The 56,425-nt window shown below is 63.9% G+C and carries 57 protein-coding genes and 1 pseudogene (2 of these 58 only partly in view); 25 read left to right on the top strand and 33 right to left on the bottom strand.

The features are described from left to right. Both BM374_RS18270 and BM374_RS18265 read right to left on the bottom strand, forming a co-directional pair. Nucleotides 1-917 carry the 5' end (the start) of a putative bifunctional diguanylate cyclase/phosphodiesterase gene (locus BM374_RS18270; protein WP_244552622.1) on the bottom strand. The gene continues 1,117 nt to the left of window position 1, outside the view, so 917 of the gene's 2,034 nt are visible here — the first part of the coding sequence; the start codon lies at nucleotides 915-917; its stop codon lies beyond the left edge, outside the window. Between the two features lie 17 nt (nucleotides 918-934). Continuing rightward, nucleotides 935-2,092 (bottom strand): ABC transporter substrate-binding protein, encoded by a 1,158-nt coding sequence (locus BM374_RS18265; protein ID WP_177248379.1) that lies wholly within the window; start codon nucleotides 2,090-2,092, stop codon nucleotides 935-937. A 201-nt stretch (nucleotides 2,093-2,293) separates the two neighbouring features. Here BM374_RS18265 and radA point away from each other — a divergent pair, with 201 nt between their 5' ends. The 5 genes from radA (at nucleotide 2,294) to BM374_RS18240 (ending at nucleotide 8,413) form a co-directional block, all read left to right on the top strand. Beyond that, the gene (radA, locus tag BM374_RS18260; protein ID WP_092294523.1) at nucleotides 2,294-3,742 is read left to right on the top strand and encodes a DNA repair protein RadA; all 1,449 of its coding nucleotides are present in this window, start codon (nucleotides 2,294-2,296) and stop codon (nucleotides 3,740-3,742) included. Nucleotides 3,743-3,910: 168 nt separating this feature from the next. Further along, nucleotides 3,911-4,540, top strand: coding sequence for a CvpA family protein (locus BM374_RS18255; RefSeq protein WP_092294521.1), 630 nt, complete (start codon nucleotides 3,911-3,913; stop codon nucleotides 4,538-4,540). A gap of 28 nt (nucleotides 4,541-4,568) precedes the next feature. Further along, nucleotides 4,569-6,080 carry an amidophosphoribosyltransferase gene (gene purF / locus BM374_RS18250; RefSeq protein ID WP_092294519.1) on the top strand — a complete coding sequence of 504 codons (1,512 nt, stop codon included), beginning with the start codon at nucleotides 4,569-4,571 and terminating at the stop codon, nucleotides 6,078-6,080. 142 nt (nucleotides 6,081-6,222) lie between these two features. Next, complete coding sequence (locus BM374_RS18245) at nucleotides 6,223-6,963, top strand: SDR family NAD(P)-dependent oxidoreductase (RefSeq protein ID WP_092294517.1); 741 nt, start codon at nucleotides 6,223-6,225, stop codon at nucleotides 6,961-6,963. 223 nt (nucleotides 6,964-7,186) lie between these two features. Then, a complete protein-coding gene (locus tag BM374_RS18240) occupies nucleotides 7,187-8,413 on the top strand; it encodes an ABC transporter substrate-binding protein (RefSeq protein WP_092294515.1) in 1,227 nt (408 codons plus the stop codon). Between the two features lie 102 nt (nucleotides 8,414-8,515). On the opposite strand, the gene der is transcribed toward BM374_RS18240, so the two are convergent. From der to BM374_RS18200, 8 genes are all read right to left on the bottom strand, one after another. Further along, complete coding sequence (gene der / locus BM374_RS18235) at nucleotides 8,516-9,898, bottom strand: ribosome biogenesis GTPase Der (protein ID WP_092294513.1); 1,383 nt, start codon at nucleotides 9,896-9,898, stop codon at nucleotides 8,516-8,518. Between the two features lie 49 nt (nucleotides 9,899-9,947). Further along, nucleotides 9,948-10,481 carry a hypothetical protein gene (locus BM374_RS18230; protein WP_092294511.1) on the bottom strand — a complete coding sequence of 178 codons (534 nt, stop codon included), beginning with the start codon at nucleotides 10,479-10,481 and terminating at the stop codon, nucleotides 9,948-9,950. Nucleotides 10,482-10,513: 32 nt separating this feature from the next. Continuing rightward, complete coding sequence (locus BM374_RS18225) at nucleotides 10,514-11,167, bottom strand: tetratricopeptide repeat protein (RefSeq protein WP_092294509.1); 654 nt, start codon at nucleotides 11,165-11,167, stop codon at nucleotides 10,514-10,516. 170 nt (nucleotides 11,168-11,337) lie between these two features. Next, nucleotides 11,338-12,927, bottom strand: a complete 1,590-nt coding sequence (locus BM374_RS18220) for a class I adenylate-forming enzyme family protein (protein WP_092294507.1) — start codon at nucleotides 12,925-12,927, stop codon at nucleotides 11,338-11,340. 73 nt (nucleotides 12,928-13,000) lie between these two features. Further along, nucleotides 13,001-13,582 carry an NnrU family protein gene (locus BM374_RS18215; RefSeq protein WP_092294505.1) on the bottom strand — a complete coding sequence of 194 codons (582 nt, stop codon included), beginning with the start codon at nucleotides 13,580-13,582 and terminating at the stop codon, nucleotides 13,001-13,003. Between the two features lie 71 nt (nucleotides 13,583-13,653). Continuing rightward, nucleotides 13,654-14,232, bottom strand: a complete 579-nt coding sequence (locus tag BM374_RS18210; RefSeq protein WP_092294503.1) for a UCP034077 family protein — start codon at nucleotides 14,230-14,232, stop codon at nucleotides 13,654-13,656. A 464-nt stretch (nucleotides 14,233-14,696) separates the two neighbouring features. After that, a complete protein-coding gene (locus BM374_RS18205) occupies nucleotides 14,697-15,221 on the bottom strand; it encodes a GNAT family N-acetyltransferase (protein ID WP_092294501.1) in 525 nt (174 codons plus the stop codon). Between the two features lie 512 nt (nucleotides 15,222-15,733). Then, on the bottom strand, nucleotides 15,734-17,356 hold the full coding sequence (locus BM374_RS18200) for a peptide chain release factor 3 (RefSeq protein WP_092294499.1): 1,623 nt from the start codon (nucleotides 17,354-17,356) through the stop codon (nucleotides 15,734-15,736). A 160-nt stretch (nucleotides 17,357-17,516) separates the two neighbouring features. On the opposite strand from BM374_RS18200, the gene sugE reads away from it, so the two are divergent. Further along, on the top strand, nucleotides 17,517-17,831 hold the full coding sequence (sugE, locus tag BM374_RS18195) for a quaternary ammonium compound efflux SMR transporter SugE (RefSeq protein ID WP_092294497.1): 315 nt from the start codon (nucleotides 17,517-17,519) through the stop codon (nucleotides 17,829-17,831). Here the strand turns inward: sugE and BM374_RS18190 are convergent. From BM374_RS18190 to BM374_RS18160, 7 genes are all read right to left on the bottom strand, one after another. Then, a complete protein-coding gene (locus BM374_RS18190) occupies nucleotides 17,824-18,831 on the bottom strand; it encodes an inorganic phosphate transporter (RefSeq protein ID WP_092294495.1) in 1,008 nt (335 codons plus the stop codon). The genes sugE and BM374_RS18190 overlap by 8 nt on opposite strands. Nucleotides 18,832-18,902: 71 nt before the next feature. Beyond that, nucleotides 18,903-19,547 (bottom strand): DUF47 domain-containing protein, encoded by a 645-nt coding sequence (locus BM374_RS18185; protein WP_092294493.1) that lies wholly within the window; start codon nucleotides 19,545-19,547, stop codon nucleotides 18,903-18,905. A gap of 160 nt (nucleotides 19,548-19,707) precedes the next feature. Further along, on the bottom strand, nucleotides 19,708-20,676 hold the full coding sequence (locus BM374_RS18180) for a branched-chain amino acid ABC transporter permease (RefSeq protein WP_092294491.1): 969 nt from the start codon (nucleotides 20,674-20,676) through the stop codon (nucleotides 19,708-19,710). A gap of 1 nt (nucleotide 20,677) precedes the next feature. Continuing rightward, nucleotides 20,678-21,541, bottom strand: coding sequence for a branched-chain amino acid ABC transporter permease (locus BM374_RS18175; RefSeq protein ID WP_092294489.1), 864 nt, complete (start codon nucleotides 21,539-21,541; stop codon nucleotides 20,678-20,680). Between the two features lie 171 nt (nucleotides 21,542-21,712). Beyond that, a complete protein-coding gene (locus tag BM374_RS18170; RefSeq protein WP_092294487.1) occupies nucleotides 21,713-22,936 on the bottom strand; it encodes an ABC transporter substrate-binding protein in 1,224 nt (407 codons plus the stop codon). A 36-nt stretch (nucleotides 22,937-22,972) separates the two neighbouring features. Further along, nucleotides 22,973-23,719, bottom strand: a complete 747-nt coding sequence (locus tag BM374_RS18165; protein ID WP_092294485.1) for an ABC transporter ATP-binding protein — start codon at nucleotides 23,717-23,719, stop codon at nucleotides 22,973-22,975. Further along, complete coding sequence (locus BM374_RS18160; RefSeq protein ID WP_092294483.1) at nucleotides 23,712-24,467, bottom strand: ABC transporter ATP-binding protein; 756 nt, start codon at nucleotides 24,465-24,467, stop codon at nucleotides 23,712-23,714. Before BM374_RS18160 ends, BM374_RS18165 begins: the two co-directional genes overlap by 8 nt. A 342-nt stretch (nucleotides 24,468-24,809) precedes the next feature. Between BM374_RS18160 and BM374_RS18155 the strand changes: the two genes are divergently transcribed. Beyond that, entirely contained in the window at nucleotides 24,810-25,457 is a 648-nt protein-coding gene (locus tag BM374_RS18155) for a PAS domain-containing protein (RefSeq protein ID WP_092294481.1), read from the top strand. A 66-nt stretch (nucleotides 25,458-25,523) separates the two neighbouring features. On the opposite strand, the gene BM374_RS18150 is transcribed toward BM374_RS18155, so the two are convergent. Further along, complete coding sequence (locus BM374_RS18150) at nucleotides 25,524-25,889, bottom strand: ArsC family reductase (RefSeq protein ID WP_092295009.1); 366 nt, start codon at nucleotides 25,887-25,889, stop codon at nucleotides 25,524-25,526. A gap of 108 nt (nucleotides 25,890-25,997) precedes the next feature. On the opposite strand from BM374_RS18150, the gene BM374_RS18145 reads away from it, so the two are divergent. From BM374_RS18145 to BM374_RS18135, 3 genes are all read left to right on the top strand, one after another. Beyond that, on the top strand, nucleotides 25,998-26,369 hold the full coding sequence (locus BM374_RS18145) for a tRNA-binding protein (protein WP_092294479.1): 372 nt from the start codon (nucleotides 25,998-26,000) through the stop codon (nucleotides 26,367-26,369). Between the two features lie 192 nt (nucleotides 26,370-26,561). Continuing rightward, nucleotides 26,562-27,194, top strand: coding sequence for a TetR/AcrR family transcriptional regulator (locus BM374_RS18140; RefSeq protein ID WP_092294477.1), 633 nt, complete (start codon nucleotides 26,562-26,564; stop codon nucleotides 27,192-27,194). Between the two features lie 3 nt (nucleotides 27,195-27,197). After that, the gene (locus tag BM374_RS18135; protein ID WP_092294474.1) at nucleotides 27,198-27,977 is read left to right on the top strand and encodes a sulfite exporter TauE/SafE family protein; all 780 of its coding nucleotides are present in this window, start codon (nucleotides 27,198-27,200) and stop codon (nucleotides 27,975-27,977) included. A 1-nt stretch (nucleotide 27,978) separates the two neighbouring features. Here BM374_RS18135 and BM374_RS18130 read toward each other — a convergent pair whose 3' ends face one another. The 12 genes from BM374_RS18130 to mgtE form a co-directional block, all read right to left on the bottom strand. Beyond that, nucleotides 27,979-28,683, bottom strand: a complete 705-nt coding sequence (locus BM374_RS18130) for a glutathione S-transferase family protein (RefSeq protein WP_092294472.1) — start codon at nucleotides 28,681-28,683, stop codon at nucleotides 27,979-27,981. Nucleotides 28,684-28,785: 102 nt separating this feature from the next. Continuing rightward, a complete protein-coding gene (locus BM374_RS38635; RefSeq protein ID WP_177248330.1) occupies nucleotides 28,786-28,962 on the bottom strand; it encodes a hypothetical protein in 177 nt (58 codons plus the stop codon). Between the two features lie 83 nt (nucleotides 28,963-29,045). Beyond that, nucleotides 29,046-29,711: a DUF429 domain-containing protein gene (locus BM374_RS18125; RefSeq protein WP_092295007.1), complete on the bottom strand. Its 666-nt coding sequence runs from the start codon at nucleotides 29,709-29,711 to the stop codon at nucleotides 29,046-29,048. 135 nt (nucleotides 29,712-29,846) lie between these two features. Further along, nucleotides 29,847-31,031, bottom strand: a complete 1,185-nt coding sequence (locus BM374_RS18120) for a serine hydrolase domain-containing protein (protein ID WP_092294470.1) — start codon at nucleotides 31,029-31,031, stop codon at nucleotides 29,847-29,849. A 75-nt stretch (nucleotides 31,032-31,106) separates the two neighbouring features. Then, nucleotides 31,107-31,799, bottom strand: coding sequence for a GNAT family N-acetyltransferase (locus BM374_RS18115; protein WP_092294468.1), 693 nt, complete (start codon nucleotides 31,797-31,799; stop codon nucleotides 31,107-31,109). A gap of 4 nt (nucleotides 31,800-31,803) precedes the next feature. Further along, nucleotides 31,804-32,151 carry a Lin0512 family protein gene (locus BM374_RS18110; protein WP_092295005.1) on the bottom strand — a complete coding sequence of 116 codons (348 nt, stop codon included), beginning with the start codon at nucleotides 32,149-32,151 and terminating at the stop codon, nucleotides 31,804-31,806. Nucleotides 32,152-32,175: 24 nt separating this feature from the next. Beyond that, entirely contained in the window at nucleotides 32,176-34,002 is a 1,827-nt protein-coding gene (locus BM374_RS18105) for a chloride channel protein (protein WP_092294466.1), read from the bottom strand. A 106-nt stretch (nucleotides 34,003-34,108) separates the two neighbouring features. Next, nucleotides 34,109-35,764 (bottom strand): acetolactate synthase large subunit, encoded by a 1,656-nt coding sequence (locus BM374_RS18100; RefSeq protein WP_092295003.1) that lies wholly within the window; start codon nucleotides 35,762-35,764, stop codon nucleotides 34,109-34,111. A gap of 392 nt (nucleotides 35,765-36,156) precedes the next feature. Then, entirely contained in the window at nucleotides 36,157-37,047 is an 891-nt protein-coding gene (tolA, locus tag BM374_RS18095; protein ID WP_092294464.1) for a cell envelope integrity protein TolA, read from the bottom strand. Between the two features lie 49 nt (nucleotides 37,048-37,096). Further along, nucleotides 37,097-37,915 (bottom strand): aldo/keto reductase, encoded by an 819-nt coding sequence (locus tag BM374_RS18090; protein WP_092294462.1) that lies wholly within the window; start codon nucleotides 37,913-37,915, stop codon nucleotides 37,097-37,099. Nucleotides 37,916-38,047: 132 nt separating this feature from the next. Next, complete coding sequence (locus BM374_RS18085; protein WP_092294460.1) at nucleotides 38,048-38,359, bottom strand: helix-turn-helix domain-containing protein; 312 nt, start codon at nucleotides 38,357-38,359, stop codon at nucleotides 38,048-38,050. Between the two features lie 82 nt (nucleotides 38,360-38,441). After that, the gene (gene mgtE / locus BM374_RS18080) at nucleotides 38,442-39,863 is read right to left on the bottom strand and encodes a magnesium transporter (protein WP_092294458.1); all 1,422 of its coding nucleotides are present in this window, start codon (nucleotides 39,861-39,863) and stop codon (nucleotides 38,442-38,444) included. 82 nt (nucleotides 39,864-39,945) lie between these two features. On the opposite strand from mgtE, the gene BM374_RS18075 reads away from it, so the two are divergent. Beyond that, entirely contained in the window at nucleotides 39,946-40,752 is an 807-nt protein-coding gene (locus BM374_RS18075) for a polysaccharide deacetylase family protein (RefSeq protein WP_092294456.1), read from the top strand. Nucleotides 40,753-40,932: 180 nt separating this feature from the next. After that, nucleotides 40,933-42,183, top strand: a complete 1,251-nt coding sequence (locus BM374_RS18070; protein WP_092294454.1) for a polysaccharide deacetylase family protein — start codon at nucleotides 40,933-40,935, stop codon at nucleotides 42,181-42,183. A gap of 11 nt (nucleotides 42,184-42,194) precedes the next feature. Here the strand turns inward: BM374_RS18070 and BM374_RS18065 are convergent, their stop codons facing one another. Beyond that, entirely contained in the window at nucleotides 42,195-42,569 is a 375-nt protein-coding gene (locus BM374_RS18065; RefSeq protein WP_092294452.1) for a hypothetical protein, read from the bottom strand. Between the two features lie 239 nt (nucleotides 42,570-42,808). On the opposite strand from BM374_RS18065, the gene BM374_RS18060 reads away from it, so the two are divergent. The 11 genes from BM374_RS18060 (at nucleotide 42,809) to BM374_RS18010 (ending at nucleotide 53,146) form a co-directional block, all read left to right on the top strand. Continuing rightward, nucleotides 42,809-43,066: a hypothetical protein gene (locus BM374_RS18060; protein ID WP_092294450.1), complete on the top strand. Its 258-nt coding sequence runs from the start codon at nucleotides 42,809-42,811 to the stop codon at nucleotides 43,064-43,066. A gap of 629 nt (nucleotides 43,067-43,695) precedes the next feature. Beyond that, nucleotides 43,696-44,706 (top strand): cytochrome c oxidase subunit II, encoded by a 1,011-nt coding sequence (gene coxB / locus BM374_RS18055; protein WP_092295000.1) that lies wholly within the window; start codon nucleotides 43,696-43,698, stop codon nucleotides 44,704-44,706. A gap of 2 nt (nucleotides 44,707-44,708) precedes the next feature. Continuing rightward, nucleotides 44,709-46,616 (top strand): cytochrome c oxidase subunit I, encoded by a 1,908-nt coding sequence (ctaD, locus tag BM374_RS18050; protein ID WP_177248404.1) that lies wholly within the window; start codon nucleotides 44,709-44,711, stop codon nucleotides 46,614-46,616. Further along, the gene (locus tag BM374_RS18045; protein ID WP_092294446.1) at nucleotides 46,613-47,212 is read left to right on the top strand and encodes a cytochrome c oxidase subunit 3; all 600 of its coding nucleotides are present in this window, start codon (nucleotides 46,613-46,615) and stop codon (nucleotides 47,210-47,212) included. The genes ctaD and BM374_RS18045 overlap by 4 nt, the downstream gene beginning before the upstream one ends. Beyond that, the gene (locus BM374_RS18040; RefSeq protein ID WP_092294444.1) at nucleotides 47,209-47,562 is read left to right on the top strand and encodes a hypothetical protein; all 354 of its coding nucleotides are present in this window, start codon (nucleotides 47,209-47,211) and stop codon (nucleotides 47,560-47,562) included. Before BM374_RS18045 ends, BM374_RS18040 begins: the two co-directional genes overlap by 4 nt. After that, nucleotides 47,550-48,470 (top strand): cytochrome c oxidase assembly protein, encoded by a 921-nt coding sequence (locus BM374_RS18035; protein ID WP_092294442.1) that lies wholly within the window; start codon nucleotides 47,550-47,552, stop codon nucleotides 48,468-48,470. The genes BM374_RS18040 and BM374_RS18035 overlap by 13 nt, the downstream gene beginning before the upstream one ends. An 86-nt stretch (nucleotides 48,471-48,556) precedes the next feature. Beyond that, nucleotides 48,557-49,345, top strand: a complete 789-nt coding sequence (locus BM374_RS18030) for a heme-binding protein (protein ID WP_092294440.1) — start codon at nucleotides 48,557-48,559, stop codon at nucleotides 49,343-49,345. Between the two features lie 102 nt (nucleotides 49,346-49,447). After that, the gene (locus BM374_RS18025; protein WP_092294438.1) at nucleotides 49,448-51,295 is read left to right on the top strand and encodes a methanol/ethanol family PQQ-dependent dehydrogenase; all 1,848 of its coding nucleotides are present in this window, start codon (nucleotides 49,448-49,450) and stop codon (nucleotides 51,293-51,295) included. Next, entirely contained in the window at nucleotides 51,279-52,118 is an 840-nt protein-coding gene (locus BM374_RS18020; protein ID WP_092294436.1) for a substrate-binding domain-containing protein, read from the top strand. Before BM374_RS18025 ends, BM374_RS18020 begins: the two co-directional genes overlap by 17 nt. After that, nucleotides 52,118-52,753, top strand: a complete 636-nt coding sequence (locus tag BM374_RS18015) for a c-type cytochrome (RefSeq protein WP_092294998.1) — start codon at nucleotides 52,118-52,120, stop codon at nucleotides 52,751-52,753. Before BM374_RS18020 ends, BM374_RS18015 begins: the two co-directional genes overlap by 1 nt. A 12-nt stretch (nucleotides 52,754-52,765) precedes the next feature. Continuing rightward, nucleotides 52,766-53,146: a c-type cytochrome gene (locus BM374_RS18010; protein WP_092294434.1), complete on the top strand. Its 381-nt coding sequence runs from the start codon at nucleotides 52,766-52,768 to the stop codon at nucleotides 53,144-53,146. A gap of 44 nt (nucleotides 53,147-53,190) precedes the next feature. Here the strand turns inward: BM374_RS18010 and BM374_RS18005 are convergent, their stop codons facing one another. Further along, on the bottom strand, nucleotides 53,191-55,107 hold the full coding sequence (locus BM374_RS18005; RefSeq protein WP_502689446.1) for an SDR family oxidoreductase: 1,917 nt from the start codon (nucleotides 55,105-55,107) through the stop codon (nucleotides 53,191-53,193). 391 nt (nucleotides 55,108-55,498) lie between these two features. Here BM374_RS18005 and BM374_RS40125 point away from each other — a divergent pair. Further along, nucleotides 55,499-55,894: pseudogene (locus BM374_RS40125) on the top strand (hypothetical protein); the annotation flags it as partial. Nucleotides 55,895-55,963: 69 nt separating this feature from the next. Then, nucleotides 55,964-56,377: a Crp/Fnr family transcriptional regulator gene (locus BM374_RS39420; RefSeq protein WP_244552633.1), complete on the top strand. Its 414-nt coding sequence runs from the start codon at nucleotides 55,964-55,966 to the stop codon at nucleotides 56,375-56,377. Between the two features lie 6 nt (nucleotides 56,378-56,383). On the opposite strand, the gene BM374_RS17995 is transcribed toward BM374_RS39420, so the two are convergent. Next, a protein-coding gene (locus BM374_RS17995; RefSeq protein WP_244552621.1) for a glycosyltransferase family protein crosses the window boundary here: on the bottom strand, nucleotides 56,384-56,425 show its 3' portion. The gene runs 795 nt beyond the window's last position; the window shows 42 of its 837 coding nt (coding positions 796-837); its start codon lies off the right edge, out of view; the stop codon is at nucleotides 56,384-56,386.

Raw genomic sequence — 56,425 nt, 5'->3', positions numbered from 1 at the left:
TCTTCCGGCTCGACCGTGGCACGAAGCCGCTCCGAGATATGAACCAGGAATTTGTCGCCGGCATCGTGACCGAAGGTGTCGTTGATCCCCTTGAAATCGTCGAGATCGATGAAGCTGAAGGCGATTAGTGCGTCCGGCGAGCCGGCATCGCCGCTCAAGGTCACCAGACGCTCGGACAGCGAGCGGCGGTTGGGCAGCCCCGTGAGCGGATCATGCGAGGCCATGTGGCCGAGCCGGTCGAGCGCGCCTGAGGTCGTGAGCTGCATCGCGTTGAAGGCGCTCGCGAGCTGGCCGAATTCATTGGACGATTTAACGTCGGCCGGATAGGCGCGGCCGTCCTGCTTGCTGCGCTGGATCGCCGACATCATCGCCGCCAGCGGCTTGCCGATGAAGACGTTGGCGGATATCCGCATTGCGATCATGGTCGCAAGCGTCGCGAGCAGGCCGACGATGAGAAGCAGCCCCAGCCTGCTGCCGGTGTCCGCATAGAGCGTCGCATAGGAATAGGCGATCACGATGCGGCCGGCCTGAACGGCCATGTTGCCGTTGCTGTAGTTGACCGGACGTGAGACTTCCGTGAGTGCCTGCCCCGAGGAGGACGCCCCCGCGCGGGCAATCGCAACGCCCGTATCGTCGTAGACGGTGGCCGCGGCGATCGTCTCGTCGTGCATGATCTCGTTGAGGACGCCCGTGACCCGGTCGTAGCGCATCTTCCAGAGCGGCTCGGCGATCAATTGGGCGCGGCTCTCGGCGACGCGCGCAATGCGGGCATCGAGCTGCCTGATCTGCGACCAGAAGCTCGAGACCTCGACGCCGGCGGATGCGAGCAATTGCACCAGCAGCAGAACGGGCACGGTGGCCCAGATCATCGCGCGGACGACCGAGCGCGATGGCGCGGGCTTCGCTGGACCGTTCATCCCGTCAGCGTCCGGCATCATTCACCGGCGCTGCTTGGAGGTGACAGCGAGGAGATCAGCATATCCACTGAGAAGTCGTATTGGCCGCAGCGTCCCGGCTTTGCCCTGATTCGCGCAAAATCGATCCGGTCGAAGGCCCGGCTCTTGATCAGCGCGGCGACGGAGCCGAGATTGTCGCGCGTGATCGCCGACGTCTTGACCTCGATATGCGGCGAGCTGGCTGCGAAGTCGCAGCCGTCAGCGTAGTCGCGCAGCAGGACGATCGACCAGCCACCGAGCAGGAAATGACCGCCATCTGTCAGCAGCAAACGACCGGCCTTGATTTCACGCAGCGCGTCCTCCGACCAGTTGAGTCCGACAATCTGGAGATCCTGCCCCGGTGTGATGCCGGCGGCCGCGACGGCCTTGAGCGCCCCTAGCGCCATCGGATCGTTGCCAGCCCAGATCCCTGCGGGACGGATGCCCTTGCGCTGCGCCCAGCCCAGGTAATTGGCCGCCACCTGCTCCGCTTCCGACTGCGTCCAGTTCGCGAACAGCATCCGGTCCACGACCACGTCGGGCGCCGCTGCGACCGCGAGCTGGAGGCCGGCATTGCGGGCGATCGAGGCCGGCGTGATCTCGTCGCCGCCGATTCCGAGTAGATGGATCTTGCCATCAGGGCTTTGCCATTTCTCGTTGCGTGCCGCGCCGATCAGCGCATTCGCCATCCGCGCGCCCGCGGTCGTCAGGTCGGTCGTGATGTCGCCGAGCCAGTTCTTGAGCTTGGCTCGCGGCGGCCCAAGGCGCGTCGCGTCCTCGCCGATCAACGTGTTCGACAGCAGCAGCGTCTTGATGCCTGCCGCCTCGGCCGCCTCCAGGATCGGAATGGCGGCGGACTCTTCGTTCGACAGAATGAGGAAGTCCGGCTTGTCGGTACGGGCGACCACGCCGAGGCCGAGCTCCTGCATGGTGCGGTAATTGCGCTCGCTGGTCAGCACCTCGACATGGGCGTCGAGCTTGCGGCCGGCGGCCTGCATGGTCTGCGAGACCATGTCCCAGTAGACCTCCCCGGTCTTACCGGGATTCACGAAGACGATGTTGAGCGGCTTTGCATCGGCCGCAACGACAGGGCCAGCCGGCACGAGAACGCCAAAGGCCATGCTCGCAGCGAGCAATATCCGTGAAAGGACCGTCATTCGTTTCGCCACCCCATCCTGGTTCCGAAACTGGACCTGCGTCCGCTAACATTTGGCAAAGTCCGGCGCAGCGGGACGGCGTAACGCTAACAAAGGGTGTATCGGTTGCACGGAATTGGGCTCGTTGGAGCGCTCACGATGCCCGCGCAGCCCATCATTCCGTGCTATCAGCGCATTTGAAACCTCCGACTCACCACACCGATGGCCAAGAACACGCTTTCCTTCGTCTGCCAGAACTGCGGCGCGGCCTATAACCGCTGGCAGGGCAAGTGCGAATCCTGCGGCGAGTGGAATACGCTCGCCGAGGAGGACACCTCAGGCAGCGTGCCGGTCTCGATCCGCTCCAAGCGCAAGGGTCGGACGTTTGCGCTGGAGAGTCTTGCCGGCAAGAGCCCGGATGCGCCGCGCATGTCGTCCGGGCTAACCGAGCTCGATCGCGTCACCGGCGGCGGCTTCGTCCGCGGTTCGGTGCTTCTGGTCGGCGGCGATCCCGGCATCGGCAAGTCGACGCTATTGACGCAGGCGACCAGCATGATGGCGCGCGCCGGCCACCGCATCGTCTATATCTCCGGCGAAGAAGCCATTGCCCAGGTGCGGCTGCGCGCCGAGCGGCTCGGGCTGTCGGATGCGCCGGTGCAGCTCGCGGCCGAGACTTCGGTCGAGGATATCGTCTCGACCCTGTCGGAAGGCACGGTGCCACGGCTGATCGTGATCGACTCGATCCAGACCATGTGGACCGACACGGTGGAATCGGCGCCGGGCACGGTCACGCAGGTGCGCGCTTCGGCGCAGGCGCTCATTCGTTTCGCCAAGAAGACGGGTGCTGCCATCATCCTGGTCGGCCACGTCACCAAGGACGGCCAGATCGCCGGCCCCCGCGTCGTCGAGCACATGGTCGATGCCGTGATGTCCTTCGAAGGCGAAGGCTCGCAGCAATTCCGCATCCTGCGCGCCGTGAAGAACCGCTTCGGCCCGACGGACGAGATCGGCGTGTTCGAGATGACCGGCCTCGGTCTGCGCGAGGTCACCAACCCCTCCGAGCTGTTCCTGTCCGAGCGCGATCTCGGCACGCCCGGCACGGCTGTCTTCGCAGGGATCGAGGGCACGCGGCCAGTTCTGGTCGAATTGCAGGCGCTGGTGGCGCCGACCTCGCTCGGCACCCCGCGCCGCGCGGTGGTCGGCTGGGATCAGAGCCGGCTCTCGATGGTGCTGGCGGTGCTGGAGGCGCATTGCGGCGTCAAGCTGTCCGGCCACGACGTCTACCTGAACGTCGCCGGCGGCCTGCGCATCCACGAACCGGCCGCCGACATGGCCGCTGCAGCCGCGCTGGTTTCGTCTCTGGTTAACGCGCAGTTACCCACCGATGCGGTCTATTTTGGCGAGATTTCGCTCTCCGGCGTGATCCGCCCGGTGGCGCAGACCCCGGCGCGGCTCAAGGAAGCGGCAAAACTCGGCTTCAAGCGCGCTGTACTGCCCGAATCGGCTCGAGGTGGCGAGGCGAGCGGGGATGCCGGATTGTCCCTGAACGCGATCAATAGTCTTACGACGCTGGTCGCTGAAATCGCCGCCCGAGGCTCGCGCCGGGGTGAGTCGAGCGCTCCAGCGGAGAAAAATGCCACACCGGCAAGATTCCGCCGTGGAGAGGGTTAGCTGGAGGTGACGCCAAGCGCCCCCGCCGCTATACAGCCGTCACAAAAGCAGCATGGGATTGCGTGGTTGCGGCCTTGCCGGAAGCGTCGTCTGGCCCTCTTTTAGGGCGGCGGCCAAACACCGATTCGCTGAGCACCCTTTGAGAGTACGAGCGGACCAGACCAGCCGATGCCAGTAACACTCCTCGATCTGATCCTGCTCGGTGTGATGCTGATCTCGGGCCTGCTGGCCATGGTTCGCGGCTTCATGCGCGAGATCCTCTCGATCGCGGCCTGGGGTACCGCGGCGATCGTGACGCTCTACTCCTTCTCCAAGCTGCTGCCGACCGCCAAGACCTATTTCAACAACGACACGGTCGCGAGCGTGGTTGTGGTCGCCGGCGTGTTCGTGGGCACCCTGATCGTCGTCTCCGTGATCACGGTCCGAATCTCCGACATGATCCTGGATTCGCGCATTGGTGCGCTGGACCGCACGCTCGGGTTCCTGTTCGGGCTGGCTCGCGGGCTTTTGATCGTCGTGGTCGCCTTCCTGTTCTTCACCTGGCTGGTGCCGGACAAGCAGCGCCCCGACTGGGTCACAGGGGCCAAATCCCGCGTGGTGCTCCAGGGAACCGGGGATTGGCTGATGTCCCTCTTGCCTGACGACCCCGAGAACACCATCTTGAAGAGATTCAAGAAAAACAAACCAGACGATGATCAAGCTGATACCGAACAGCAGCCTTCGGGCAGCGGCGACGGGTACAGCAAACCTGCTCGTGACAGCCTGAAGAAGCTGATCGAGAAACCTGCGGCGCGTTGATTGAGCCCTAGAGAGAGGCGCGGACGAGATGCGACACCCTGACCAGGACGCCCAAGCCGAACTCGATCCCGGCTCCGCCGCGCTAGAGCTTCAGGACGACCTGGAGGGAGATACGGTCCGCGAGGAATGCGGCGTATTCGGCATCTACGGACATCCTGATGCCGCCGCCATCACGGCGCTCGGCCTCCACGCCCTCCAGCATCGCGGCCAGGAAGCCGCCGGCATCGTCTCCTATGATGGTAGCCGCTTCCACAGTGAACGCCGCCTGGGCCTCGTCGGCGACACCTTCTCCCGCCGCGAGGTGATCGACCGCCTGCCCGGCACCATGGCAGTCGGCCACGTCCGCTACGCCACAACGGGTGCCACCATCCTGCGCAATGTGCAGCCGCTGTTCGCCGAGCTCAATGCCGGCGGCCTCGCGGTCGCCCACAACGGCAACCTCTCAAACGGCCTGACGCTGCGCCGCGAGCTCGTCAAGAACGGCGCGATGATGCAGTCGACGTCCGACACCGAGGTGATCCTGCACCTGGTGGCGCGCTCCAGGCGTAGCCGCTTCATCGAGCGCTACATCGACGCGCTGCGCGAGATCGAAGGCGCCTATGCGCTGGTCTCGCTCACCAACAAGAAGCTGGTCGGCTCGCGCGATCCGCGCGGCATCCGCCCGCTGGTGCTCGGCGAGCTCGACGGCTGCCCGATCCTGACGTCGGAGACCTGTGCGCTCGACATCATCGGCGCGCGCTTCGTGCGCGACATCGAACCCGGCGAAGTCATCGTGTTCGACGAAAACGGCCAGGACATCCACAAGCCGTTCCCGCCGATGGCGCCGCGCCCCTGCATCTTCGAGTACATCTATTTCGCGCGTCCGGACTCCATCGTGCACGGCCGCTCGGTCTACGAGGTGCGCAAGAATTTCGGCGCCCAGCTCGCACGCGAGAGCCATGTGCCCGTCGATGTCGTGGTGCCGGTGCCGGATTCCGGCGTGCCCGCCGCGGTCGGCTACAGCCAGCATTCGGGCGTGCCGTTCGAGCTCGGCATCATCCGCAACCACTATGTCGGCCGCACCTTCATCCAGCCGACCCAGGCGATCCGCGAATCCGGCGTGCGCATGAAGCACTCGGCCAACCGCGCCGCGATCGAAGGCAAGCGCATCATCCTGATCGACGACTCGCTGGTGCGCGGCACCACCTCGAAGAAGATCGTGCGCATGATGCGCGATGCCGGTGCCAAGGAAGTGCACTTCCGCCTCGCCTCGCCCCCGATTCTCTACCCCGATTATTACGGCATCGACCTGCCCGACCGTGGCGGCCTCCTGGCCGCGACGCATTCGCTGGAGGAGATGCGCGAGCTCATCGGCGCCGACTCGCTCGCCTTCCTGTCGATCGACGGCATGTACCGCGCCATGGGCGAGCCCGGCCGCGATCCCGCCAATCCGAAGTTTGCGGATCACTGCTTTACCGGCGATTATCCAACCCACCTCACCGACCAGACCCAGACCGAGCCGCAGCCGCGGCAGCTGTCGCTGCTGGCGGAGGCGAGCTGACGGCGAAGGCGTCATCGCGGGGGCTCATCAGAGGCCTCTTTTCGTCGTGGCCGGGCTTGTCCCGGCCATCCACGTCTGTAATACCCGCCGTAAAGAACGTGGATGCCCGTGACAAGCCCGGGCATGACGGAAGTATTCGCCGATGACCAAACCTCTCGCCAACCGCATCGCTCTCGTCACCGGCGCCTCGCGCGGCATCGGCTTTGCCACGGCGCTCGCGCTGGCGAAGGCCGGGGCGCATATTGTGGCCACCGCGCGCACGCAAGGCGGGCTCGAAGAGCTCGACGACGAGATCCGCAATGTGGGCGGCAGCGCGACGCTGGTGCCGCTCAACCTCACCGATACCGACGGCATCGCCCGGCTCGGTGCGGGCCTGCACGAGCGCTATGGCAAGCTCGACATCCTCGTCGGCAATGCCGGCGTGCTCGGCCCCTCCTCGCCGATCGGCCATATCGAGCTGAAGACATTCAACGACGTGATGGCCGTCAACGTCTCCGCAAACTTCCAGCTGATCCGCTGCATGGAGCCGCTGCTGAAGCAGTCCGATGCCGGCCGGGCGGTGTTCATCACCTCGAGCGCCGCCAACAAAGCCACCGCCTATGTCAGCCCCTACGCCGCCTCCAAGGCCGCGCTGGAGACGCTGGCCCGTGCCTGGGCCCACGAAACCGCGAACACGAAGATCCGCGTCAATTTGTTCAATCCGGGCCCGATCCGCACCCGCATGCGCGCCACCCTGATGCCGGGCGAGGACCCGGCGACGCTCGACACGCCCGAGCAGGTCGCCGAATTCATCGTGCCCATGTGTGCGCCCGACTGGACGGAAACCGGCAAGTTCTACGACTACAAGACGCGCAGCCTGATGACCTTCCGCGCGCCGGCCTGAGGGCTTCGGCTCAATCGTGCAGGAGCTCTAGCTGCCCCCGGACGCGCTGAAATAGCGTCTCAACGCATCTTTGCCCCAGAGTTAACCGACGGGTGACGCGACGGCGCAGCGTCGTCCGGCTTTAGGCGCATTGCCGGGGCCCGCGGGACGCGGTAGAGCCATCCGCCGGAACAAGGCTCCGCAAGAGGGCCGTCCGCACATTTGACAATGGAGGAAATCCTTTATGACGACGACGTTCGCGCGCCGCTCCGCGGCCCTTCTGGCCTGCGCCGCCTTCGGTTTTGCCACATCCGCCAACGCTCAGGACAAGACCGTCACGATCGGCGTGCTCAACGACATGTCGAGCCTCTACGCCGATATCGGCGGCCCCGGCTCCGTGGCGGCGGTCAAGATGGCGGTCGAGGATTCGGGCCTGGCTGCCAAGGGCTGGAAAATCGAGGTGGTCAGCGGCGACCACCAGAACAAGCCTGATGTCGGCGTCAACATCGCGCGGCAGTGGATCGACACCCAGAAGGTCGACATGATCACCGACACGCCGAACTCCGGCGTGGCCCTGGCGGTCAGCAACGTCGCCAAGGAAAAGAACGTCGTCCTGCTCAACAATGGCGGCGCCAGCGCCGATCTCACCGGCAAGGCCTGCAACGCCAACACCATCTCCTACACCTACGACACCTACATGCTGGCCAACGGCACCGGCAAGGCGCTGACCAAGGCTGGCGGCGATAGCTGGTTCTTCCTGACCGCCGACTACGCCTTCGGCGCCGCGCTCGAGCGTGACACCAGCGCCGTTGTCACCGCGAACGGCGGCAAGGTGCTCGGTGGCGTCAAGCATCCGCTCAACACCTCGGACTTCTCGTCCTTCCTGCTTCAGGCGCAGAACTCCAAGGCGAAGATCATCGGGCTTGCCAATGCCGGCGGCGACACCACCAATTCGATCAAGCAGGCGGCCGAGTTCGGCATCGTCGAAGGCGGCCAGAAGCTTGCCGCGCTGCTGCTCTTCATCAACGACGTCCACTCGCTCGGCCTCAAGACCGCGCACGGCCTGACCTTCACCGAATCCTTCTACTGGGATCTGAACGACAACACCCGCGCCTGGTCCAAGCGATTCCAGGAGAGGGTGGCCAACCACGCGATGCCCTCGATGACCCAGGCCGGCAACTATGCCGGCGTAATCCACTACCTGAAGGCGCTCGAGGCGCTCGGCGGCAATCCGCATGACGGCGCCAAGGTCGTCGCCAAGATGAAGGAAATCCCGACGGACGATCCGCTGTTCGGCAAGGGCCCGCTGCGCGAGGACGGCCGCCGCATCATCCCGGCCTACCTGTTCGAGGTGAAGAAGCCGGAGGAATCGAAGGGACCGTGGGACTATTACAAGCTGGTTGCGAACATCCCGGCGGAAGATGCCGCAAGGCCGCTCAAGGACAGCGAGTGCCCGCTGGTGAAGAAGTGACCGCGTAACGGTCATTCCGGGGCGGCCCAAGGGACCGAACCCGAAATCTCGAGATTCCGGTCTGGTGCCAATGCACCAGACCGGAATCACAATGATCCGCGCTCACGAAGGCCGCTTGCGCTTGTGTGCGAAGGGATTGGCCTTCTCGCGCAAGGTGATGCGCACGGGCGTGCCCGGCAGGTCGAAGGCCTCACGCATCGAATTGATGAGATAGCGCAGGTACGACTGCGGCACCGCGTCCGCGCGCGAACAGAACAACACGAAGCTGGGCGGGCGCGCCTTGGTCTGCGTGATGTAGTTCAGCTTCAGCCGGCGGCCGGACACGGCGGGCGGCGGATTGGCCTGGGTCGCCTGTTCGAACCAGCGGTTCAAGGCCGACGTCGGCACGCGCCTGTTCCAGAGCGCATAGGCATCCTGGATCGCCTGCATCAGGCGATCGATGCCCTCGCCCATCAGGCCGGAGACGGCGACGATTGGCACGCCCTTGAGCTGCGGCAGCCAATGATCGGCGTCGCGGCGCAGAGCGGAGATCGCGCCGCCGCCCTTGGTCTCCATCAGGTCCCATTTGTTGACGGCGAGCACGACGGCGCGGCCCTCACGCTCGATCAGGTCGGCGATACGCAGATCCTGCTCCTCGAAGCGGTTCTGCGTGTCCATCATCAGCACGACCACTTCGGCAAAGCGCACCGCGCGCAGCGCATCCGCAACCGAGAGCTTCTCCAGCTTCTCCTCGATGCGCGAGCGCCGCCGCAGACCCGCGGTGTCGAACACACGGAAATCGCGGCCCTTCCAGTTGATCTCGACTGCAATGGAATCGCGCGTGGTGCCGGCCTCCGGGCTCGTCAGCAGCCGCTCCTCGCCGAGCAGATGGTTGATGAGCGTCGACTTGCCGGCATTGGGCCGACCGACGATGGCAACCCGGATCGGGCGCGTTGCGGCTTCCTCCTCGGAGAGCGGTTCGTCGTCCTCGGCCTCATCCTCGTCGACAGGCTCCGGCATCAGCCTGGCGAGCGCATCGTAAAGCTCACCCATACCCTCGCCATGCTCGGCCGAGATCTGGATGGGATCGCCGAGACCAAGCGCAAACGATTCCATTGCGCCGGCATCGCCGTGCTTGCCCTCGCTCTTGTTGGCGACCAGCAGCACGGGCTTGTTGGCCTTGCGCGCGAAATCGGCGAAAGCGCGATCGGTCGGCGTGAGGCCGATGCGGGCGTCGATCACGAAGAACAGCGCATCGGCCTGCGCGATCGCGGCCTCGGTCTGCTCCTGCATGCGCGCAGTCAGCGACCCCTTGGCGCCCTCGTCGAGGCCGGCGGTATCGACGATGGTGAATTCGAGATCGCCCAGTTTTGCCTCACCCTCGCGGCGGTCGCGGGTGACGCCGGGCAGGTCATCGACGAGCGCGAGCTTCTGTCCGACGAGGCGGTTGAACAGTGTCGACTTGCCGACATTGGGCCGGCCGATGATGGCGATCGTAAAGGACATCGGTCATTCGTGCGCTGCGGAGGCTGCGCCTGTCAATCAGATGAGAAAGCTAGCGCGAGAAACTGCCGCTCGGCAGCGGCGCCGGGAAAGCGCCCTGCGGCTGCTGTGGCTGGGTGGTCTGGGCCGACTGCGCCGGCTGCTGTGCGGGCTGCTGGTCCGACGGCGGCGCGGTGGTGCGCTTGCGGACAATCTTGTGCTTCGGCGGCGCTGGTGCCGCCTCGGGCTGAGCTTCGCCGTCAACCTCGGCAGCCGGCGCGGCGGCGGATGGCGCCGTGTGCTTGGTCTTCTTCCCCTTGGCAGATTTCGACGGCTTGGCGGGCTCCGCAGGCGGCGGCTCGGCCGGGAGCGCTGCGACCGCGGACGCATCCTCTTGTTGCTGCGCGCCCTTGTAAAGCTCCTTCGGAACGCCCTGCTCGAGGCCTGGCACACCCTCGGGGAAAACAGGCTTGCGCTCGCCCGGCAGCTTCTTCTTCGTGTCGAGGAAGTCCAGGAGATCACTCGGATCGAAGCTGGAGCAACCGCTCAGAACGCCCGTGAAGGCGATCAGGACGGCAGCTGCGATCAAACGTGGCGTGCGGCGCATCTTGGATCTCGTTTACGTCAGAAGGGCCGTCGTCAGCTCTTGGCGACGGGCGGCAGCAGGGCTTGGAGCGCCTCGGCGCGCGAGCGCAGGCTCGGTGGCGTTTCGCCGTCTTCGGCGATTGCGTCGAGCCATTTGCGGGCTGCGGTCATGTCGTTGTTGCGCCAGGCCGCCAGCGCCAGCAATTCGCGGGCGGTGTGGCGGAAGGTCGATTTGGGATCGGCGGAGGATTCCAGCCGCTGCTGCATGTCGGCGTAGGAGGCGCTGTCCACCAGCAGGCCGGCCGCGCGAATCTTCGCCAGGTCCTGCCACTCGCTACCGATGCTGCGGTCGGCTGCAATGTCGTCATACATCTTGGCCGCAGCCTTGGGATCGCGGGCCGATGCCTCGGCCGCAGCACGAAGCCGCGACAGCGTGCGATAGCCGGACGGCGCCTTGGCGACGAGATCGGCGAAGGCGGTCTCGGCCTCCGCGTGCTTGCCCTGCTCCGACAGCTCGACGGCCTTGTCGAAGATCGCGCCGGCCTCGGCGGCCTTCTTGGCCTCCAGGTACTGGTAGCCGCGCCAGCCGCCCACGGCCGCCACGATCAGCACCATCAGGGCGATGAAGTAGAGCGAATATTTGTCCCACAGCTTTTTGAGCTGTTCGCGACGTACTTCCTCGTCGACTTCGTCAAATAATTCAGACACTTAAGCTAATCCCATGCCCGGCCGGGAGCGCGCGCCAGATCGTGCGCGTCCAAATCCCGTCCCCACGTCGCGGCGGCGATACCCTATCGATATGGCGGTGGCAAGGCAAAGCAAGCCCGATCAAGGCGTTAACGCGACCACCGGGGTTTCCAGGGGCTTGCCCGCCCGGGTCAGACCAGCAGCTCCCGCAGCTGGCGCTTCACTACCTTGCCATTGGCATTGCGCGGCAGGGGCTCGGCGGTCACCGTCATCGTCTCCGGCACCTTGTAGTCCGACAACCGCTGGGCGCACCAGGCGCGCAGGTCGTCGCTCCCGACCCGCTCGCGCGCGACCACCACGGCATGGACACGCTCGCCAAGCACCGGGCATGGCTTTGCAATGATCGCACTCTCGACCACGGCGGGATGGCCGGCCAGCACGGATTCGACCTCGGCCGAATAGACCTTCAGGCCGCCGCGGTTGATCATGTCCTTCTGTCGGTCGAACACGCGGACGAACCCCTCGGCATCGACCGAGCCGAGGTCGCCCGAATGCCAGAAGCCGGCGGTAAAACTCTCCGCGGTGGCCTTGGGGTTATTCCAGTAGCCCTTGATGACGGAGGCGCTTTGGATCCAGAGCTCGCCGATGTCCCCACGCGGCAGTTCGCGCCCATCCGTCCCCATCGCAATGATCCGCGCGCCCGGGCACGCCAGTCCGACGCTGTCGATGTGGGTCGCCGTCAGCTCGCCCGGCATGATGGTCGAGGGCGACGTCGTCTCGGTCGCGCCGTAGCAGTTCATCAGCTTCAGGCCGGGAATCGTCGCCTTGAGCTTCTCGATGGTCGCGACCGGCATCGGCGCGCCGCCGAAACCGCCGATGCGCCAGCTGGAGAGATCGTAGCTGTCGAAGTCCGGCTGCAGCAGGCAGAGATTGTACATCGCCGGCACCATCACCGTATAGGAGATACGCTCGCGTGCGGCGAGCTTGAGATAATCGGCCGCCTTGAATTCCGGCATGATGATCAGCGCGCCGCCGCAGCGGATCATGGTCGTGATGTTGGCGACGACGCCGGTGACGTGGCCGAGCGGGACGGCTGCGATCGAGCGATCGGCCGCCGTCAATTGCAGGCAGGAGACGAATACCATCGAGGAATGCACGATGTTGCAATGGGCCAGCGTCGCGCCCTTTGGCTTCCCCGTCGTGCCCGAGGTGTAGAGGATCATCGCAGTGTCCTCTTCACTGACCTCGACCGGCGCCGCCGCCGGCGTGTTGCCGGCGAGCGCGGCGAAACGCGACAGCGCCGGATCGTTGTCGATGGCAATGCGATGAACCATTTCGGGCACATCCTGCGCCTCCGGCAGCCGCTCGACGAGGCCTGCTTCGTGGATCAGGATCCTGGCACCGCAATCGGCCAGGACATAGGCAATCTCCGGCTTCTGCTGGCGCGTGCTGAGCAGCACCGTGACCAGCCCCTCATGCGCGGCGGCGAACAGCAGCAGCGGAAACTCGATGCGGTTGCCGAGCAGGATCGCGACGCGGTCGCCGCGTTGCAGCCCGAGCTTGCGAAAGCCCGAGGCAATCCGCGCCGCCTGCTCCACCGCCTGTAGCCAACTGAGCCTGATATCGCCGCAGACGAGCGCTTCGCCGTCCGCGTTGCGCGCGGCAGCCTCCGCGATCATCGCCCAGACGCTTGCGGGACGATCGAGAAAGGCCGGAACCACGCGATCGCCAAAACGGGTCTCCAACCGCATCGGCGGAATCTGAGATTGCGACCAGTCCATCGGAAAGCCCTCGGCTTGTTGCTTTTGTCACCTTCCCCGCATGGCCACGGCGGTGCTGTCTTGTGCCAATCGGCTAGCCCATGACGGGAACGCCGATCACGACCGGATGGAACGCAAAGGCCAGCGCCAGATAGGCCACGATGCCGACCGCGACCGCGATCAGATCGTTGGTGACGCCACCCACCGGAATCGGCGGGGCACCGGCATCCTTGCGATGCTTCAACGAAATGCGGTCATACACGCCCCAGCCCAGGAAGGAGCCGAACAGGATGATCGAGCCGAGATCGCCGTTGGCGAGCAGATGCGCGAACGCCCACAGCTTGATGCCGGCGAGCATCGGATGCTTCAGCGTCGCATAGATGCGGCCGCGCAGGTATGAAGTGACCACCAGGATCACGGCCGGCAGCATCAGCGCGACCGTGATGTGCTTCATCGCTTTCGGCGGATACCAGACATCGATCCAGCCTGAGCTGCGATAATGGCCAAAGCCCCAGACGATCAGCGCCAGGCCCGCAAGCGAGACGACCGAGTAGAGGATCTTGTAAGTCCCCTCGCCGAGCCGCGCGATCGCCTGCGCGCGTGCGTCACGTTTCGTCGTGAAAACATGGGCCGCGAAAAACAGCACCAGCCCCAGGATCATGACCAACAGACCCACGACATCCTCCCCTTCATCAGCGCCCCCGGCTCTCAGGTATCACCGATTGGCCGCCGGTCGCAACCGATGCGCTATTTTCCAAGCTCGCGATTGTCGACATAGCGGATCGCAATTGGCCGTCCGGCCAAAGCGCCTCCGAGGCCGCCGGTGAACTTCAGCGGCAGACAGGCGTTCAAGGACGAATTGATCGCGTTGAGGTAAGTGGTTCGCGTCTCGGCGGGAACGCCCGCGGTTGCAAAGGTCAGCCGCGGCGGGCCGATCAGGCCGCCGGCTTTATTGAAGCTGAAACGGACAGCCATCTGCATGCCCGCACGCGCATTGTCCGACGGCGGTGACCAGCAGGTGCGCAGCTCGGCAAAGAGATCGCCGATCGTGTCGAGGTCGTGATCCGGCTTTTGATACTTGGCCCGATCAGCTTCCGACGGCACGCTTTCGATGGTGAGCTGAAGGTTCTGGCCGTAGGGATAGTCGATCTCGGGAATGCAGGGGCCGGGCTCGAGCGGACTGCAATAGGACGGCGTGCAGGGCCTGAAGTCGAGCACGCTGCACGGTTCGTGCGCAAACGGGATCGGATTGATCCGGCGGCGCTCCGCGTCGGCGGCAGCGGTCGAGATCGCCAACACCGTGAAAACGAGAATGCCGCGCCACATGCTTTCAGCCCGCGATGTCACGCGAACCAACGTGGCATCCTCAATGAACGCGTCAACCCCGCGGTTGTTCACATGCTCGCGTTCAGGCACAGTGTCGTCGCCCGGCTTGACCGGGCGATCCAGTATCCAGAGACAGTTGTAATTGAGTCGAGAGGCCGCCGCGTACAGGTAAGGTCGTGTACCTGTTTGGTGCCGCGCGCGACGATGCTGAGTCCGGTTCGCCCGATTAGCGGCCGGCGTCATACGGCGGTGTGATATGTCGCGAGGACCACGAGCCGACATGCCGGGCTACACCGGTTTGGTAGTCAGCCGCGGAGCTGTACCGATAATCTCCCAGACTTCGACCCGCTTCGCTACAAACTGAGCCTCGGCAGCCTGCAGATTCCGGTCCGGCCAACATGCTGGGTGCTCTGAACCCGTGGTCTGAAGCAGCTCGCCATCGGATGGCCCTGGCGCCGTCTGCGTTAGTTTATCCGCGTAGCTCTGGCCATCAGACAAACCGGCACACCGTTGATCGCAGCATGCTCGAACGTCTCCCGACCTAGACGCGCATAGAGACCATCGTTCTTCGGCGTGAAAAGGTAGATCTTACCAAACCCGAGGCGACCGGCTTCGGAGATTGCGGCCAGTGCGAGTTTTGATGCAATACCTCTGCCGCGATGCGTCGGCGGCACAATCACCGACGACAGCCAGGGTGTGAGATGTTTGTGGGTTAGCGTGGTCGCGGAGATATTGGCCGAGCCGACGAGATCGCCCTCGTTGTTTGAGATCGCCACTAAGGAGATCGGCAGCCGCGCCTTATCGCTGGCGCCTCTCAGCCGTTCAGCACGTTGTTCCAATGTGCCGTTGGGGCTCAGATAGCCGAACTCGGCCTGCTGCCATGCCGCAACGGTCGGAATGTGATGCTGATGGTCGAACAAGTGATGAATCTCGATACTCATGTCGTACCCTTTGTCCTGCCGATGCTCGAAAACCTTCACGTTACGCATAGTTGAACATGCATGGCATGGGTGAGTTGCCGTTACCAGCCGGCCTCAAGCGGCGGCGCAATACGCCAGTAAGGGACTTATCCGAAGCACTACTCTGCGTGCTCGCTGAACGAGGCGATCGCTTGTCGGCTGCGGTTGACCACCAAGCGCGTCACGTCCGGTCGCGAATAGTGGCCCGCTTCGTTGGATCGGCAAGGTTTTGTTGCGATCAAACTGCGCCCGAACATACGTCGTACACTTCATGCCGTCACGAGGAGTCCTGACGAGCTCGCCCTGTACCCTTGGCATATCTGAAGCTCATCAAGCTCAACCGGAGATCAGAAAGGGGGCGGCCAGCTAGCGCGGTAGAAAGCTAGGGTTTCACGGCCCAAGTGAGCCGATGTGAGTGATCTCGAGGCTCGGGCAATGCCCTCTTTGGGTCATTTCGGCCGATTTTGTGGACCCTGACGCGCCCGATCAAGCCGGGCAAGACAGCGAAGGGCGCGTTGCAGACTGCAGAACAGGCCGCCGCCCTACCCCTTCTTCTTGACGTCCTTGACGTTGGTGAACTCGATGCCCTCGGCCCGCTCCTTGGTGTAGCCGAGATAGAACTCGTTCCTCGCGAGATACACGGGGTCGCCGTCGACATCGTCGGCGATGCTGGACGTGTTGGCCGCGATGAAGGTGTCGAGCTTCTTGCGATCCTCCGAGGAGACCCAGCGCGCGAGTTGGAACTCGCTGACCTCGAACTCGACCGGCAGCGAATATTCCGCTTCCAGCCGCGCCTTGAGCACGTCGAGCTGCAGCGCGCCGACCACGCCGACCAGCGCGGGCGCACCGTCGCGCGGACGGAACACCTGCACCACACCCTCTTCCGACATCTGCTGAAGCGCTTCCTTCAGCTTCTTCGCCTTCATCGCGTCGGTAAGACGGACGCGGCGTACGATTTCCGGCGCGAAGCTCGGCACGCCGACGAAGTTGAAGTCCTCGCCCTCGGTCAGGGTGTCGCCGATCCGCAGCGTACCGTGATTGGGAATACCGACGACGTCGCCGGCAAAGGCCTCGTCCGCGACCGAGCGATCCTGCGCGAAGAAGAATTGCGGGCTCGACAGCGGCATGCTCTTGCCGGTGCGCACCAGCTTGGCCTTCATGCCGCGGCTGAGCTTGCCGGAGCAGAGTCGCGCGAAGGCGATGCGGTCGCGATGGTTCGGATCCATGTTGGCCTGGATCTTGAACACGAAGGCGCTCATGCGCGGATCGGTGGCTTCGACCTTGCGCTGGTCGCTATCCTGCGCGCGCGGCTCGGGCGCGAACTTGCCGAGGCCTTCGAGCAGGTCGCCGACACCGAAATTGCGCAGCGCACTGCCGAAATAGACCGGCGTCAGATGACCCTCGCGAAATGCCTCGAGCTCGAACGGCTTTGAGGCCTCGGTGACGAGCTCAAGCTCATCCTTCACGGCTGAAGCATCTAGATTGGCGTTGAGCTTGGCAAGTTCGGCGATCTCGATCTGCTGCGCCGCGCCAGTCTTGGCGCCGCCGCCTTCGAGCAGGCGGACACCGCCGTTGATAACGTCATAGGTGCCGAGGAAGTCGCGCCCGCGGCCGACCGGCCAGGTCATCGGCGTGGTGTCGAGCGCCAGCGTCTTCTCGATCTCGTCGAGCAGCTCGAAGACGTCGCGGCTCTCGCGATCCATTTTGTTGATGAACGTGATGATCGGGATGTCGCGGAGGCGACAGACCTCGAACAGTTTTCGCGTGCGCGCCTCGATACCCTTGGCGGCGTCGATCACCATGACGGCGGAATCGACCGCAGTCAGCGTGCGATAAGTGTCTTCCGAGAAGTCTTCGTGGCCCGGCGTGTCCAGGAGGTTGAAGACGAGGCCCTCGAACTCGAAGGTCATCACCGAAGTCACGACGGAAATGCCGCGCTCCCGTTCGATCTTCATCCAGTCCGAGCGGGTATTGCGGCGCTCGCCCTTGGCCTTGACCTGGCCGGCGAGATTAATGGCGCCACCGAACAGCAGCAGCTTTTCGGTCAGCGTGGTCTTTCCGGCGTCGGGGTGGGAGATGATCGCAAAGGTACGCCGCCGCGCCACTTCAGCGGCAAGCGGGGAACGGGCCGGCGATTCGGCTGCGGGGGTGGCGATGTCGGACATGGCGGGAGCGTTTGGCAGGGAAAACGGGCCTGATCAAGCCTCATTTGGTGATTGCGGAACCCTTCGGCCAGCCCCATATCGGCTTTCCGGGGAGGACGACCTTCCTGCTCATCAGCCTGTCAGCCCGCGGGGACGACCCTGCCGTGAATGGAGGGTCGTCATGGCCTGGAGCGTCCTGTTCGTCGCCGGTCTTCTCGAGATCACCTGGGCGATCGGCCTGAAATATACCGAGGGCTTTAGCAGACTTGTTCCCTCCGTGATCACGCTCGCGGCCATGGCCGGCAGTGTCATCCTGCTCGGACTCGCGCTCAAGTCCCTGCCCGTCGGAACCGCCTATGCGGTCTGGACCGGCATCGGCGCGGTCGGCACGGCGACACTGGGCATCTTCCTGTTCGGCGAGCCCGCCACGGCGCTTCGCCTTGCCAGCATCGGGCTGATCGTGGCCGGCATCGTCGGGCTGAAGCTCGTTACTTGACGAAGATCTGGACCGCCCACCAGCTCAGTGCTGCAACGATGGCCGAGGCCGGGATCGTGATCACCCAGGCATAGACGATTGAGCTCGCCACGTTCCAGCGCACCGCCGAAACGCGACGGGCCGCGCCGACGCCGACGATGGCGCCGGTGATGGTGTGGGTGGTCGAGACGGGAACGCCGAGGAAGGTCGCCATGAACAGGGTCGCCGCACCGCCGGTCTCGGCGCAGAACCCCTGCATCGGGGTCAGCTTGGTGATGCGCAAGCCCATGGTGCGGACGATGCGCCAGCCGCCCATCAGCGTGCCCAGCGCCATCGCGGCCTGACAGGACAGCACCACCCAGAACGGCACCGAGAACTCGTTGCCGAGATGGCCCTGCGAATAGAGCAGCACAGCGATGATGCCCATGGTCTTCTGGGCGTCATTGCCGCCATGGCCGAGCGAGTAGAGCGAGGCCGAGGCGAATTGCAGGATGCGAAAGGCGCGGTCGACCGCGAACGGCGTCGAACGCACCGAGAGCCACGACACGATCGCGACCAGCATCATCGCGAGCAGGAAGCCGACCAGCGGCGACAGCACGATCGCCAGCACCGCCTTGGACAGTCCGCTCCAGACCGCCGCCGATATTCCGGCCTTGGCCACGCCGCCACCGACGAGCCCACCGATCAGCGCGTGCGAGGACGAGGACGGAATGCCCAGCGCCCAGGTCACGAGATTCCAGACGATGGCGCCGACGAGCGCTGCGAAGATCACCTGCGCATCGACGATCGCGGGATCGATGATGCCGGTGCCGATGGTCTGGGCGACGTGCAGCCCGAACACCATGAAGGCGACGAAATTGAAGAACGCGGCCCAGATCACCGCGAATTGCGGCCGCAACACCCGGGTCGAGACGATGGTCGCGATCGAATTGGCGGCGTCGTGCAGGCCGTTCAGGAAGTCGAACAGCAGCGCGACAGCGATCAGTCCGACCAGGACGGGAACACCCAACGCAGCATCCACGGCGCGGCCCTCCGCTAAAATCCACGCATGATCTGGGCGGAAAACCGCTGCACACTTTTCCGGATCATGCGCTAAACTTGCTCGATGACGATGCTGTTGATCTCGTTCGCGACGTCGTCGAAGCGATCGGCGACCTTTTCGAGATGGTCGTAGATCTCGACGCCGACGATGAAATCCATCGCGTTGCCGTTGCGGTGCTTGAGGAACAGCTCCTTCAAGCCGATGTCGTGGAGATCGTCGACGCGCCCCTCGAGCTTGGTCAGTTCCTCCGTGATTGCTGTCAGCATCGCGACGTTCTTGCCGATCTGCTGCATCAGGGGCAGTGCGCGCCCGACCAGGTTAGCGCATTCGATCAGGAGCGCGCCGATCTCGCGCATCGGCGGCTCGAAACTGCGGACCTCGAACAGCATCACCGCCTTGGCCGTCTGTTGCATCTGGTCGATCGCATCGTCCAGCGAGGTAATGAGGTTCTTGATGTCGCCGCGATCGAACGGCGTGATGAAGGTGCGCCGCACCGCCGTCAGCACCTCGCGGGTAATGTTGTCGGCGTCGTTCTCGAACTGGCTGACGCGCTGGCAGTAGACCGGCGTCTCCTCGCCGCCGTTCAGTACGCCCTGGAGCGCGATCGCGCCCTGGATCACCGTCTGGGCATGGCGATCGAACAGATCGAAGAACCGTTCTTCCTTGGGCAGGAAAGCGCGAAACCAACGCATCATGGGAATAGTCTACCGGTTGGACATGGCCTGGCCCCCGTCAGGGGGCCGTCACGAAACCGTCATAGACCATTTTCGCGCCGCGCGCGTGTCATCTCGGGCCTGCGGAGCCGGATCATCCACCGGATTCGCCCGTCAGTTGAATGCCTGATATATCAATGGCTTACATGGATCGTCGGAAGTAATGTGCGATTTCGCCGATGACGCCGCGACGGAAGGTGAGCACGCAGATCACGAAGATCGAGCCCTGAATCACCGTCACCCACTGGCCGAAACCGGCCAGATATTGCTGCATGGCGATGATCACGAAGGCGCCGACCACGGGACCGAAGATGGTGCCGAGACCGCCGACCAGCGTCATCAGCACGACTTCGCCCGACATCGACCAATGCACGTCGGTGAGCGAGGCGTTCTGCGCAACGAACACTTTCAGCGCCCCGGCAAAGCCCGCCAGCGTGCCCGACAGTACGAATGCCAGGAATTTGTACTGGTCGGTCCGGTAGCCCAGCGAGATGGCACGCGGCTCGTTCTCGCGGATCGACTTCAGGACTTCGCCAAACGGCGAGTTGATGATCCGGTAGATCAGCAGGAAACCGGCGAGGAAGCCGACCAGCACGACGTAGTAGAGCACCGTCGGCTTGGACAGATCGAACACGCCGAACAAGTGCCCCTGCGGAATGCCCTGGATGCCGTCCTCACCATGGGTGAAGGGCGCCTGGAGGTAGATGAAGTACAGCAGCTGCGACAGCGCCAGCGTGATCATCGAGAAATAGATGCCCTGGCGGCGGATCGAGATGTAGCCGGTGATGAGCGACAGCCCAAACGCCGCAGCAACGCCGACGAGGATGCCGAGTTCGGGCGGAAGTCCCCACACCTTGAGCGCATGCCCGCTGCAATAGCCGGCGGTACCCATGAACATCGCGTGGCCGAACGACAACAGGCCGCCATAGCCGATCAGGAGGTTGAAGGCACAGGCGAGCAGAGCAAAGCACAGCGCCTGCATCACGAAGAACGGATAAACTCCCGTAAAGGGCACTGACGCCAGCAGCAGTGCCATCACCGCGAAGAGGATCATCTCGTCGCGCATGGCGCGCGGGGTCACCGGCAGCGTGTCGTCCGTCAAGGCCGTCATATCAGGCTGCCCTTCCCGTCAATCCCGTTGGCTTCACCAAGAGCACCAGCACCATCAGCACGAACACGACGGTGTTGGAGGCTTCGGGGTAGAAATATTTGGTCAGGCCCTCGATCACACCGAGAGCGAAGCCGGTGATGATGGAGCCCATGATCGACCCCATGCCGCCGATCACCACCACCGCGAACACCACGATGATGAGGTCGGCGCCCATCAGCGGCCGGACCTGGTTGATCGGCGCCGAGAGCACACCGGCAAGCGCGGCAAGGCCGACGCCAAGCCCATAGGTGAGCGTGATCATGCGCGGCACGTTGATACCGAAGGCGCGCACCAGGGTCGGATTTTCAGTGGCGGCGCGCAAATAGGCGCCGAGCCGGGTCTTCTCGATCAGGAACCAGGTCGCCAGACACACCACCAGCGAGAACACGACGACCCAGCCGCGGTAGACCGGCAGGAACATGAAGCCGAGATTCATGCCGCCCCTGAGCTGGTCAGGAATGGCATAAGGCAGTCCCGATGAGCCGAAATAGTTCTGGAACACGCCCTGCACGATCAACGCGATGCCGAAGGTCAGCAGCAGACCGTAGAGATGGTCGAGCCCGGCCAGCCATTGCAGCATGGTTCGTTCCAGGATCATGCCGAAGATGCCGACGATGATGGGCGCCAGCACCAGCGCCCACCAGTAATTGATGCCGCCGAGATTCAGCAGGAAATAGGCGCAGAACGCGCCCATCATGTAGAGCGCGCCGTGGGCGAAATTGATGATGTTGAGCATGCCGAAGATCACGGCGAGCCCGAGACTGAGCAGCGCGTAGAACGAGCCGTTGATCAGTCCCACCAATAGCTGTGCGTAGAGAGCCTGCATCGATCCAGCACCCAGTCCCTTTGGCGTTCCCTGGAGATTCGGTTCTGATTGAATCAGAACCGAATCTCTAGATTCTTGTTTTGACGCGTTTTCTTCACGCGAACCGGCATCCACTTCGCTCGAAAACGCTCTCGAATTGCCCGCCGGCCGGCAGCCGGCGGGCAGTTGGTCTTATTTCTTGAGCAGCGCGCACTTGCTCTCGGACAGCGGCGTGAAGGCCTGGTCGCCCGGCACCGTGCCGACCAGCCTGTAGAAGTCCCATGGCCCCTTGGACTCCGAGGGCTTCTTCACCTCGAACAGATAGGCGTTGTGGATGGTGCGGCCGTTGGGCTGGATCAGGCCCTTGCCGAACAGATCGTCTTCCGTCGGCATCGACTTCATCTTCTCGACGACCTTGACACCGTCATGCGGATTGCCGCCGAGCGCTTCCAGCGCCTTGAGATAATGGCGCACGCCCGCATAGACGCCCGCCTGCACCATGGTCGGCGGTGCATTGTTCTTCATCTTCTCGGCGAAGCGCTTGGAGAACGCCCGGGTCTGGTCGTTCATGTCCCAGTAGAACGTCTCGGTGAAGTTGAGGCCCTGCGCCGTCTCCAGGCCGATCGCCTTGATGTCGGTGAGGAACAGCAGCAACGCCGCGAGCTTCTGGCCGCCCTTGCCGATGCCGAACTCGGCCGCCTGCTTGATCGTGTTGGTGGTGTCGCCACCGGCATTGGCGAGGCCGATGATCTTGGCCTTGGAGGCCTGGGCCTGGAGCAGGAAGGACGAGAAGTCCGGCGTGTTGAGCGGATGCTTGACGCCGCCGACGACCTTGCCGCCGTTGGCGGTGACGACGGCAGTGGTATCACGCTCGAGCGCCGCGCCGAAGGCGTAGTCGGCGGTCAGGAAGAACCAGGTGTCGCCACCGGCCTTCACCAGCGCCTGGCCCGTGGTGTGCGCCAGCATGTAGGTGTCGTAGGTCCAGTGCACGGTGTTGGGCGAGCACTGCGCATTGGTGAGGTCGGAGGTCGCCGCACCGGAATTGATGTAGACGCCGTTCTTTTCCTTGACGACGTTGTTGACCGCAAGCGCCACGCCGGAATTCGGCACGTCGACGATGATATCGACCTTGTCGACGTCGAACCATTGCCGCGCGATGGCGGTTCCGATGTCGGGCTTGTTCTGGTGGTCGCCGGAAATAATGTCGATCTTCCAGCCCTTGCCGGAAAGGCCGGAATCTTCAACTGCCATTTGGGCCGCCAGCGTCGAACCGGGGCCGCCGAGATCTGCATAGAGACCGGACTGATCGGACAGCGCACCGATCTTGACGGTCTTGTCCTGCGCAAACGCGACCCCTGTCACGGCGAAGCTGAGCGCGGTGGTCAGCAGCAATGACGCAATCGACCTGGTCTTCATGCAATATTCCTTTTTGAAGTCTTCTCTTTGGCCGTTCTAGACACCGAGATAGGTGTGGAGCTTGTCCATGTTGGCGGCAAGCTCCGCATTGGAAAATCCGTCAATGATCTTGCCGTGCTCGACCACGTAATAGCGGTCGGCAACGGTGGAGGCGAAGCGGAAATTCTGCTCGACGAGGAGGATCGTGAACCCCTCCTTCTTGAGCCGCGCTATGGTGTGACCGATCTGCTGAATGATGACAGGCGCAAGACCTTCGGTCGGCTCGTCCAGCATCAGGAAGCTCGCGCCCGTCCGCAGGATGCGCGCGATCGCGAGCATCTGCTGCTCGCCGCCGGACAGCTTCGTGCCCTGGCTGCCCAGCCGCTCCTTCAGGTTCGGGAACAGGTCGAAGATCTGCTCGAGCGGCAATCCGCCTGCCCGCACCACGGGCGGCAGCAACAGGTTCTCGCGCACGTCGAGGCTGGAGAAAATTCCGCGTTCCTCGGGACAGAACGCGATGCCCATGCGCGCGATCTTGTCGGAGGTCGCGCGGATGATCTCCTGGTTGTTGAACTTGATCGAGCCGGCGCGCTTGCCGATGATGCCCATGATCGACTTCAGCGTGGTGGTCTTGCCGGCACCGTTGCGCCCGAGCAGCGTGACGACCTCGCCCGCATTCACGTCGAAATTGATCCCGTGCAGGATGTGAGATTCGCCGTACCAGGCCTCCAGGTTGCGGACCTGGAGGATGTTGCCGCCGGTTGCAGCCTTCGCGGGAGCCTCGGCCATTGCAGTCTCAGGCATGACCGGCTCCCAGATAGGCTTCCTTGACGCGCTCGTCCTTCGTGAGCTCGGAATAATGGCCCTGCGCGAGCACCTGCCCGCGCGTCAACACCGTGATGATGTCGGACAGATTTGCGACGACGCTCAAATTATGCTCGACCATCAGGATGGTATATTTCGCGGAGATGCGCTTGATCAACGCCGCGATCTTGTCGATGTCCTCGTGCCCCATGCCGGCCATCGGCTCGTCCAGCAGCATCATCTCCGGATCGAGCGCGAGCGTGGTTGCGATCTCGAGCGCGCGCTTGCGTCCATAGGCCATCTCGATCGCCGGCGTATTGGCAAACTCGCTGAGGCCGACATCGTTCAACAGCTCGCGCGCACGGTCGTTGAAGCGGTTGAGCACAGACTTGGAGCGCCAGAAATCGAAGGAGCTGCCGTGCTGGCGCTGGAGCGCGACACGGACGTTTTCCAGCGCGGTGAGATGCGGAAATACTGCCGAGATCTGGAACGAACGCACCAGTCCCAATCGCGCCACGTCGGCTGGCGCCATCGCCGTGATGTCCTGTCCCTTGTACAGGATTTTTCCGGCAGACGGTTTGAGGAACTTGGTCAGAAGATTGAAGCACGTCGTCTTGCCGGCACCGTTGGGGCCGATCAACGCGTGGATGCTCCCGCGGCGAACCTTGAGCGCAACGTCGCGGACGGCGAAGAAGCCCGCGAACTCCTTGGTCAAGCCTTCCGTTTCGAGAATGAACTCATCGGCCAAACAGATTTCCCCCTGCCCGCGCGAACCGCGCGTGGCTCTCCTTGTTTACTTTGGCTTTCCGGAGGCCTTGGAGCCGTCCCGGAACGCCGCCTCCGGGCGCGGAATATGCCGGAGGTGACGGGGGTTAGGCAAGGCGGAAAGCTGAGCAGGTCAGGCCTTTGGCCGGGAGTCTTATGCTCCCTTAGTTGGAGGCTTCACGATGTCGCCTGCCGGCCTCCCGGTTCGCAAAGACACCGGTCATCAAGTCGTCGTTAACGGTCTTTGGTCTCCCGCGCCAGCCTTCATCAAAAATTTTCCAGCAGGCGAGATGATGCGCGCGTTTCATTCGCCGGGAATATTGTCTTGGATTTCGCCAGCTCAGCTCCCTCCGTCGTCAAGTCGATCAGGCAGCGCGACCTGCTCAACACGTGGCTGCGCCTTTATGCGCGCCAGCAGATTGCGCCGGCGATCTGGGAATACCAGCCCGCGCGGCTCGAGGAAGAGCTGTCCGATCTCGTCTACTATACGGTGGACAAATCGACGCCGCCGCGCCTGACCATTCAAAGCGAGGGCACGCGAATCTCGCGTGCCTATGGCCAAACCGGCAAAGGAATCCTGCTGCACGACTATGTCGGACCACGGCTCGCGCCCTTCGTGATGCCGATCTACTATGAATGCGTGGCGCGCGGGCTCCCGATCTACAGCGTTGCCGATGTCGACGACACTTGCGGCCGCGTCGTCGCCTATGAACGGCTGCTGCTGCCTTTCCTCACCGACTACAAGGTCAGCCACATCATCGCGTCGGTGAAGACCTTTTGCGAGGACGGCGGCTTCGAGATCAAGGATCTGCTGCGCGGAATTGACGCGCCGCCTCGGCCGAAACTGCGCACGGTGATCGACCGCGACCTGTTTCACCGCGCGCCAGGTCGCGTCGCGGCCGCCGACATCGTCGAACTCGCCGATCAGAGCGGCGGTCCAAGCGTTACCGCCGAGATCATCGAGCTGAACTAGCGCTCCGTTCCCATGGAACGGGCGTTTTCTTTACGCGAGCCGGAATCCACTTCGCTTGAGAACGCTTTAGCGCTTGCGCGAGACGGCGCCGATTTCCTTGTCGTAGATGTCAGGCTTGAAGCCGACCAGGAGCTTGCCGCCGACTTCCAGCACCGGCCGCTTGATCATGGATGGTTGCGCTAGCATCAGTGCCAGCGCCTCCTTTTCCGTCAGGCCTTCCTTGTCGGCCTCGGGCAGTTTCTTGAAGGTGGTGCCAGCGCGATTGAGCAGCGTCTCCCAGCCAAGCTTGTCGCTCCATTGCTTCAGCTTGTCCTTGTCCACACCGGCGGCCTTGTAATCGTGGAACTCGTAAGCCACGCCGTGGGTGTCGAGCCAGGTGCGCGCCTTCTTCATGGTGTCGCAGTTCTTGATGCCGTAGATGATGTTGGGCAAGACGGTCCTCGCGCGTGCGTGATGCTTGGGCTGCGGCGTTGTACGAAACTCCCGATCGCGCGACAATATTGCGGAGGATGTTTCGGCCTCTTCTGAACGGACACACTCATGCACGTCACCCACGATCCCGCCGCAGCCGCCTCGCCGACCATCGACTTCAAGACGTTCCTCGCGGTCGATATCCGGGTCGGCACCATCGTCGATGCCAAGCCGTTTCCGGAGGCCCGCAAGCCGGCCTGGCGGCTGTGGATCGATTTCGGCCCCGTCATCGGCGTGCGCAAGAGTTCGGCGCAGATCACCGAGAACCATCCGCTCGAGACGCTGGTGGGACAGCAGGTCGCGGCCGTCGTCAATTTTCCGCCGCGTCAGATCGGACCTGTTGTCTCCGAGGTCCTTACGCTCGGCTTTCCCGATGCCAACGGCAAGGTCGTGCTGATGCAGCCAAGCAAGCCGGTGCCGAACGGCGGACGGCTGTTCTAGCGCTCTCACAAGCCAATCTCCCGCCGCCTGATCCCTGTTTGCTTCGCGCCAGCGTGTTCGGACTTGACCAGAATCTCATTTGATTATAAAAACGACTGACTGATCGTTTTTTATATAGGGATCGTCGTGTCGCAGCCGGCCTCTGCAAACCATTAAAATGATCGATCTGTCAGTTATTTGCGGACGGGATGGATGCCCAAGATCAGCGACAAGAAGCGTGAAGACAGGCGCCAGCAGATTCTCGACGCGGCGCTGGCCTGCTTCTCCGAAGACGGGTTTCACCAGACCGGCATGGCGGACATCGTGAGGCGGTCGGGCCTCAGCCATGGCGCGGTCTATCTCTATTTCGAAAGCAAGGACGAACTGATCGAAGCGCTCGCCGACGACCGGCATCGCCGCGAGGCCGTGCTCAACTCGGTTGCGCATGGCTCCGCTCATTCTATCGAGGGCCTGCACGCCCTGGTCCGCGTCTACGCGCAATGGCTGACCGATCCTGCGGGCGAGGCGCGGCGCCGCGTCGGCATCCATGGCTGGGCCGAGGCGCTGCGCAATCGCCGTGTCCGTGCCAGCGTCGTCGAAGGCATCGACACGCCGCGTGCGCTGATCGTGGCGCTGGTCGAGCGCGGCCAGCACGACGGCCTGATCAGGCGCGACATCGGCGCCGATGCGATCGCGCGCGTGCTGATCGCGATCTTCCAGGGCTTCGTGCTGCAAAAATGCTGGGGCGAGGATCTTGATATCGCGGCCTGCATGGCGACCGTCACCACTGTGATCGACGGCTTTCGCACGACCAAGCCCGACATCAAGCGACGGGCCAGGACGTAAATCATGCTCTGGATTCACGAGATCCTTGCCGGCACCGGCGTCGGTCTCGTCAGCGGACTGACGTCGGGCTTCATGGGAACGAGCCCGGGCGGCGGGCTCGTCGTCTTCAGCGTGCTGCTGCTCGGCGCGGAGCAACACATCGCCCAGGGCACTTCGCTGATCACGCAGGTCCCGCCGACCGGCCTTGCCGGTGTGCGCCGCTACTGGGCGAGCGGCAACCGCGGCGCGCTGCCATGGATCGCCTGGATCGGCATCGGATTTCTCGTGGGCGGCGCAGGTGGCGGCTACGCCGCGGCGGCCGTGTCCGACGCGGTTCTGCAATGGACTTACGTCGCCTATCTCGTCGCGCTGATCGCTCTGCTGATCCTGCGTCGCGACCGCAAGGACAGCGGCGGCGCCGATAAGCGCGACCAACTGCCCTGGCTGCCCCTGCTCCTCATCGGCATGCTCGCGGGCTTTTCCTCCGGCTTCATGGGCATCGGCGGAGGGCTTGCGATCACGGTCGGCCTCGCCGCCGGCTTGCGGGTGCCGCAGCATCAGGCGCAACTCGTAAGCCTGATCTTCTCGGTCATACCGGCCAACATTCCGGCGGCCTGGATCTACTGGAGCAAGGGTCTGATGGTGGGCTGGCCGGCCATCCTCGGCATCCTTGCCGGTCTCTGGATCGGCACCGATCTCGGCGCCCGCGCGGCCAACCGCGTCAGCAAAGCTGTGCTGCGCCGAAGCATGATCGGCCTCATCGCCCTGATGGCGCTCTATATGAGCTATAAAGCGCTGAGCTAGTTCACGGACGCTTGGGGATGTTGAGCCCGCGTTCCACGGCCGGACGCGCCAGTCCGCGTTCGAGCCAAGCAGCGACCGACTTGAACTGGCCGAACGCGACGAGATCGCCTGCGCCGTAGAAGCCGATGAGATTACGAACCCAGCCGAGCATGGAGATGTCGGCGATGGTGTAGTCGTCATCCATGAACCATTGCCGGCCGGACAGATGCGCGTCCATGACGCCAAGCAGCCGTCTGGACTCGCCGACGTAACGCTCCAGCGGGCGCTTGTCCTCGAAATCCTTGCCGGCAAATTTGTGGAAGAAGCCGACCTGACCGAACATGGGCCCGACGCCGCCCATCTGAAAGTGCACCCATTGGATGGTCCGGTAGCGCCGCGCTGAATCCTGCGGCAGCAACTTGCCGGTCTTCTCCGCGAGATATTGCAAGATCGCGCCGGACTCGAACAGCGGCAACGGCTTGCCGCCGGGACCGTTGGGATCGAGGATCGCCGGAATCTTGCCGTTCGGATTGAGCGAGAGGAATTCCGGCGTCTTCTGGTCGTCCTTGCCGAAATCGACGAGATGGACTTCGTAAGGCAGTCCGATCTCCTCCAGCATGATGGAGACCTTCACGCCGTTCGGCGTCGGCAGCGAATAGAGCTGAAGCAGTTCGGGACGCTTGGCAGGCCAGCGCTTGGTGATCGGAAAGGCGGACAGATCAGACATGGGACCCCGGCTGCTTGCGTGAGATTCCGTCTAATCTAGGCGAGCCGGGACATGGCGCAAGGCCGGGACGTCGTCACACCAACGTCGCGCCGCGAATTCCGATCACAAGGGCCGCAGCAAATGGTTGGTGGCGTAGACCACATCGTGCTGGGCGCGCTGCTCGATGAAGAGCTGCCCGGTGACGAGCAGCGCTCCGGCAAAAACGAGCGCGAGCATCGCTGTCGCTAACTGACTGGCATCATGCATCGTAGTACGAGCTTCTTCCAATTCGGTCCGCATGGGGAACGCGGACCGACTGCCGCCAGTTCCTGCAGGGTTCGAAAAATTTGCCTGTTTTTCCCGATCCTCGCCGCGCGACCGGCTCAGTAATTGATCTCCATCCGCAGACCGCGGGAATCGATCTCGTCCCCGCCGACACGCTGCGTGCTGTCGCGCGCTGCGACCGCACAGGCGCAGGCATCGATGAGATCGTCGCAGCCGATGCCGGTGCCTTGGCGCTGCGTCAGCCATCGCGGCAGGCGCGTGAAGCCGCGTTGCGCCAGCAGCGCAATGCGCTGCTCGCGACCTTCCGCCATGGTCTTCTTTGCAAGCCGGACTCGCCCTGCAAGATTCCAGAAGATCAATTCCGGATGCGCTTCGCCGGTTGTCGCCTGACGCTCCGGCGTCATGATTGCGTCGACGTCCCTGATCTTGTCTCGGATGTTCCAAAGCTGCGCCGAGACGCCCCTGCCCTTGCCTTCCTGCTCCCAGTAATACCCGTTGGCCGCCGCCATATCGGAAAATGTCCAGAGGTCGCGGCGGGCGCCGAGAAACACCGCAGGCCCCACCAATTCGCGCGCACGCAGGTCGCATGCGCGGTAGCCGCTGGGCTTCAAGCCGATCGGCATATCGATCATCGCGCGCGCGTGCGACATGGCGAGCAGGCGAGTCAAGCCCGGCGAATAGTCGAAGCCGTGATCGCCGCGTTCGTCGATCCATGCGGCAACCCAGCCGAAACGAAATCCATCGAGACCGAGATAGTTTGGCACGCGCATGGTCCCGTCTCTAATGCTCTCTCATCCCTCATCCTTATGGCGGTCAAACAGCCGCTGCGCCATCAATGCATTGCCGAGCGTGCCGCCAGCGCGCAACGGCTGCTGCAATCATGCAGCAATTTTTTTCGGTCAGCCCCCGACCGCCTGGTAGGCCAGGCGCTTGAACGCGAAGAAGAAGGGATTCCAGAAACCCAGATGCCGCTGGGCCATCAGAACACCTGATGTGTTGGCCTCTGGGCAGATCCACCAATGGGTGCCGGCCAGGCCGCCCCATTGGAATTCGCCCGTGGAATTTGGCGGATCGAACTGGGTCGGCGCGAAGGTGACGGCGCCGCCGAGGCCAAAGCCCTTGCCGGGCATCGCCCCGAGATTGGCGAAGCGGATGGTCTGGCCCTCCGGCAGTTGATTGGTCATCATCTGCCGCAGCGTGTCCGGCTTCAACAGCGCATCGGGACCGGGCAGCAGCGCCCGCACCAGAGCGAGCATGTCAGGCAGGGTCGAGACCAGACCGCCGCCCCCCGACAGCCGCGGGAACGGCCGTCGATAGGCCTGCGGATACGGCAGATTGTCGGCGCGCGTCAGGCCAGGCTTCATCGGATCGAGCACGTCGGCGCCGGTGTAGTGCGCAACGAGCCTGTTTTGCTGTGCTTCAGGCACAAAGAAGCCGGTATCGGTCATGCCGAGGGGATCGAAGATGCGCATCTTCAGGAAGACATCGAGCGGCTTGCCCGAGACCACTTCGACCACGCGGCCGAGCACGTCGGTCGCCACCGAATATTCCCAGGACGTCCCGGGATGATAGGACAGCGGCAGATCGGCGAGCTTGTCGATCATGTCGGTCAGCGGCGTCAGCGGATTAAGCACGCCCGCATCGTTGTAGCCTTTGAACAGCACCGTGCCGGGATCGAAGATGCCGTAGCTGAGCCCAGACGTATGGCTCAGCAAATGCCGGATCGTGATCGGGCTCCTCGCCGGCTCGACATCGGCGAGGCTCGAAGCACCCTGCTTCAGCACCTTGCGACGGCCGAGTTGCGGCAGGAATTTTTCGATGGGGTCATCGAGCCCGATGCGGCCCTCCTCCACCAGCAGCATGATCGCCGAGGTGACGAAGATCTTGGTGTTGGAGAACGCGCGGAAAATATGATCCGGTCGGAGTGCCGTCTTCGCCTCGCGATCGGCAAACCCGACGCATTGCTGGTCGACCACCTCGCGCCCGCGCAGCACCGCCCAGGACACGCCTGATATGATCTCCTCATCAACGTAGCGCTGCATCGCCGTCCGTGCAGCGGAAAAATCGGGCGTCCTGGCGTCCATGTGCTTCCCCCAACTATGGTGGGGAAGGATATAGCGTGCTTTCCCAGGAAATGAAGGGCCACACCCTGAGGGCGCCTACTCCTGCTTCATGAACGCCGTCACGTGCAGGCGCCGGCGGATGCGCATGCCCTGGCGCTGATAGAGGGCGATGGCGGAATTGTTGTTCGAAAAGACGTGCAGGAACGGAATTTCGCCGCGCGCCTCGATCTGGCGCGCGACGGCTGCGAGTAGAGCCTGCGCATAGCCGCGCCCGCGATAATCAGGATGGACGCACACCGCCGTCATCTCGGTGAATTTGCCCGGCTTCATGCGCTCCCCGGTCATCGCGACCAGCTCGCCGCCGGCGCGGATGCCGAGGAATGTGCCGAGCTCATGTGTCCGCGCGGCGAACGGCCCCGGCTTGGTGAGCGCCGTCAGCGCCATCATCGCGGGAACATCGGCCGCACCGAGCCTCACGATCTCGGCGTCGCGAAGCGGGCTGTCCGCGGGCGAGCCGATCATCTGCTCGCCGGTCTCCGATAGCACGACCTTGAAGCCCGAGGGGACGTCGACCGGCTCCGGCGTGAACAACGCCGCGACTTGCGAGGGCGGCAGGAGATCGCCGAGCGCCGCAAAGCTCGCCGCAGACATGTCGGTCATGTCGGCGAACGGCGTCATGTCCACGGGATAGCGCCGCGCGCGTGGGCCTCCCTCGGCCAAATGCTTCTGGCTCGTCGTCAGCGCGCTCCAGATCGGACGATCCAGCAGAGCCTCATCTTTATCCGACACCGATCTAGTCCTTCTCGAAGCTGACGATCACGGCTGCATTGGCGATGAGGATGGGATCGTTGGCCACTTCCGTGGCCGAGGGGATCTCCAACCCGCCTTTGACCGCGGTGACGGTCACCGTGCCATACGGAAGCTCTTTGGCAACCGCCTCCTTATCGACGGCCTCGGGGTTGGGCACGCCGATGGTGACATCGACGAACATGTCGTTCGCGGTCTTGCCGATCATCCGGAAGAAACCAAGGCTCGAATGCCTGATGGCATCCGACACCGCGCGCTTCGCCGCCTTGGTGGCGTCCCTGCCGTGGACGTCGACGCCCATGCCCATCTCGGTAACGCAGCGAACACGTGTCATGCCCATTCCTGTCAGTGCTGGAGTTCAGAGCGGCTGACCTTCCGCGATCCGCGCCTCCTGCACAAGCGCCTTTTCGCGCAGGAAATATGCATTGCGGTCCTCCTCCTGCGCGTTCACGACTGCGCGAATTCGCAGCAAATCCTTGCGAGCGACGAGGCCGACCACGCGATGGCTGGTACGATCGACCACCGGCAGCCGGCCGAGATCGGAGGCGACCATGAGATCGGCGACCCGCCCCAGCACGTCATCGGGATGCGCCACCACGCTGGAGGTGTCCGACAGGACGTCATCGAGCGTCGCGGCCTGATGATCGCCCTCGGTACGCCAGCGCAGCACGTCGGCGCGGGTCACCATGCCGGTCAGCCGCCCATCGGCGGCGATCACGGGATAGGATTTGTGACGGCGCTGATCCGACGTGAAGAACGCGACCGCAGCGTCCACGGACATGTCGACCGGCAACGTGTCGACATCAGTCACCATCACATCGGCCGCGCGCATCAGCTCGAACGGATCGATCGCGTATTCGCGGGTGATGTGCTGGCCGCGGCGCGCGATCTTCTCTGTCAGGATCGAGCGCTTGAGCAGCAGCACGGTGACGGCATGCGCAGCACCGGTAGCCGCCAAGAGCGGCAGCAGCATGTCGATGTTGCCGGTCAACTCGATCGCGAACATCACGCCGGTCAGCGGCGAGCGCATCGTGCCGCCCATCATCGCGGCCATACCGATCAGCGCCCAGAATGATGTGCCGCCAGGCAAGATCAGTCCCTCCATCCAACCGGCCGTGCCGCCGAGAATCAGCAATGGCGCCAGCACGCCGCCCGACGTGCCCGAGCTCAGCGCGACCAACCAGACCACAGACTTCACCAGCAGCATCCGGATCGCCTCGTCACGCGCCATGTGGCCGGACAACAGATCCGCAATGACGTCGTAGCCGACGCCGAGCGCGCGCGGATCAATCAGCCCGCCGAGACCGACAACGAGGCCGCCGAGCATCGGCCACCACATCCAGTGCACCGGCAGATGGTCGAACAGGTCTTCGATCGCATAGAGCAGCCGCGTCATCAGCCCGGATTGCAGGCCGGCGACGATGCCGACGCCGACCGCAGCCGCAAGGCCCCACCAGGGCAGGTCCGGCCGTTGCGTGAACGGAAACAACGGCCCCGTCCCGAACAGCAGCGGGCGCCAGGCCGCGGCGATCACCGCTCCCGTCACCACGGGCAGGAAGCTGCGCGGCTTCCATTCGAACAGCAGCAGCTCGACCGCGAGCAGCACCGCCGCGATCGGCGTGCCGAAGATCGCCGTCATGCCGGCAGCCGCGCCCGCCACCAGCAGCGTCTTGCGCTCGGCCGCGGTGAGATGGAAGCACTGCGCGAAGATCGACCCAATCGCGCCGCCCGTCATGATGATCGGTCCCTCCGCGCCGAACGGGCCGCCGCTTCCGATCGACACCGCCGAGGACAGCGGCTTCAGGATCGCGACCTTCGGCTGCATCCGGCTGCCGCCGATCAGGATCGCCTCGATCGCTTCGGGGATGCCGTGGCCCCGGATCTTCTCCGATCCGAACCGCGCCATCAGCCCGATCACGAGACCGCCAAGCGCCGGCGCCAGCACCATCCAGATTCCGGGCTGGGCATTCGCCAGCGAGACGTTCTCGGTGCTGACATGGCCGAACCAGACCAGATTGGTCGCCAGCGCGATCAGCTTCAGCAGCACCCAGGCGGCCCCGGTGCCCAGGCTGCCGACCAGCAGCGCCATCCCGATCAGAATCAACACGCGCCGATCGGCGGTAAAATCTCCCGGCCTGCCGCGAGGACGCGGGAGGCCGCCGGTGATGTCGGGGGTCTGGCGCATGGATATCTCTTGTCGGGAGGATTCTTCGCGCCTGCATTATATCGCAATACGATATATATCAAGGAATGGCAGGTATGATCGTCCCGGCAGAATTGTAAACCGGACCCTACTTCCCGCGCGCCCGCAGCTCGTCCACGAGCACCCGCACGTTTTCCGAATAGTCGATCGGAATCGAGACCAGATGCACGCCGCCCTCTCCAAAGGCCGCCTCGAGCGTCGGACCGAAACTGTCGATGCTTTCGATGCGGTGGCCCTTGGCGCCATAGGCTTTTGCATAGAGCGCAAAGTCGGGATTGCCGAAGGTCATGCCGTAATCGGCAAAATGATCGACGGCCTGCTTCCAGCGGATCATGCCGTAGGCATTGTCCTCCAGCACCAGCACGACGAGATTGAGCTTGAGGCGGACCGCGGTCTCCATCTCCTGGCTGTTCATCATGAAGCCACCATCGCCAGCGACCGCGAGCACGCGGCGATCAGGGTAGAGCATCGCGGCCATCATCGCCGATGGCAGGCCGGCGCCCATCGTTGCCAGCGCATTGTCAAGCAGCAGCGTGTTGGCGACGCGCGTGCGGTAATTGCGCGCGAACCAGATCTTGTACATGCCGTTGTCGAGCGCGACGATGCCGTTCTCCGGGATGACCTGGCGGATGTCGTGCACGATGCGCTGCGGCGTCGGCGGCCAGCGCGTCTCGGTCGCGCGGTCGGCGATGTGGCTGAGGATGTCTTCGCGCAAGGGCAGCAACGCGGCCGCCTGCGGCAGCTTGCCTTCGAGCCGGTCCGCCAAAAGCTCGAGGCTCGGGCCGACGTCCCCGACGACCTCGGCATCTGGGAAATAAACCAGCTCGACGCTGGCAGAAGTGTAGCTGACATGAATGACCTTTGGCCCCGATGGCCCCATGATGAAGGGCGGCTTCTCGATCGGGTCATGGCCGATCGCCACGATCAGGTCGGCGGCGTCGATGGCATCATGGACATAGTCGCGCTCGGACAGCGCCGCGGTGCCCATATAGAGATTTGTGCCGCCGGGCACGGTGCCCTTGCCCATCTGCGTCGTGAAGAACGGAATGCCGGTGCGCCGCACGAAGCTCGCGATGCTGTGGGTCGAGCGCGGCCGGCTGGTCGCGGCACCCATCATCACCAGCGGACGCTTCGCGGCGAGGATCATCTCGGCGGCACGGTCGAGCGCGGCGCGATGCGCGACGGGGATTTCGATCGGGTGGATCGGGATTGCGGGAACGGCCTCGACTTCGTCGCCGGCGATGTCCTCGGGCAATTCGAGGTGCACCGGTCCCGGCCGCTCCTCCATCGCCACGCGGAAGGCATCGCGCACCACGGTCGGAATCGAGGAGGCGCTGACGATCTGCCGCGACAATTTCGTCAGCGGCTTCATGGTGGCGACCACGTCCACGATTTGGAAGCGCGCCTGCCGGCTGCTCATGATCGGCTTCTGGCCAGTGATCAGTATCATCGGCATCGCGCCGAGATGGGCATAGGCGGCGCCGGTGGAGAGATTAAGCGCACCAGGGCCAAGGGTCGACAGGCAGACGCCGGGCTTGCCGGTCAGCCGGCCGTGGGTCGCCGCCATGAAAGCTGCGGCCTGCTCGTGCCGGGTCAGCACCAGCTCGATTTTCGACATGCGGAGCGATTCGACGAGGTCGAGATTTTCCTCGCCGGGGACACCAAAGATGCGATCGACGCCTTCGTTCTCCAGCGCCGCAACGAACAGGTCCGATCCCTTCAATTTGCGTTCCTGCCCACTCATGTCGCCTCCGCTTGCTGCTGGCTCCGTGATCAGGGAGCGCGTGCGCATGGTAGCCAACTGCGGCTCCAGTACAACTCACAATGCGGCGCGACCTAAACATGAATTCCGTTCCGTCATCCCCGCGCAATGGCGAAGCCATTGTCGCTGGAGGTGCGAGTGGCGCGATGCATCGCATCGCGCCGGGAGCCTCGAAGGATGAACGGCCGATCCGATGCAGCCGGGGCGTCGCCTTCGAGGCTTGCTCAACGACGCTAACGCGCCGCTGAGCGCGCGCCTCAAGGTGACGGGCACAGATTTGAGCCTGCCTCATCGCTTTTCCGATTCTCGAACAGCAGACACGCTTTCGCGCTACAGCCCCGTAGGTGTTTTGCCCGTCGGGCATTTCGCGCCGACTACGACCCGAAATCCAGCGGCGTGAACGAGAGGTCCATCACCTTCCATTCCTCGTATTTGTCGACAGGCAGCATCTTGTAGGGTTGGCAGGCCTGCATCGCGTTCATCGCGGATTTCACGATGGCCACGCCCTTCGCGGACGGAGGGGCCTCGATCAGGATCGGCGGCCGCGCCAGCGTGCCGTCAGTGGCGAGCACGGCGCGCAACTTGATGCGCACGGCGTCGGTCGGCGCGACGCCCGCCGGCAGTTTCGAGCAGTTCCTCAGGTGACGGCGAAGCTCGGCAAGGACCTCAGGCGGCAGCTTGGCTGCGATCGAATCCTTGGCATCGCCGCCGTCATCCTTGGGTGCGTCTTTCGGCGCGGGCGGCAATTCGGGCGGCAGCCCCAGAATCACGCCGTATCTGACGGTGACGTCGGGCTCGGGCGCCTGATAGGCAGGAGGTGCGGCCTGTGGCTGGGGCATCGCCGGAGGTGGCTGTTGCGGCTGAGATTGCTGAGGTTGCGGCTGTGCGTTGGCCTCTTGCTGCTTTGCCGCTTGCTCCGTCTTCTGTTGCGGCTCATGCGAGGCCTGCTTCTGCTGCGGCGGCGCCTTCTCACCGGCCGGCGCAGGCTTCGGCGCGGCGTCCGGTTTGTCGGTGAAATCCAGCTTGGGCAGCTTCAGGTCGGGAAGCGGATCCGGCGGCTTCTCCGTCTCCTGCAGGGCTTTCTCTTCTGCTTTGGCCTCCTCCTGCTTCACCTGCTCCGGCGTGACGATATCGACCGCCACGGTCTCGGGCGGCAGGGAATGAAACGGATGGACTTCGCTGATCAGGATGATCAGCGCCACCAGCGTCAGATGTGCAATCGCTGACGCGGCAATGTCCGTCCGTATGATCTTCCGCAGTTCCATCGCCCGATCTTGGGTTGCCGGCCTGCTCCTAGCATACCGCAGGCTCCCCTCAATCCCATTTCGGCGCGAAGCCGAAATTGGTCAGGCGGCCCTTGGGGCTGGCCAGCGCGGAGATCGCCGTCATCTCGTCATCCGAGAGCTCGAAATCGAAGATCTCGATGTTTTCCGACAGGCGCTCGACGCGCGAGGTTCTGGGAATCGCCGACACATTCTGTTGCACCAGCCAGCGCAGGCAGATTTGCGCCGGCGTCTTCTGATGGGCGTGGCCGATTTCCAGCAGCGTCTGGTCGGACTTGATGCGGCCCTTGGCGATCGGGCTATAGGCAACCAGCGCCATCCCATGCTGGTCGCAGGCTGCCCTTACCTTCCCCTGATCCAGATAAGGATGATATTCGACCTGGTTGCAGACCAGCGGCTCGCTCGACAGGGAGGCGGCCTGCTCGATCAACGCCACCGTAAAATTGGAGACGCCGATATGCCGCGTCAGGCCCATGCGCTTGGCATGCGCCAGCGCACCCAGCGTCTCCTCCAGCGGCACGTGCGGATTGGGCCAGTGCAACAGCACGAGGTCGACGGCGGGAAGCCTCAAGCGCGCCAGACTTTCCTTGACCGACCGCTCCAGATCATGGGGCGCGAAATGGTTGGTCCAGACTTTCGTGGTGAGGAAGACATCATCGCGGCGGACGCCGGAGGCGCGCAGACCGTCGCCGACGTCGCGCTCATTGTCATAGACCTGGGCGGTATCGATGTGGCGATAGCCGAGCCGCAGCGCCTGCTCGACCACGCGCGCGCAGGTCCGGCCGCTCAGCTCCCAGGTCCCCAGCCCGATCGCGGGGATTTTTGCGCCATTGGCCTCGACGAACAACATGAGGAATCCTCTCTGTTGCGGCAGCCCCCAGACTCGTCAGTGGCATCATTATGGGCCCGGTCCGCCAGAGTGCAATGGAGGACATCAGCCCAGGGGTGCGGATCTGAAGGCCGCAACGCCAGGAGCTTGACGTCAGGCTTTGGCGAGCGCCTGGAACACCGTGTCGGGCGCATGCGCGATCACGGCCAGGAGGGCGCGGGCGGGGCCGCGCGGGGCGCGCTTGCCCTGCTCCCAGTTGCGGATGGTCTCGACGGGTACACCGAGCTTGGCGGCAAACTCCATCTGGGTGAGGCAGGCGCGCCGGCGCAAATCGCGCACCGCGAGCGAACCAGCCCCGGCCGGCGGAGTCTCGACCGCAGGCGGGGCCGGCTGGACGGGAAATTCCTGACCATCCCGTAGTTCAACGACCCTTCCGTCCGCCTTCAGCCGCAACCGCATGCTCATTCCCCCAAGCACGGGCAATAATGCGGCAGGTCGCTTAAGGCCGGATTAAAGGTTGAGGACGGCGCATTGCTCTCGTGCCCTACTACTTCAACCCGAACCACAGCGTTGCGATGCCGAGGAAGGAGAAGAAGCCGACGACGTCGGTCACCGTGGTCACGAACGTGCCGGAAGCCACGGCCGGATCCGCCCTGACGCGTTCGAGCGCCATCGGGATCAGGATGCCGCCGAGCGCGCCCGCGATGAGGTTGCAGATCATCGCAAGGCCGATGACGACGCCAAGGCCCGGGATCTTGAACCAGGCCACCGCGGCGATGCCCGTGATCACGGCAAAGGCGATGCCGTTGATGAGGCCGACCAAGGTTTCGCGGATGATCACGCGCCAGGCATTGAAGGAGCCGAGCTCGCGGGTTGCGAGTGCGCGCACCGCGACGGTCATGGTCTGCGTCGCGGCATTGCCGCCCTGGCTCGCCACGATCGGCGCCAGCACGGCAAGCGCCACCATCTGTTCGAGCTGGCCTTCGAACAGGCCGAGCACGGAGGACGCGAGGAATGCGGTGGCGAGATTGATCAGCAGCCAGTTGAAGCGGCCGCGCGCAATGGTCAGAAACGTGTCCGACAGCTCTTCGTCGCTGGTGACGCCGCCGAGCGCCTTGAGGTCCTCGTCCGCCTCCTCCTCGATGACGTCGACCACGTCGTCGACGGTGATGACGCCGACCAGGCGATCCTGGGTGTCGAGCACGGGGGCCGCGACGAGATTGTACTTGCCGAACATGCGCGCGACCTCCTCCTGGTCCTCCAGGACGGAGACGCGGCGGCGATCCTCATCGGTCAGCTCGGTGAGTGGCACAGGGCGGCGCGCGCGCAAGATCACGTCGAGCGGAATCGCGCCCTGCCAGTGCTGATCCTTGTCGACGACGTAGATCTCGTAGAATCGGTCCGGCAGGTCGGGCGTATCGCGCATGTAGTCGATGGCCTGCCCGACCGTGAAATCCTGCGGCACGGCGATGAATTCGGTCTGCATGCGCCGGCCGGCGGAGTTTTCCGGATACAGCAGGCTGCGTTCGAGCGCGACGCGCTCCTTGAGCGGCAGCTTCTCGAGGATCTCCTCCTGCTCGTCCTCGTCGAGGGTTTCGAGCAGTTCGACCGCATCGTCGGATTCGAGCTCGCGGACGCCCTCGGCCACCGTCTCGGGCGGCAGCTCGTCGAGGATCTCCTCGCGCACGCTTTCGTCGACCTCGTTCAGCGCGGAAAAGTCGAAGTCGGCGCCGGTCAGCTCGACCAGGCGGACGCGGTTGTCGGGCGCCAGCGCCGCGATGAGATCACCGAGGTCGGCCTCGTGCAGTTCGGCGACGCAGGCGCGCAGCGCGGCGCTGTCCGCAGCCTCGATCGCATGGGCGATTTCCTCGACGAATTCGTGCCTGATTTCGCCGTCTTCATTGCGCATCGGCACGTGGTCGAGTACCGAGGCGTCAGCGGCGTGAGCACCGTCCATATGTTCATCCATGGTGGCCTCGCCGTTTGACAGGTTGGAACGAGTGGTCTGAGCTGATGGTTCAGGCAATACCCACAAGGCAATCGCAAGCGCAATGGCAAATATGCATCGACCGAAATGGACCTCGATCACGATGGGCCTGGCTCTCGCCGGCCTCGGCACGATCGGCTCTGTCGCGGCCGCGGACTGCCCGCGCAAGGATGCGCTCGGCACCTCGCGCGTCTTGAGCGTCGATGCCAGGACCACGCCGCGCGTCGGATTGAAGAGCTTTCCGCAGACGCTGCCGCTCGCCGATCACGAGGTCGTGCTGACCTTCGACGACGGCCCGCACCCGCCGACGACGTCGAAGGTGCTGGCGGCGCTGGCGCAGGAATGCGTTCGCGCGACCTTCTTCATGATCGGCCAGCACGCCGCCGAACACCCTGATATGGTCAAGCGCATTGCGCGCGAGGGCCATACCATCGGCCACCACACCTTCTCACATCCGTTCATGGCGCGGATCCCGGCCGACAAGGCGAGCAGCGAGATCGACCGCGGCATCGCCGCCGACGAGATGGCGCTGCACGGGGTCTCGACCACGACGCCGTCGACACCGTTCTTCCGCTTCCCCTATTTCGAAGCGACGCCGGCTGAGCTCGACCTGCTCCAGTCGCGCGGCATCGTCGTGTTCGGCGCCGATCTGTGGGCCAGTGACTGGAATGAGATGACGCCGGAGCAGGAATTGAAGCTGATCACCGAGCGCGTTGCTGCCGCCGGGAAGGGCATCGTCCTGTTCCACGACTCCAAGGCGCGCACGGCCGCCATGATGCCCGCCTTCCTGCGGTACCTCAGAGAGAACGGCTTTCACGTGGTTCACGTGGTCCCGGCAGGCACATCACGGAACAATGCCGACGCGCATTGATGCCGGAATGTCACGCCTGACCAAAATGGGGTGATTTGAGGCCTATTAACATTCTGTTCATGCTGCGCCATGCAATGATTGAGGGGGAGGCCGAGGCAGGAAAGGTGGTTGCGCCTGAACCGTTTCCTGATGTCACCGACCTATTATGGCGACAGTCGCAGATGAGGACGTACAGGGTTCATGACCGGCAGTAGTGCTGTGATCCGGACGCGATCGTGGGCCGTCCTGCTTCTGGGGTTGATGACCGCGGCGTCGCCGGCGGCCTTCGCAGCCGACTGCCCCGGTCATCCTGATGCGCTCGGCACCTCCCGCACCCTCGTCGTCGACCCGCGCGAGCATCCGCGCATCGGCACCATGCAATATCGCGAGACGCTGCCGCTGAAAGACCACGAGGTGGTCCTCACTTTCGACGACGGTCCGCTGCCGAAATATTCGAACCAGGTGCTCCAGATCCTCGCGAGCGAGTGCATCAAGGCGACCTTCTTCATTATTGGTCAGCAGGCCAAGGCCAATCCGGAAGGCGTGCGCAAGCTGGTGGCGGCCGGCCACACCGTCGGCACCCACAGCATGACCCATCCGCTGACGATGAACAGCATGCCGATCGACAAGGCTGAGGCCGAGATCAACGGCGGCATCGAGTGGACCTCGGCGGCGATGACGGACCCATACAAGCTGGCGCCGTTCTTCCGCATTCCCGGCTTGATGCGCGCTGACGGCGTCGAGAACTATTTGATCTCGCGCGGCATCCAGGTGTGGAGCGCCGACTTCCCGGCTGACGACTGGCGGCATGTGTCACCCGATCGCGTCTACCAGCTCGCGATCCAGCGGCTGGAGGCCAAGGGCAAGGGCATTCTGCTGCTGCATGACATCCAGGCCCGCACCGTGGCGGCGCTGCCGAAGATCATCCGTGACCTGAAGGCGCGCGGCTATCACATCGTGCATGTGGTGCCCGCAACGCCCGACCGGCCGGCGACGCCGACCACGCCGGTCGAGTGGCTGCTGCATCCGCCGACGGAGACGACGCCGATCGCGCGCTGGCCGGCCGTGCCGAACTTCACCTTCATGCAGACCGCGACCTTGCCGGCACCCGACCCTGCCGATCTCAACGCGCAGACCGCTCACCAGCCGCAACTGCTGCCGCACAAAACCATGGCACAGGCCGATATCGCGGCCACCCTGCCCGCGCCCGGCCGCGATCTCTTCGCGATCCCGGAGGGCTCCGTCGAAGTGCTGCTGTCGACCACCTTGTCGCGCCGGGCCGCGATGCGGCTCGCCATGGCGGCCGAGGCGCCGCATGCCGGCAAGGGCAAGGCTGGCAGGATGCAGGCGCGGCGGACGCCTGCACACGCTGCGCCGGCGCGCGCAGCTCAGGTCAGGACCGCGGCGCCCCGACCGACCCGCCTCGCCACCGGCGTGAAGAAACGCGCCTGAACTTAAAGCCGTTACTGCCGCATGATGGCGGCGACGCAGAGCAGCACGATCAGCGCCAGGAAGAACAAGTCCATATAGGACTTGAGCTCGCCGTCGCGGCGTAGCCGCGCGACATCGGTCACGATCTGCTTGCGCGCGATGGTCCCACCCGAGCCGTCATTGATCGGCGCCTGAAGCCGCTTGGTTTCGGCTTCGAGCTTCTCGATCTTCTGGAAGAAGTAGAACGCCCGCAGCGTCGAGGCCGCGCGCATGCCGGCATAGACCAGCACCAGGATCGCGAGGACCGCCCGGTTCTGGTACTTCTCCATGAAGTTCAAGCTGAAATAGACCAGCGCCATGAACGCGAAATTGGTCAGGAAACGGTAGACGAAACTTAGAAAGACCATGCTGGCTCCAGCCGAGAGAGGTCGCGCGAGGCCCGTCTACGCCAACTTTGTTTCAACAAAGATACGATCGCCCGCGCGCCGCCGCCTTTTAGCCACACGCCGCCATATTGCAAGCCAGACGGCGAGGCGCCCTGTTCCTGGCGCTCCGCCGCCCAACGCTGCTCGATGGAGATTCGGCGGAAGCTACGGTAGACTGCTGCCACCGCACCAGGCGATGTCTTGCGGATTGGGGTCTGCCGATGCCAAGGAAGGGAATCACAGGGCACGACGACTGGGTTCTGACCGAGGCGCTCGCGACCGCCCTGGTCGCGCTGGAGCAGCTCGAGGCCAAGCACCAGCCGAGCGCACATATGGATGACATCCGCAAGCTGCTGTCGAACGGCAAGGAGCCGGCGGCGGTGAGCCTGCATCTGGCCCAGGCCAAATGCCGTCTGTTCCCCGAGCTCGATCCGCTCGAGATCTACCGGGAATACGGGATCGGCGAGGAATATGGCTGAGAGGCGCGCGTTACCGCCGGCGGCCAGGAACGAGGTTGGTGGGATATCAATGGGTTAATTCCTGATGGTGGAGGACGCCTTCAGCGCATCGCGTAGCGCGCTCGAAACTCGGCGGCCTATCCGCCTTGCATCTCCCAGCACCCGCAACTTGCTGTTAGGAACGACAGCGCCTACCCCGCATTGCTTGCAGATCTAACGGGAGCCACGAATAGTCAATAGCAGCGCTGGCTTTTGGCAGACGTCTCAGCCAGGGCAATGAGGATGTGGTCTATCGGAGCGTTCATCCCGTGATCTGGTACGGCGTCGGACGGAAGCCGCCCAGCGGCGCGACGAGCCCGAAAGCCAATGGCGAGATGATCACGCCTTCAGAGGACCTTGCGGATGCTTGAGAACCTTCGCGCGATCGCCCAGCCTGGAGCGGTCATTGCCGTCCTCATCATCTTGCTGCTGATGGCAGCAGCCGACGCGGCCATATTTATCGCAACGAGGGGATGGCCTTTCTGAGCCGGAAGCGTCGACCTCAATAAGGCCGTCGGGCGACGCATCACGCAAGCGGCCCGCCCTGTCGCGATAGGAACCTTCATAGGATTGTCCGGTTCGCCTCTCGCAGGGGAGGACGGCGAACATTGATGCCTGTCAGGATGCGAACGGCTCTGGTGCCATCTGCGACACTGCCGCTGGCCGCTTGTGCCGGCCGGCAGTCCGCGCTCGACCCGCAAGGGCTTCAATCGGACCAGATCCTCCGGACTTTCTTCATCTTCCTGATCGTTGCCGCTGTGGTCTGGATCGCCGTCGTGATCGCATTATGCGTGGGCATGCTGCGCCAAAAGCGTGCGGCCGATCAGCCCCTCGCGCTGCACCGGTCGTTTGAGCGAACCAGCGGCCGCATCGTCTTCGTGTTGGGGCTCGCGACCCTCGTCATCGTGCTCGGGCTCTCGATCGTCAGCTATGCCGGTCAGCGCACCGTCTTCGCCAAGGACGAGAACGCCCTCACGCTCAAGATCATCGGTCACCAATGGTGGTGGGAGGTTCGCTACGAGGACGGCAGCCCCGACAAGAACTTCGTGACCGCAAACGAGATCCGCATTCCGACCGGCCAGCCCGTGAAGGTCGAGTTGGAATCCGCCGACGTGATCCATAGCTTCTGGGTCCCCAGCCTCACCGGCAAGATGGACCTCATCACCGGGCAGAAGAACGAACTGCAATTCACTGCGAAGAACGCCGGCACCTATCGCGGCCAATGCGCCGAATTCTGCGGCCATCAGCATGCCCATATGGCCTTCGCCGTGCTCGCGCTGTCGCCGGATGAATTCGATCGGTGGCGCGACCACGAAAACCAGGGCGCGAGCAGCCCGACCGACCCGCTCGGCAAGCAGGGCGAACAGCTATTCCGCGCGCGCGGCTGTGCGCTCTGCCACACCATCCGCGGTACGCTCGCTGGCGGGCAGCTCGGCCCTGACCTCACCCACGTCGGCAGCCGGACGACGGTCGCGGCCGGAACGCTGCCGATGTCCCCGGCAACGCTTGCCGCCTGGATTGCCGATCCCCAGCACATCAAGCCCGGAAACTTCATGCCCAGGACGCCGCTGCAGTCGGACGAGCTCATCGCGATCCTTCATTATCTGGAGCAGCTCAAGTGAGCATGGTGGCCGAGCAACGCGAGCTGCGCGATGACGCGCTGAATGGCCTGCAACTCTCGACACGGCTCGAGAACATCTGGCGCACGCCGTCCGGCTTCTTCGGGGCGCTTGCGTCGGTGGATCACAAGGTCGTCGGACGCCGCTACATCGTCACGGCATTCGCGTTCCTGCTGCTCGGCGGGCTTCTCGCAGTGCTGATGCGCGTTCAACTCGCCGGCCCTGAGAACACGTTCCTGTCCGCCGACAAGTACAACCAGATCTTCACGATGCACGGCTCGACCATGATGTTCCTGTTCGCCGTGCCCGTGATGGAGGCATTCGCCGTCTATCTCGTGCCGCTGATGGTCGGAACGCGCAACATCGCTTTCCCGCGCCTGAATGCCTTCAGCTACTGGATGTTCCTGTTCGGCGGCTGTTTCCTCTGGATCTCCTTCATGCTCAATGTCGGCCCTGACGTCGGCTGGTTTGCCTACGTTCCGCTGTCTTCATTGCAGTACACGCCGACGAAACGACCTGATGTCTGGGCGCAGATGATCACCTTCACCGAGGTTGCCGCGCTCGCGGTTGCCGTGGAGATCGTGGTGACCGTGTTCAAGCAGCGCGCGCCCGGCATGACGCTCGACCGTATTCCGCTTTTCGTCTGGGCCATGCTGGTCACCAGCTTCCTGGTGATGTTCGCGATGCCCTCGATCATGGTCGCATCGACCTCGCTGATCCTGGACCGCCTCGTCAACACCCGCTTTTACGATTCATCTTCGGGCGGGCATCCCCTGCTCTGGCAGCATCTGTTCTGGTTCTTCGGTCATCCCGAGGTCTACATCATCTTCATCCCTGGTACCGGCATGGTCTCGGCGATCCTCGCAACCTTCACCCGTCGTCCCGTGGTCGGCTATCCCGTCGTCATCCTCTCGCTGATCGCGACGGGCTTCCTGTCGTTCGGCCTGTGGGTCCACCACATGTTCGTCACGGGCCTGCCGCAGCTCGGCGCCGGCCTGTTCACGGCCTCCAGCATGCTGATCGCGGTGCCGAGCGGCCTGCAGATCTTCTGCTGGCTCGCGACGCTCTGGGATGGCCGCCCGGTCTACCGCACGCCGCTTCTGTTCGTGATCGGCTTCATCGTGATCTTCGTGATCGGCGGCCTGTCCGGCGTGATGGTCGCCTCGGTGCCGATCGACACCCAGGTGCATGACACCTATTTTGTCGTCGCCCATTTCCATTACGTTCTGATCGGCGGCGCGGTCTTTCCGCTCATCGGCGCCGTCTACTACTGGTTTCCCAAGATCGCGGGGCGGATGCTCAGCGAGCGGCTTGGACTCTGGCACTTCTGGCTCGCCTTTGTCGGCTTCAATGTCGCGTTTTTCCCGATGCATATCCTCGGGCTGATCGGGATGCCGCGGCGGGTCTACACCTATACCGCGGACATGGACTGGGCCCATCTCAACCTGCTCTCCAGCGCCGGCGCCGCCATCTTCGCGCTCAGCTTCGCGTTGCTGCTCGTCAATGTGATCTATAGTCTTCGGAGCGGCGCGCTTGCGGGCGACAATCCCTGGGATGCCTCGACGCTGGAATGGGCAACCACGTCACCGCCGCCGCCGCAGAACTTCGACCGCATTCCCATCGTCAAGCATCGCGATCCCCTGTGGTTCCACAATGAGAGCTTGCCCGTGGTCGCAGGTCTCAGCGTGGAGCGACGCGAGGTGCTGTTGACGTCGCTGGCGGAAGCCGAGCCGCAGATCCGCGAGGCATCTCCCGACCCGAGCATCTGGCCGCTGCTGACGGCCATTGCGACGACGGTGTTCTTCATCGGCTCGATCTTCACGCCCTGGGCGGTGCTGTGGGGTACGCCACCGATGGCGGTCGCCTTGATCGGCTGGTTCTGGCCGACAGGCAGCAAGGAGGACGAGGAGTGAGGCAGACCATCGTCCGCAATGTCGCCGAGCTGCCAACCTATGGCTACGGCCCGCGCAGCGGCCCCTGGTGGGGCGCCATGGGCTTCATGGCGCTGGAGGGCATGGGATTTGCCATCGCCATCGGGGCCTACCTCTATCTCTATGCCGTCAACCCGAACTGGCCGATTGGAGCGGCGCCGCCCGATCTCTGGCCCGGAACGGCCGAGACCATCGTCTATCTCTTGAGCATCATCCCGAACGAAATGACCAATCGCGTGGCGCACCGGCAGGATCTTGCCAAGGTACGCATCGGCCTGATCGTGATGTCGCTGATCGGCATCGCTCTGCTCGTCCTGCGCGGTTTCGAGTTCGCCCATCTCAACACACGCTGGGACAACTCCGCCTATGGATCGATCGTCTGGTTGATCCTGGGACTTCACACCACCCATCTTGCCACTGACGTCGGCGACACGGTCGTGCTGGCCGTCCTGATGTTCACACGCCACGCCAAGCCGCGCCGGTTCAGCGACGTCACCGACAACGTGTTCTATTGGAATTTCGTCGTGCTGGCGTGGCTGCCGCTCTACGTCCTGCTCGACTGGGTGCCGCGCCTATGACCGACACTGAACGAGACACGAAACTGCTTTATTGGGCCGGCGTCGCGCTCGGTCCCCTCGCCTGGGGCATCAACCTGCAAGGGATCTACGCGCTCGCCCATTTCTCGTGCGAGACGACAAAGCAGAGCGGCACGATCATAAGCGCCGTTCTGGCGATCATTGCCCTGGCGGGCACGGCAATATCCGCGCGCGCGGTTCGTCGCCGCGCCGGGGCGGAGTGGACCGATGCGCAAGGCGGTGGTCCCCGCGCGTTCATGGCCTGGCTTGGCGTCGGCACCGGCGTGTTGTTCGCACTGGTGATCGCGAACCAGCTTGCGGCATCGCTGATGATCAGCCCATGCCTGCGCTGAGACTGCTGGCGCTCCTGCTGAGCCTGGTCACGGCGCCGGCGATGGCCCATGGCATCTCGGATGTCGATCCGGGTTCGCTCTGGAGCTTCGATCTGTGGCTTTTGGCACCCCTCTATGCCGTCGGCATCGGCTTCTATGTCGGCACGCAACGGCTCTGGCGCCATGCCGGCGGCGGGCGCGGCGTCAGCTTCCGCCAAGTCGGCGCATTCTGGGCGGGATGGCTGATTGTCGCGCTCGCGCTCACCTCGCCGCTGCATTGGCTCGGCGAGCGTCTGTTCACGGCTCACATGGTCGAGCACGAGTTGCTCATGATCGTCGGCGCGCCGCTGATGGCCTTCGCCCGGATCAACGGGCCGATGATGTGGAGCCTGCCTGTCTCGGCTCGTCCTGCCGTGGGCCGATGTCTCAACTGGCCTGGCGTGGCTTGGCCGTGGACGCTCGTCAGTCATCCCGTCAGCGCGACTGCCCTGCATGGCCTGGCGCTCTGGGTTTGGCATGCGCCGCCGCTCTATGCGTGGGCGCTCGAAAACACCGCCGTCCATCGCCTCCAGCACATCAGCTTCTTCGCCACCGCGCTGTTGTTCTGGTGGGTGCTGCTGCATGGCCGCGGCCTCGGGCGCAGCGTGCGTCTTCGGGACGGCATCGCAATCGCATGCCTGTTTGTCACTGTGCTTCATTCCGGCGTGCTCGGTGCGCTATTGACGCTATCAACACGCATCTGGATTCCCGGCCAGGGCGCCCTTGCAGGCGAGTTCGGTTTGTCGCCACTGGAGGATCAGCAACTCGCGGGCATTCTGATGTGGGTGCCCATGGGCATCCTCTACACCGGTGCAGCATTGTTCTTCGCCTATCGCTGGCTGACCACGATCGACGCGTCCCGCGTGCCGACAGTTCGGCATGCCGGCTGAAGGATCCGCTTGATCACAAGGGACATAGGAACCGCAAGTTGGATTGCGACGTTCGCCTCCTGACTTTCGACATCCGTGGAGGCCACATGGGCAAACCAACCGTCCTGGCGACTGTCATCCTCGCGGCTACCCTTGCCATGCCGCAAGGCGCGATCGCGCAAGATCAGCCGCGCCCGGGAATGTCGTGTCCGGTGGACCATGATCAACTGGCGGACATCCTCAAGAAGAGCGTCAAGCCGGGCGGCGGCCCGAGCAATGGTGGCCTCGACAACAACGAGTGGGCTGCCGTCGTGAACCGGCAGGGCGTGGTCTGCGCCGTCGCCTACAGCGGCAGCAAGGTCGATGATCAATGGCCCGGCAGCCGCGCCATCGCCGCCGAGAAGGCCAACACGGCGAATGCGTTCAGCCTGACGAGCAAGGCGATGGCCAGCGCCAACCTCTACGCGGGGGCACAACCCGGCGGCTTCCTCTTTGGTGCAGCGCTCAGCAACCCACCTTCTCCGGAGGTCATCTATGCGGGCACACCGGATGAATTCGGAACCGCGCATGACCCGATGGTTGGCAAGCCCGTCGGAGGCGTGATCGTCTTCGGCGGCGGGCTGGCGCTCTATGACGGCAACGGCATCGCCGGCGCGCTCGGCGTGAGCGGCGACAGCTCCTGTGCGGACCACAATGTCGCCTGGCGCGTGCGCCACCTCCTCGGCCTCGATCACGTGCCGGCTGGCGTCAGCCCCAACATGAAGGACGCGATCATCTACGACATCGGCCCGGACGGTAAAAGTCCATCCGGATTTGGTCACCCGAAATGCAACGGCAAGGAAGACCAGATCGCGGTCGATCTCGGCGCCGGCGTCTCGGGAAGTGTCGTGAGATAGGCGCTTGAGTACTTAGGAACCAAGCGCGAGCGCAACGTTTGTACGTTCGCAACCCGGCCTGCAGCGCGGCAAGGCCTCATCATGCCGTGGAGATCTTCACCTATGTTAATGTCCGGCCTCAGGCAATTGCTGTGGGGAACGTCGAGTGCGCTCTGCGCCTGCTGCGCATTGCAGTCCTCCGGCTTTGCCCAGACCGATCTGGCCAGCCGCATGAAAGATCCCGGCCAGTGGCCGATGGCTGCACGTGACTATGCCAACACCCGATACAGCGCTCTCGACCAGATCAACGCAAGCAATGCTTCACGCCTGCAGCTCGCCTGGACGTTTTCGATCGGAGCCGATCGCGGTCAGGAGGCCGCCCCACTCGTCGTCGACGGCACCATGTATGTCGTTGGCCCCTATGCCGGCCCCTACCCGAACCGCGTGTTCGCTCTCGACGCCACCAGCGGCGAGTTGAAATGGTCGTACGCACCGAAACCTGAGCCCGCCGCAGCCGGCGTTGCCTGCTGCGATGTCGTCAATCGCGGGCTCGCCTTCGACAACGGCAAGGTGTTCCTCAACACGCTCGACAATCATTCCGTGGCGATAGACGCCAAGTCCGGCAAGGAGCTCTGGCATACGAAGCTCGGCGAGATCAACAAGGGCGAGACCATCACGATGGCGCCCGTCATCGTCAAGGGCAAGGTTCTCATCGGCAACAGCGGTGGAGAGATGGGCGTGCGCGGCTGGGTCACCGCGCTCGACGAGAACACCGGTGCCATCGCCTGGCGCGCCTATGCTACGGGCCCCGACAAGGATGTCTTGATCGGCGATGACTTCAAGCCGTTTTACGACAGCCTCAAGGGCAAGGATCTCGGCGTCAAGAGCTGGCCTGCCGACCGATGGCAAGTCGGCGGCGGCACCATGTGGGGATGGATCTCCTACGATCCCGACCTCAACCTGATCTTCTACGGCACCGCAAATCCAAGCCCTTGGAATGCGAACCAGCGCAGCGGCGACAATCTCTGGAGCACGACCATTTTCGCGCGCGATCCTGATAATGGGCATGCGAAATGGGCCTATCAGGTCAACCCGCACGATCTGTTCGATCATGACGAGATCAACGAGAACGTACTGGTCGATCTGGAGCTGAACGGCCAAGCGCGCAAGGTGCTGATTCATCCCGGCCGCAACGGCTACATGTACGTGATCGACCGCGCCACCGGCGAAGTGATCTCCGCCGATGCCTATGAGTTCGTGAACAGCTACAAGGGTGTCGATCTCAAGACCGGCAAGATCATTCCCAACGAGGAGAAGACCCCGCTCGTCGGCAAGACCGTCGAGAACATCTGTCCGAGCGCGCCGGGCGCCAAGGATTGGCAGCCAACGGCGTGGTCACCGCGCACGAAGCTGCTTTACGTTCCGCATCAGCATCTCTGCATGAACTTCAAGGCGTCGCAGGTCGGATATATCGCCGGCACGCCCTATGTCGGAGCCGATGTCGATATGTATGCCGGTCCCGGCGGGCATCGCGGCGAGTTCATGGCGTGGGATCCGGTCGCGCGCAAGAAGGTGTGGGAGATCCACGAGAAGCTGCCGGTCTGGAGTGGCGCGCTGGTGACGGCGGGCGATGTCGCGTTCTATGGAACGATGGACCGCTTGTTCAAGGCGGTGGACGCAAAGAGCGGAAACGTGCTCTGGCAGTTTCGTGCGGGTTCGGGGTTCATCGGCCAGCCGATCTCCTACCGCGGCTCGGACGGGCAGCAATACATCGCAATCCTTTCGGGCGTCGGCGGCTGGCCCGGGGCGGTGGCGAATGCGGAGCTCGATCAGCGCGTGCGTAACGGCGCGCTGGGCTTCACCGGCGCGATGCAGGATCTGCCGTTCTACACCACCGGCGGCAGCGAACTCCTGGTGTTCAAGCTCGGCAGCGCCAACGGTCAGGACAACGGCCATGCGCCTCCGCAGTGATTGTGCCGCTGTTGCGTTTGCCGGCCTGATCGGGATCATCTCCCCCGTATCGGCCGCGCCGAACGGCGAGCTTCGCGTCTGCGCCGATCCGAACAATCTGCCGTTCTCCAACAGCTCCGAGGCTGGCTTCGAGAACAAGCTCGCGGCGATGGCAGCCGAGGCTCTCGGACTATCGCTGTCCTACACCTGGTGGGCGCAGCGTCGTGGTTTTATCCGCAACACATTGAAGGCCGGCAAATGCGACCTCGTGATCGGCGTCCCCTCCGGCTACGAGCTGGTCGAAACCACAAAGCCCTATTATCGCTCGACCTACGTCTTTGTAAGTCGTCGCGACGCCCATCTTGACCTCTCCTCGCTACTTGATCCGCGCCTGCATCATCTCGTGATCGGCGTGCACCTCGTCGGCGACGACGGCAATAATCCGCCGCCGGCCGAGGCCCTCGGCCAGCTGGGTATCGTCGACAATGTCCACGGCTACTCTATCTATGGAGACTATCGCCAGGCCGACCCGCCAGCGCGCCTGATCGAGGCGGTCGAACACGGCGAGATCGACGTTGCCGCGGCATGGGGACCGCTGGGTGGCTATTTCGCCGAGCATTCCAAGGTGCCGCTGACGGTCACCCCGATCCAGGACGGCGAGCGCTTCACGCCTCAGCAATTTCAGTTCGCCATCGCGATGGGCGTTCGCAAGGGAGACCACGCTTTGCGCGACCGGTTGAACGCGTTCATCGACGAGCATCGATCCGATATCGCCGCGCTGCTGCGGAGCTACGGCGTGCCTCTGGTCGACGAGCCCGTGACGGCATCGGGAGGACAACAATGATGTCTGCTCCATCGCTGCGCGCGAGCGCTATGGCACTGCTGCTGGCGGTCACGCCTGACGGCGCCGTGCTTGCCCAGCAAACTCTGCCGCAATCCCAGGAAGCGCAGCTGCCCACCGTGGCGCCGCGTCCGAATTTCGGTGGCAGCGTGGGGAACGGCAGGCCGGGCGTCTTCATGCAGGTGCCCGTCACCCATCTCTTCCCCGGCGCTCAGCCCGATCCGCCCGAAATCAAGAACCCCGTCCAGGGCGACCCAAATGCCGAGCAGCGCGGGATGACCTATTTCGTCAATTTCAATTGCGTCGGATGCCATGCGCCGAATGGCGGTGGCGGGATGGGGCCGGCGTTGAGCAACAATCTCTTCACCTATGGCTCGCAGCCCGAGAACATCTACCTGTCGATCTATCAGGGGCGCCCCAATGGCATGCCGGCCTGGGGTGGCGTGCTGCCCGACAGCGTGATCTGGGATCTCGTCACCTATATCGGCAAGATCAGCAATGAGCCGAACCGGCAATGGGGCCGCACCTTCGCCGCCAATCCGCTGTCGCCCGAGGTGGAGCAGGTCCCGAGCGAGCAGGTCTCGACGACCGATCCATGGTCTGCCACCAAGACCTTCAATTTCGGTCAGAAGCCTTAAGCGGAGTGGCGAATGGGCGACGATCTTGCCGCACGGTTGCTGATCGCCTCGCTGCTGGGGCTGACGGTGATTGGCTGCGGCAAAGCCGATGCCGCGGGCCCTGATAATTTCAATGGCGATGCCGAGCGCGGCGCCGACCTTGTCAAGAACTACCATTGCGGCGGCTGTCACGACATTCCCGGCATTGCCGGCGCGGACGGCAATGTCGGCCCGCCGCTGCAGCGGGTCGGCACGCGGACCTATATCGCGGGCTACATCCGGAACTCTCCCGACAACATGGCCGCCTGGATCGAAGATCCGCAGCGGGTGTTACCAGGCAATGCCATGCCAAGAATGGACATCCCGCAGAAGGACGCGCGCGATATCGCGGCGTTTCTCTATACGCTGAAATAGGCCACACGAACGACATAGGTTCCGCGATGGGCTGCAGCCGCCGATCACGATCGCCATGATCGGCGATGCCTCGCCCTGATCCGCGGCCGCCGCGGTGCGCCGGCAGTCGAGGCGACGAAAGCAACCAACGCACCCGCTCCCAGCACAACAAGTCCCTTGCTGATAATGCCAGCCGGCGGAAGCTGCTTCCGGGCCAACCAACCGCCGTCCACCGACTTGCCCGGCGGGAAGGCTTCGATGACACTCCCCTCGCTGATCGGTGCCCGCCGCGCGCGCGACAGCAGAAAACGGAATGCCCTTCCCAGGACCTCCTCGGTCAATTTTGGGGCGACTGCGTAAGCCATCTGACCTGCGCGTGCGGGCCATCCGACGGACACCTCATCGCGAGGTGCACGGACCAGGCTGAGAAAGGTCCGGGCCACATCTTCGGACTGGTAGAGCAGCGGGCCCGGATCAAGCCGCTTCCCGGACACGTTCGCACCGTGGATGAAGCCGGGCGTATCCACCATCGCCGGGAACACCCCGCAGACGTGGATGTGCGGATGTGCGCCGAGTTCCTGGCGCAGGCTCGCGGTGAATCCGCGCAGGCCGAACTTGCTCGCGGTGTACGCGGCGGCAAACGGTGTCGGCGCCCACCCTCCAAGCGAGATGTTATTGATCAGGATTCCCCGCTTCTGACGGAGAAACACCGGGAGCACCGCGAAGGCGCCGTTCATGGCTCCGAGCAGGTTGACTTCGATCGTTCGGCGATGAAGCGCAAGGTCGGCGTCCTGATAAGCGCCGAACACACCCGTTCCGGCATTGTTGATCCAGACGTCGATACCGCCGAACGCATCCTCCGCTTCCGCGGCCAATCGCTGCACCGCCTCGGCATCGGTAACATCGGTCGGGACCGCCAGAGCGCGGCCCCCCAGCGCCTCGCACTCCGTCGCAAGGCTCGTTAGCACCTCGTCGCGCCGCGCGGCGAGAGCCACGCTCGCGCCTTCCCGAGCAAATGCCAGCGCCGCGGCGCGACCAATCCCGCTCGATGCCCCCGTAATAACGACGCGTGTGCCCGCCAAAGGCCGCGACGCAGCCTCCGAAGCGCGGGCGGGAAGAAGCCAGCGCAGCGAACGACGCAGCCGTTCGGTCCCTCCGGATACGAACCAATCGCCATGCGCGAAAATGACCCGCTCAGGCGCCATGCTGACCAGCCGATCCGCCGCGCTTTGCGCCGAACGGCCGCCAAGTCGCAGCAGAAGTCGGAGATAAACCGGCGCCTTGGCGTCGGGCCTGGCGTTGCCAAGCAGGTTTGCCGCGGCCTGATTTGACGGGGGGAGACGATTTAGATCGAGATTTTGCACGAGATCCGTCAGGATCAATGTCCGGCTTCGTTTGTCGAATATCTCCACCTCCGAGAACATTGGTGCGTTGACAAAGATGGTCTCGAGCTCGGCAGCCCACTCGCCCGGCGTGATGTCGTCCAGTTCGCGGTCGATACGAAGACCGGCGCCTCGCACCTGCTTGCGCGCCGACAGGCCCCGCGCCGCGAAGACCAGTGCTTGCGGCAATCGTCTCTGCCACGCTGGCAGGAACATCCAATGCGCAACGCTGGGCGCGAGCAGATATTTGATCGGGCCTAACCGCTCCAGCTGCTCGCGCAGAACCGACGAGTATCGCACTGGCGAGTGCAGCACGAGATCGCCATTCGACAACCGAATGACCGTCATACGAATGGGCAGACGCAGGCCGGCCGCGCTGATCGGAACGTCGTCCGCGATCCAGATGTCGTCAGTCACCCTGGTCATGGTGGCGGCCGACAATACGGTATCAGAGCTGTTCATGAGCGCCTTCCCGTTAGCACCTTGGTGCAAATCCCGGGAATGACGCTCGTTCCTGCAATAGTCATCCACGCGAGGCCGCGGAGGTCTCAGGTTGCGCAGGCCCGCGATGCGATGATTGAGGTCAGTTGGCGCACCCATCCGGTTAGCTCACGAGGATCTTGCCGAGCGTAGGAACGGAAGTTCACCCGATTCCTTAGTACGCGATCATCGGGACCGTGTTCATGCGAGCATCCCCAAAATCAGACCGTCAGCGGTCCATATCCGCCGGAACCTTTCTGATTGCCGTGCTGACTGTTCTGATCATCGTGAACACCCTTGAACGCCGGATGTCGTGATTGCCCCCACGGCTTCTCCTCGTCCTGTCGGTCGGCCCTCATCCGCCGGTATTGGCCTCGGGATGGCCGCGAGTTCCGGATGGCGCTTCCAAATGTTGCCTTCGAACGCGACGACCAGCAGCTCGATTGCAGCCGGAGTTAGCTCCGATGAATAGGAACGTTGATCACGGGCGAGCGTCGACCTGCATCCGTTGATGCATCCTGACGTCGGGCGGACGTTATCAAGAGTTAATGCCTTCCCGATGTTACTCGGTCAGAATGATGTCGGCGGCGGGGCGATCGGACAAAGAATGCAGACCGGTTTTCCTTTTTCCACACTCGCCAATCACCTGGCGAGCCTTGCTGACGTGACCACCGAAGATCTCGATCTGCTGGCGGAAATGCCCAGTACGATTGCGCATTTCAGTTCGCGCCAAGCAGTCCTGCGCCAAGACGATGATGCCAATAGATGTTGCCTGCTGCTCCAGGGTTATCTGTCCTGGCAGGATGCCGACGGCGCAGACGGGCAGATCACGTCGATCGCGGTCCCCGGCGACATCGCAGATCTCCAGACACTCTACCAGCCGCGCATCACCGGTAATCTGATTGCGCTCGGGCCCGCCGTCGTGGCGCAGGTTCCGCATCGCTTCTTTCGCGAACTGACGGCGCGGTCGGTCCGAATGTCTCGCGCCTTGTTGCTGATGCTGCTCGCCGACCATGCCATCCAGCGCAACTGGACGATAAACCTCGGCAGCCGGAACGCCTTGAAGCGCGTGGCGCATCTGCTCTGCGAGATCACCACACGGCTGCAGAATGTCGGGCTCGCGAAGGATTTCAGACTATCCTCGCCGTTCACCCAGGCTGACCTCGCCGCGGCCTGCAGCATCTCTCCCGTCCACGCCAATCGCACCATCCAGGAACTGCGCCGCTCCAACCTGCTGCAATGGCACGGCAATACCTTGACGATCTCGAACTGGCCTGGATTGGTCCGGCTGGCGGGTTTTGATCCGGCCTATCTCGGCATCCGTACGCGCGAGCCGGGTGCTCGGCCAGCGCAATCGGGATCGACTAAAGTCGAAAATGTGCCGGCCTGATCATGTTCATGCGACTGTTTGCCCGGACTTAACTCGCTGCTGAAGCGC

Source organism: Bradyrhizobium sp. Ghvi, from assembly GCF_900115265.1.
Taxonomy (GTDB): Bacteria; Pseudomonadota; Alphaproteobacteria; order Rhizobiales; family Xanthobacteraceae; genus Bradyrhizobium.
Note: the sequence above shows the minus strand (reverse complement) of the source record. Positions and strands in the feature narration are given on the sequence as shown.

Coding starts and splice junctions, on each gene's coding strand:
- BM374_RS18265 (WP_177248379.1), bottom strand. CDS start 2,092: ATGACGGTCCTTTCACGGATATTGCTCGCTGCGAGCATGGCCTTTGGC.
- radA (WP_092294523.1), top strand. CDS start 2,294: ATGGCCAAGAACACGCTTTCCTTCGTCTGCCAGAACTGCGGCGCGGCC.
- BM374_RS18255 (WP_092294521.1), top strand. CDS start 3,911: ATGCCAGTAACACTCCTCGATCTGATCCTGCTCGGTGTGATGCTGATC.
- purF (WP_092294519.1), top strand. CDS start 4,569: ATGCGACACCCTGACCAGGACGCCCAAGCCGAACTCGATCCCGGCTCC.
- BM374_RS18245 (WP_092294517.1), top strand. CDS start 6,223: ATGACCAAACCTCTCGCCAACCGCATCGCTCTCGTCACCGGCGCCTCG.
- BM374_RS18240 (WP_092294515.1), top strand. CDS start 7,187: ATGACGACGACGTTCGCGCGCCGCTCCGCGGCCCTTCTGGCCTGCGCC.
- der (WP_092294513.1), bottom strand. CDS start 9,898: ATGTCCTTTACGATCGCCATCATCGGCCGGCCCAATGTCGGCAAGTCG.
- BM374_RS18230 (WP_092294511.1), bottom strand. CDS start 10,481: ATGCGCCGCACGCCACGTTTGATCGCAGCTGCCGTCCTGATCGCCTTC.
- BM374_RS18220 (WP_092294507.1), bottom strand. CDS start 12,927: ATGGACTGGTCGCAATCTCAGATTCCGCCGATGCGGTTGGAGACCCGT.
- BM374_RS18210 (WP_092294503.1), bottom strand. CDS start 14,232: ATGTGGCGCGGCATTCTCGTTTTCACGGTGTTGGCGATCTCGACCGCT.
- BM374_RS18205 (WP_092294501.1), bottom strand. CDS start 15,221: ATGCGTAACGTGAAGGTTTTCGAGCATCGGCAGGACAAAGGGTACGAC.
- BM374_RS18200 (WP_092294499.1), bottom strand. CDS start 17,356: ATGTCCGACATCGCCACCCCCGCAGCCGAATCGCCGGCCCGTTCCCCG.
- sugE (WP_092294497.1), top strand. CDS start 17,517: ATGGCCTGGAGCGTCCTGTTCGTCGCCGGTCTTCTCGAGATCACCTGG.
- BM374_RS18185 (WP_092294493.1), bottom strand. CDS start 19,547: ATGATGCGTTGGTTTCGCGCTTTCCTGCCCAAGGAAGAACGGTTCTTC.
- BM374_RS18180 (WP_092294491.1), bottom strand. CDS start 20,676: ATGACGGCCTTGACGGACGACACGCTGCCGGTGACCCCGCGCGCCATG.
- BM374_RS18175 (WP_092294489.1), bottom strand. CDS start 21,541: ATGCAGGCTCTCTACGCACAGCTATTGGTGGGACTGATCAACGGCTCG.
- BM374_RS18170 (WP_092294487.1), bottom strand. CDS start 22,936: ATGAAGACCAGGTCGATTGCGTCATTGCTGCTGACCACCGCGCTCAGC.
- BM374_RS18165 (WP_092294485.1), bottom strand. CDS start 23,719: ATGCCTGAGACTGCAATGGCCGAGGCTCCCGCGAAGGCTGCAACCGGC.
- BM374_RS18145 (WP_092294479.1), top strand. CDS start 25,998: ATGCACGTCACCCACGATCCCGCCGCAGCCGCCTCGCCGACCATCGAC.
- BM374_RS18140 (WP_092294477.1), top strand. CDS start 26,562: ATGCCCAAGATCAGCGACAAGAAGCGTGAAGACAGGCGCCAGCAGATT.
- BM374_RS18135 (WP_092294474.1), top strand. CDS start 27,198: ATGCTCTGGATTCACGAGATCCTTGCCGGCACCGGCGTCGGTCTCGTC.
- BM374_RS18130 (WP_092294472.1), bottom strand. CDS start 28,683: ATGTCTGATCTGTCCGCCTTTCCGATCACCAAGCGCTGGCCTGCCAAG.
- BM374_RS38635 (WP_177248330.1), bottom strand. CDS start 28,962: ATGCGGACCGAATTGGAAGAAGCTCGTACTACGATGCATGATGCCAGT.
- BM374_RS18120 (WP_092294470.1), bottom strand. CDS start 31,031: ATGGACGCCAGGACGCCCGATTTTTCCGCTGCACGGACGGCGATGCAG.
- BM374_RS18110 (WP_092295005.1), bottom strand. CDS start 32,151: ATGACACGTGTTCGCTGCGTTACCGAGATGGGCATGGGCGTCGACGTC.
- BM374_RS18105 (WP_092294466.1), bottom strand. CDS start 34,002: ATGCGCCAGACCCCCGACATCACCGGCGGCCTCCCGCGTCCTCGCGGC.
- BM374_RS18100 (WP_092295003.1), bottom strand. CDS start 35,764: ATGAGTGGGCAGGAACGCAAATTGAAGGGATCGGACCTGTTCGTTGCG.
- tolA (WP_092294464.1), bottom strand. CDS start 37,047: ATGGAACTGCGGAAGATCATACGGACGGACATTGCCGCGTCAGCGATT.
- BM374_RS18090 (WP_092294462.1), bottom strand. CDS start 37,915: ATGTTGTTCGTCGAGGCCAATGGCGCAAAAATCCCCGCGATCGGGCTG.
- BM374_RS18085 (WP_092294460.1), bottom strand. CDS start 38,359: ATGAGCATGCGGTTGCGGCTGAAGGCGGACGGAAGGGTCGTTGAACTA.
- mgtE (WP_092294458.1), bottom strand. CDS start 39,863: ATGGATGAACATATGGACGGTGCTCACGCCGCTGACGCCTCGGTACTC.
- BM374_RS18075 (WP_092294456.1), top strand. CDS start 39,946: ATGGCAAATATGCATCGACCGAAATGGACCTCGATCACGATGGGCCTG.
- BM374_RS18070 (WP_092294454.1), top strand. CDS start 40,933: ATGACCGGCAGTAGTGCTGTGATCCGGACGCGATCGTGGGCCGTCCTG.
- BM374_RS18065 (WP_092294452.1), bottom strand. CDS start 42,569: ATGGTCTTTCTAAGTTTCGTCTACCGTTTCCTGACCAATTTCGCGTTC.
- BM374_RS18060 (WP_092294450.1), top strand. CDS start 42,809: ATGCCAAGGAAGGGAATCACAGGGCACGACGACTGGGTTCTGACCGAG.
- coxB (WP_092295000.1), top strand. CDS start 43,696: ATGCCTGTCAGGATGCGAACGGCTCTGGTGCCATCTGCGACACTGCCG.
- ctaD (WP_177248404.1), top strand. CDS start 44,709: ATGGTGGCCGAGCAACGCGAGCTGCGCGATGACGCGCTGAATGGCCTG.
- BM374_RS18040 (WP_092294444.1), top strand. CDS start 47,209: ATGACCGACACTGAACGAGACACGAAACTGCTTTATTGGGCCGGCGTC.
- BM374_RS18035 (WP_092294442.1), top strand. CDS start 47,550: ATGCCTGCGCTGAGACTGCTGGCGCTCCTGCTGAGCCTGGTCACGGCG.
- BM374_RS18030 (WP_092294440.1), top strand. CDS start 48,557: ATGGGCAAACCAACCGTCCTGGCGACTGTCATCCTCGCGGCTACCCTT.
- BM374_RS18025 (WP_092294438.1), top strand. CDS start 49,448: ATGTTAATGTCCGGCCTCAGGCAATTGCTGTGGGGAACGTCGAGTGCG.
- BM374_RS18020 (WP_092294436.1), top strand. CDS start 51,279: ATGCGCCTCCGCAGTGATTGTGCCGCTGTTGCGTTTGCCGGCCTGATC.
- BM374_RS18015 (WP_092294998.1), top strand. CDS start 52,118: ATGTCTGCTCCATCGCTGCGCGCGAGCGCTATGGCACTGCTGCTGGCG.
- BM374_RS18010 (WP_092294434.1), top strand. CDS start 52,766: ATGGGCGACGATCTTGCCGCACGGTTGCTGATCGCCTCGCTGCTGGGG.
- BM374_RS18005 (WP_502689446.1), bottom strand. CDS start 55,107: ATGGGTGCGCCAACTGACCTCAATCATCGCATCGCGGGCCTGCGCAAC.
- BM374_RS39420 (WP_244552633.1), top strand. CDS start 55,964: ATGTCTCGCGCCTTGTTGCTGATGCTGCTCGCCGACCATGCCATCCAG.